Here is a 56,666-nt window from a genome sequence, read left to right on the forward strand (position 1 = left end):
CGCGGTGCGCCCGGGGACGTCGTAGAGCATCACCGGCAGGTCGGTGGCCTCGACGACCGACGAGAAGTGGTGGCGCAGGCCGACCTGGCCGGGCTTGTTGTAGTAGGGGCTGACCAGCAGCACGCCGTCGGCTCCGGTCTTCGCCGCCTGCTGCGCGAGCTCGACGGAGTGGGCGGTGGAGTTGGTGCCGACGCCGGCGACCACCACGGCACGGTCGCCGACCGCGTCCTTGACCGCGCGCAGGATCTCGCCGTCCTCCGCCACCGAGGTCGTCGGGCTCTCGCCCGTCGTCCCGCTCACGACGACCCCGTCGTTGCCGTGGTCGACCAGGTGGACGGCGATCCGCGCGGTCGCCTCGAGGTCGACCGTGCCGTCCTCGTGGAACGCGGTGGCCATCGCGGTCAGGAGGCGACCGAACGGGACGTTGCTCATGGGGCGAGGGTATCGCTCCTCGTCCCGCTGGATGTCGGCGGCGAGCCGCATACTCGTGACATGGCCTACGACGAGGCGCTGGCGGCGCGGCTGCACGACCTGCTCGACGGCGAGCCCGGCGTCACCTCGCGCCGCATGTTCGGCGGGATCGGTTACATGGTCGACGGCAACATCGCCGTCGCGGCGGCGAGCAGCGGCGCGCTGATGGTCCGGGTCGACCGCGACGACGGCGCCGCGTGGATCGACGGCGACGTGGTCAATCCGATGGAGATGGGCGGGCGGACGATGGCAGGCTGGCTGCTCGTGGCGTCCACGGTCCTCGCCGACGACGCCGCGCTGAGCACGTGGGTGGGCCGCGGAGTCGCGTTCGCCCGCACGCTCCCGCCCAAGCCGTCGCCCTGACAGGAGCCTGCGTGCCGCGCCTCGCCCTCCACCTCCCCGCCTGGCTCACCGCCGAGGACCGGTCCACCCTCGAGGCGCTGGCCGCGCGCAACGAGGCCGACCACGGCGACGGGCTGCTCGGCCTCGTGCTCAGCGGGTCCGCCGGTCGTGCGTACGCCACCGAGCACTCTGACCTCGACGTGGCGGTCGTCCTCACCGACGACGCGGCGGCCGGCCGCTCGACGACGCACTCCCCCGAGGTCGACGAGGCGGTCGACGCCTGGTCGGAGCTCTGCGAGCTGCCGCCCTTCGGGTCGCCGGGCTGGTGGTTCCGCTGGTCCTACGCCTGGGCGCCGGTGCTGCTCGACCGCACCGGCGGCGAGCTCACCGCGGCGGTGCGGCGCCAGGCGACGCTGGACCCCGCCGAGGTCGACGCGGTGCTGATCGAGCACGACCGCCTCGACGGCTGGCTGAACTTCGCCTACCGCGCGCTGAAGAACGACCGCGACGGCCGCCCGCTGGAGACGCGGCTCGACGCAGCCGAGTCGGTGGCGTGGCTGCTCGACGTGGTGTTCGCGCTCGCCGGACGGGTGCGGCCCTACAACAAGTACCTCCCCTGGGAGCTGCGCACCCACCCGCTCGACGCCTGGCCGGCCGACGACCTGCTGGCGCTGGTCACCCGGATGCTCGACGGCGACGTGTCGGCGCTGCGGGAGGTCTTCCCCCGGGTGCGTGCGGAGTGCGCCGCCCACGACGCGCGCCGCGGTCACGACCGCACGACCGCGATGATCGAGGGCTGGGGCACCGAGCTGCGGCTGTTCGCCTGACCGGTCAGCGCACCCGGATCCGGAACCGCTGCCGCAGCGTGGAGCCGTCCTCGCCGCTGAGCTGGACCGTGACGCGACGGGTACGGGTGCCCTCGAGCCGCCCGGTGAGGACCACGCGGCTGCCGCGGACCCGCCAGCGCAGTCCGCGCGGGAGGCGCCACCCCACCCGCGCCTCGACGACCGGGCCGGAGAAGGCGATCTCGGCGCGGTAGCGCGCTCCGGTGCGCGCGGCCGGCAGGCGCGTGGTCAGGAACGTGACAGGTGCCGCCCGCCCACCCGTGGAAGGCGTCACGGGCGTGGTGGTCGGGCTGGGCGCGCTGGTCGGGGCCGGCGTGGTGGGCGGCGTGGTGGGCGGCGTGGTGGGCGGCGGCGTCAGCGCGCCGGGGTCGCCGGAGGTGGTGAGCGTGACCGTGTAGGCACCGAGTGAGCCGTAGTCGCTGTAGCCCCCGGGCGCTGCCGGGTCGCCGTGGGAGGTGCCGTCGACGACCGCGGTGTAGCGCGCGGGCGTGTCCGGGAGGTCGGCGGTCCACGTCGCGTCGAGCGATGCGTCGGTGGCGCTCGGGGCGGTGGGGTCGACGGTGGCGACGAGGTGTCCCTGCGCGTCGAGGACGGTGAGCAGGACGTCGAGGTCCGAGACGCCGGGTGGTCCGGTGACCGCGAGGGTCGTCGGTCCGGCCGCGGTGAAGCCGAACGCGTCGGCGTCGCTGCGCGAGGTGACCAGGCCGGGGACCGTGACGCCGGCGGTGAGCGCGGTCGCCGTGGCGGCGGTGGCGCCGTGGTCGTCGGGCAGCGTGGGGGCGATCCGCGCGATCATCGCCACGTCGTCCTCGGTCGTGCTCGCTCCGGCGTACTCGCCCTGCGACCACTGCGAGGCGCGGCGGTTGTAGGACGCTCCCATGATCGGGCCCCAGCCGTTGGCCCCGGTGTAGTAGCCGGCCGTCGCGGTGCCGTCGTGCGAGAGGCCGAAGGTGTGGCCCGCCTCGTGGCTGATCACCTGGCCGACGTTGTAGCCGCCCGTGCCCGAGCCGTCGGTGAAGACCCAGCCGGGCTGGTAGGCCGCGTTGCGCACGGTGGCGAACACCCCGACGTAGGCCTTGCCGCCGCAGCCGCAGCCGGCGCCGACCTGGTTGGTGGAGGTGATGACGACCGGCATGCCGTAGGTCGGGTCCGCGGTGCTCGTGCGGGTGAGCGCGTCGGCGCTCGGGACCTGCGTGGTGACGTTCACGTCGAACGGTGCGTAGTCCTCCGCGACGCTGCGCCAGGCGAGGTAGATCTGCGCCCGCTCGACCTCGCTGAACGAGGTGGTGTCGTCGTCGACCGAGTAGGGAGGTGACGCGATGGCGGCGCCGCCGGCCCACGCCGTGCCGGTGCGGGTGTCACCGTCGAAGTCGAGGTAGAGGGTGCGCGGCGAGGACGGGCGCGAGGACAGCGCGAACACGTCGTCGGGGACCGTCACGCCCACGGCGGGATCGGCCGCCACCTGCTGGGCGGCGGGAACGGCGTGGTCGACGACGAACACGCCGCCGCACGCGTCGGCGTGCGCGGTGCCGTCCTCGGCGAGGTGGCGCAGCGTCGAGCGGTCGAGGCCGCTCGCGGCCCGCACGGCCGCGAGCTCCCCGGAGCCGTCGATGGCCTGCGCGAGCGGGACCGACCCGCCGGTGCCGGCGCACGACCCCGGCTCGCGTGCCTGGGACGTCGGTGCCCCCGCGAGACCGGCCAGCGCCAGCGCGCCACCGAGTGCCGCCACCACGAGGGCGCGGGCGGGTGAGGTCGGGGCTGCAGGCACGGGGGTTCCTCGCGAACGGGTCTGGCCGGGGCGGTCAGGCCTTTCCTATCGGCCGCAGATCCACGTCCTGAGCACCGCGCGTCAACACGCGGTCCTCAGACCCCCAGGGTGCTCCGGATCACCGGGAGCACGTGGTGCTCCAGCATCGGCGCGAGGTCGTCGGGGTGGCCGACGAGCGGCGTCCAGCGCACCTCGGCGATCTCCGCGGACGCCACGGGGTCGGCGTCGGTCTCGATCCAGAAGACCGTCGAGTGCAGCGTGTGGCCCGGCTCGTTCGCGGCCTCCGACAGGAACTCGCCGAGCAGGGTGGCGTCCTCGACGCGCACCCCGACCTCCTCGAACGTCTCGCGCAGCGCGGCGTCGCGCGGGCTCTCCCCCGGCTCGAGCTTGCCGCCGACCAGCATGAAGCGCTGTGTGCCGCGCTTGCGCACGGTGAGGACGTGCCCGTCGCGGACGAGCGCGACGGCGGCGACGACGATGTGGCGGTCGCGGGGCTCCTCGGGCACGGCGCCAGCGTGCCACGCCCCGCCCGGACGCCACGCAGCCACCCTGACCGGGGCTTACCCGGCGGGTGGCTGCGTGGTCACGCTCGCTGGCCCGTCAGCCGCCTCTCGGCGAACGGCCGCTCGTAGCGGCAAATGGTGAGGCCCGGGGGCATGATGCGGTGCCAGCTGTCCGTCATAACGACACCCGGGGGCGCGAACATTCCCCGCCGCGCGTGGTCCCGCTCACGTCAGCCGCCCGTCGGCCGCCCGTCAACCGCGGAGGGCCCGGCGCACGGCGTCGAGCGCGGCGGTGTCGTCGATCCCCAGCGCCCGCACGGTGGCGACGTACGCCGCCGCGGCCTCGCGGACCGAGCGCTCCACGCCCCGACCGGTGACGAAGGTGCCGGCACGCCCGCGCGTCTCGACGACCCCGAGCGCCTCGAGCTCCTTGTAGGCGCGGGCGACCGTGTTGGCCGCGAGGCCCAGCGAGGTCGCCAGGGCGCGCACCGGGGGCAGCCGGTGGCCCGGGACGAGGGTGCCGTCGTCGACCTGGGCGCGGATGCCGTCACGCACCTGCTCGAACGGCGCGGTGCCGGAGGTGTCGTCGACGACGAGTCGCAGCTCAGGCACGCTCCCACCACACCCACGCGCAGCCCGGGCCCCTCTCGCGGCGGGTCTCGCGCCACTCGGCGACGTCGAACGCGGGGTAGAAGGCGTCGCCGGGCACGTCGAGGTCGACCTCGGTGAGCACCTGGTGGGTCAGCAGCGGCATCGCCTCGGCGTAGACCTGCGCTCCCCCGGCCACGACGACGTCGGCGGCGGGGTCGGTCAGCGCCATCGCCTCGTCGAGGGAGTGGGCGACCTCGACACCGTCGACCGCCCAGTCGTGGTTGCGGGTCACGACGATCGTGCGCCGCCCCGGGAGCGGCCGGCCGATCGAGTCGTAGGTCAGGCGCCCCATCACCATCGTGAGGCCCATGGTCTCCCGCTTGAAGTGCGCGAAGTCCTCCGGGATGTGCCACGGGATGCGGCCGTGGTCGCCGATCACGCGGTGGCGCGCGTAGGCCGCGACCGCGACGACGCGGCGCGCCGGCTCAGACGGCAATGGGGGCCTTGATGACGGGGTGCGGGTCGTAGCCCTCCACCGTGATGTCCTCGAGCTCGAACCCGTCGATCTCGGTGACCGCAGGGTCCAGCACCAGCGTCGGCAGCGGACGGGGCTCGCGGGTGAGCTGGAGCCGGGCCTGCTCGACGTGGTTGAGGTAGAGGTGGGCGTCACCCATCGTGTGCACGAAATCCCCCACCTCCAGGCCCGTCACCTGGGCGACCATGTGGGTCAGCAGCGCGTAGGAGGCGATGTTGAACGGCACGCCGAGGAAGGTGTCGGCGGAGCGCTGGTAGAGCTGGCAGGACAGCCGGCCCGGACCGGTCTCGGAGGGCGCGACGTAGAACTGGAAGAGCGTGTGGCACGGCGGCAGCGCCATGTCGTCGACGTCGGCGACGTTCCACGCCGAGACGATGTGGCGGCGCGAGTCGGGGTTGGTCCGGATGCTCTCGACCACCCGCGCCAGCTGGTCGACGTGCCGGCCGTCGGGCGTGGGCCACGAGCGCCACTGGTGGCCGTAGACCGGGCCGAGGTCGCCGTGCTCGTCGGCCCACTCGTCCCAGATCGTGATGCCGCGCTCCTGCAGCCACGCCACGTTGGTGTCCCCGCGCAGGAACCACAGCAGCTCGCCGAAGACCGAGCGGGTGTGCACCTTCTTCGTCGTCACGAGCGGGAAGCCCGCGGCGAGGTCGAAGCGCATCTGGTGGCCGAAGACGCTCAGCGTCCCCGTGCCGGTGCGGTCGGTCTTCTCGACGCCCTCGTCGAGGATCCGCTGGAGCAGGTCGAGGTACGCGCGCACGGTGCGACTCTACGGCCTGCCGGCTCCGGCTTCAGGACCGCGGCACGCGCGCCTCGACGTACGCCGCGCTGGCGGGCAGCCGGAGCAGGCCGTCGACCACGAGCGGCTCGGACAGCCGGTCGAGCTCGACCCGCATCCGGTCCTGCACCTCGGGCGTCTGGGCGGCCCACGCGATGCCGAGGCCGGCGACCCCGCCCGTGGGCGCGGCCCAGAAGTCGTCCGGCGCCACGCTCCAGACCCAGTCGACCATCCGGGCGTCGACCACGCTGGCACCGGCGGCCGAGAACAGCCCGGCGAGCCCGTCGGGGGTGCGGGCGAAGTCGTCGGTCGCGGCGAGCCGCGGGAAGACCGGTTCGACGGCACCGCTCGCCTCGAGCACGGAGCGGAAGAGCGCGCCCTGCGCCTACGGGGCGGAGGTCCAGATGGTGGCCCGCACCCGTCCACCGGGGGCGGCGACCCGCACCAGCTCCCGGGCGCTCGCCCGCGGGTCGTCGACGTGGTTGAGCACGAAGTTGGCCGTCACGGCGTCGAAGCCGGCGCCCGCGTGGGGCAGGTCAGGCAGCGCTGCCACCGCGACGTCGTCGCCGAGCCGGCCCTGCGCCAGCGCCGCCATCTCCGGGTCGGCCTCGACCGCGACCGCGTCGTGGCCGCGACGCCGCGCCTCGGCGACCAGGGCCCCCGTGCCGCAGCCGACGTCGAGCAGTCGCGTCCCCGGCGGCAGCCCGTCCAGCATGGTCGGCACCGCACCGGCGCACAGCCCCGCGAAGCTCCGGGCATACGCCTCCGCCACGCCCGTCCAGACCCCCGTCACGGTCGACGACCCTACCGGCGCCACGACCTGTCACGCGGTGCGCCACGTCCCGCGCGGCGTGGGGTGCCGTCGTGACACGGTCCGTGCCGAGTCCCAGGGCCTGTCGAGTGCCGTTCCGACACGGTCCGTGACAGGAAAGGGGCGAGCGGGCCCCCGGAGCCGGCGCGTGCCGTGTCACATCCGTTGCCGTGGTTCAGCGCAACCGGATCGTCCCGCCGGCGTCGATGGTGACCGGCTCGGCGCACGTCCCGTCGCCGTCGCAGACGACCAGGGCGCGCCGCCCCGTCTCGGACTGGCGGACCGCGTCCGTGGCTCCGTGCCGGCGCGCGGAGTCGATGACGTAGGCCCACCCGCCGTCGGCCAGGGGGACGCCCTGGACGCTCACGTCGTAGCGGCCGGGTGGTTCGTACGCGCGCACCTGCGGCGGGTCGTCGAGCTCGGTCGGTGCGACGTCGAGGGGAGCCACGGCGCCGTCACCGTCGACCTGCAGCAGCTCGCCACTGCGCATCCGGACGGCGACCACGTCGTCGATCGCCACGAACTCCTCGATCCCGGGCAGCCCGACCACGACGTCCGGCAGGTGGAGGTCGCCGCCGGCGTACCAGACGACGGGCAGCGGGTTCGCCTCCTCGCGCACCGGCGGCGGGACGGGACGGCCGGCCCACCACGCCCAGCCTGCAGCGAGGGCCGCGACGACGACGAGGCCGACGAGGCCGCGACGCACGGTCCGGGCACGCGCCGCGGCGCGCTCCTGGCCCGCTCTCTCCAGCCACGGCTCGGGAGGGTCGGACGGGTCCGGGGGGCGCACCGCGTGCGGGACGGCCTCGCCCGGCCGGGGCGGCAGCCCGGCGCGCTCGCGTGCGTCCGCCCACAGCACGACGTCGACCTCCCGGTCACGGACCAGCCGGTCCCAGCCGCCACGGTGGGCCAGCAACGCGCCGCCGGCGGCCAGCCGTGCCTCGTCGGGGGCGACGCCCGCGTCCTCCAGGCCGCCGACCAGGTCGTGCCAGCGCACCGCGACGTAGCCGACGAAGTCGGCGTCGTGCTCGGAACGACCTGCCACGACCACCGCCCTCTCGTCTCGTCCGGGCTTGGGAGCGGAACCGTGCTGCGGATGCCTCAGGCGCTCAGCGACATCGGGCCGTAGACCTCGCGGTCGTGCTCGAACAGCGTCACCGCCGCCACGCCCTGCTCGGCGAGCTCGGCCCAGATCTCACCCACCCACGACTCCGCGTCGCCCTGCGTGGCGAACCGCTTGTCGGAGTGGCCGGCGGGAGCCACCTCGGCTCCCGACGCGTCCTCGAGGCGCCACCACCACGGCCGCTCGGAGGTCGACGGCTGACGGAAGGTCGGGGGCTGTCCGGGGAGCATCGCTCAGGCCTCCCGCACCGACGGGTCGACGAACGGTGGCTTCACCAGCCGGAACACCTCGCGCCGGCCCCGGACGTCGACGCCGACCTCCGCGTCCTCGGCGACCGTGACCGGGACGAGCGCCAGGCCGATCCCCTTGCGCAGCGTCGGCGAGAAGGTGCCGGAGGTGATGTCGGCGAGCGGGACGTCGTGGGTCAATGTGACCGACATGCCCGGGCGCGGGATGCCGCGGCCCACCGCGACCAGCCCGCGCAGCCGACGCTTCGGGCCCTCCTCCTTGACCCGGAGGACCGCGTCGCGACCCCAGAAGGCGTCCTTCTTCCAGCCGACCGCCCACGACAGCCCGGCCTCGACCGGGTTGGTGTCGAGGCTGATGTCCTGGCCGTGGAGCGGGTAGCCCATCTCGGTGCGGAGGGTGTCGCGGGCGCCGAGGCCGCAGGCCGTGATGCCCCACTCCTCACCGGCCGCCATCAACGCGTCCCAGAGGGCGCCGGCCGCGGCGTTGGCGACCACCAGCTCGTAGCCCCGCTCGCCGGTGTAGCCGGTGCGGCAGACCACGACGCCGACCGGCACGTCGGCCCCGAAGTCGGCCTCGACGAAGGACATGTAGGCGTGCCCGGTGGGCAGGCCCACCCGCTCGAGGACCTCGTCGGAGCGGGAGCCCTGGACGGCGAGGACCGCGTAGTCGTCGTGGTGGTCCGACACCGTGACGCCCTCCGGCGCGGCGGCCCGCAGCCGGCGCACGACCTCGGCGGTGTTGGCGGCGTTGGGGATCAGCAGGACGTGCTCGTCGTCGTGCCAGTAGGCGATGAGGTCGTCGACGATGCCGCCGGACTCGTCGAGGCACAGGGTGTACTGCGCCTGGCCCGGGGAGACCTTGGCCAGGTCGTTGGACAGCGTGGCGTTGACCAGGTCGACGGCGCCCGGACCGCTCACCAGTGCCTTGCCGAGGTGGCTCACGTCGAAGATCCCGACCGACTCGCGCACCGCGGTGTGCTCCTTGACGACGCCGGTCGGGTACTCCAGCGGCATCGACCAGCCACCGAACTCCGCGAACTTGGCTCCGAGGGCCTCGTGCCGGTCGTGGAGGGGCGACTGCTTGAGCGTGGTGGCCATGTCGCGCAACCTACCCCAGCCGGGGACGCCGTCGGCGGCTGCCGGGCCTCGCCTAGCATGCCCGGGTGACCACGTACACGCTGCGCAGCGCGAACCCCGCCAAGACCCGAGCCGACGCCGTCGTCGTGGGGGTGGTCTCCGGCCCGAAGGGGCCGCGCCTGTGCGACGCCGCCAAGGAGGTCAGCGCCGCCTACGGCCGCCGCCTGCGCCCCTTCCTGTCCACGCTGGGCGTGACCGGCAAGCCGGGCGAGGCGGTCAAGGCGCCGACGCGTGACGAGGTCAGCGCCCCGCTCCTGGTCTTCGTCGGCCTCGGCGACGACCCCAGCGACGCCACCGCCGTACGCCGTGCCGCGGGCGTCGCCGCCCGCAACGTCCCCAACGCCGCCTCGGTGGCGCTCGCGCTGCCCAGCGACACGCCCGAGCTCGTCGGCGCGGTCGTGGAGGGCCACCGCCTTGGCGGCTACACCTTCACCGCCTACAAGTCGGCGCCCTCGGAGTCGACCGCCCCGACCGACGTCGTCGTGCTGAGCCCGATCGCGCGTCGCGCGGAGGCCACCGCCGCCCTCGAGGCGGCCGAGGTGCTGGCCGACGCGGTCGCGCTGTGCCGCGACTGGGTCAACACGCCGCCCGCCGACTGCACCCCGCCGCTGCTGGCCGACCTGGTCACCGCCGCGCACAAGGAGGTCACCAAGGGTCGGGGCGCGCCGAAGGTGAAGCTCGAGGTCTTCGACCACGAGCAGCTCGCCGAGATGGGCTGCGGCGGCATCCTCAGCGTCGGCGACTCCTCCGTCGCCCCGTCGCGGCTGGCCAAGCTCACCTGGGCGCCCAAGGGAGCCGTGGCGCACCTCGCACTCGTCGGCAAGGGCGTCACCTTCGACTCCGGCGGCCTCACCATCAAGCCGTCGTCGAGCATGACCAACATGAAGGGTGACATGGCCGGCGCCGCCAGCGTGGTGGCCGCGACCCTCGCCATCGCCCGCCTCGGCCTGCCCGTCAAGGTCACCGCGTGGGCCCCGATGGCCGAGAACATGGTCTCCGCCACCTCGACGCGGCCCGGCGACGTGATCACCATGCACAACGGCCGCACGGTCGAGATCGCCAACACCGACGCCGAGGGCCGGATGCTGCTCGGCGACGCGCTGTCGCTGGCGATCGGCGAGGAGCCCGACGTCGTCGTCGACATCGCCACCCTCACCGGCCACATGCAGCTGGCGCTCGGCGACCGTGTCGGCGCCGTCATGGGCACCGACGACCAGGTTCCGGCGGTGCTCGCCGCGGGCGACGCCGCCGGCGAGCAGCACTGGCGGATGCCGATCCCCGAGGAGATGCGCGAGCGGGTCACCAGCTCCAAGATCGCCGACCTGCTGCAGCACGACTGGGTGCGCTGGGGCGGCGGGCTGTACGCCTCGGCCTTCCTGCGCGAGTTCACCGGCGGGCTGCCCTGGGCACACCTCGACATCGCCGGCAAGGAGATGAACACCGGCGCCCCCTACGGCCACGTCCCCTCCGGCGCCACCGGCTTCGGCGTCACCACGCTCGTCGCCTTCGCCCGCTCGCTCGCGGAGGCCTGAGGCCGGGGCCCGCGGGCCCGTACGGGGTGGGTCAGAGGCCGCGCGAGCGGCGCTCGGCCTTCTTGCGCGAGTTGTAGTCGCGCATCCGCTGCGGCACGCCGACGACGGCGGCGTCGTAGGACGGCACGCGGTGCCGGTTGGCGAACTCGTGCGCCCACTTCACGCTCGGCACGCGCCGCCGGGTCCACTCGCCGTCGTGCGCGACCAGCAGCAGCGTGACGTCGTTGACCGCGGTGCGCGGCTCGACGAAGCCCTCCACGCCCTGGCGGGTGCGGACGAACTGCTCGAGGTGCCGCACGTCCTCGCCGTCGGAGGCGCGTACGCGCGTCGAGCCGGTCCGCTCGGCGTCGCGCGCCGGACGGCTCGTGCGCCCCGAGCGCCGGAATCGATCGAACATGCCCATGCGCGTCATTCTGCCCGCCGACCCCGAACCGTGTCGCCGAACCCGCCGGTCGGGCTCACCCAGACCCGGTGTGGACAGCCTCGCAAAGAGTGCAAGGATGGGCGGCGCCGCACAGGCACGAGTCGAGCATGGTGGAGGGAACATCAGTGACGGACGGTGAGTTCGACGTCCTCGTCCTCGGGGCTGGTTCGGGCGGTTATGCCTGCGCCCTGCGGGCAGCCCAGCTGGGCCTGACGGTCGGCCTGGTCGAGAAGGGCAACCTCGGAGGCACCTGCCTCCACGTGGGCTGCATCCCGACCAAGGCGCTGCTGCACGCCGCGGAGGTCGCCGACTCCGCGCGCGAGGCCTCGCAGTTCGGCGTCTCCGCCAGCCTCGACGGCATCGACATGGCCGGCGTCAACGCCTACAAGGACAAGGTCGTCGACCGGCTGTTCAAGGGCCTGACCGGGCTGGTCAAGTCGCGGGGCATCACCGTGATCCAGGGTGCCGGCGTCCTCACCGGCCCGCGCGAGGTCACCGTCGACGGCACGGCCTACACCGGCAAGGCCGTCGTGCTGGCCTCCGGGTCCTACAGCAAGAGCCTCCCGGGCATCGAGGTCGACGGCGAGAAGGTCCTCACCTCCGAGCACGCCCTGCGCCTCGACCGCGTCCCTGCGTCGGCCATCGTGCTCGGCGGCGGCGTCATCGGCTGCGAGTTCGCCAGCGTGTGGAAGTCGTTCGGCTCCGACGTGACCATCGTCGAGGCGCTGCCGCGGCTCGTCGCGGCCGAGGACGAGGCCTCCTCCAAGGCGCTCGAGCGCGCCTTCCGCAAGCGCAAGATCAGCTTCCTCACCGGCACGCCCTTCCAGAGCGTGAAGACCACCGACACCGGCGTGGCCGTCACGGTCGAGGGCGGCGACGTGATCGAGGCCGAGGTGCTCCTCGTCGCGGTGGGCCGCGGCCCGTCGACCGACGGCCTCGGCTACGCCGAGCAGGGCATCGCCATGGAGCGCGGCTTCGTGCTCGCCGACGAGCGCTGCCGGACCAACGTCGAGGGCGTCTACGCCGTGGGCGACATCGTCCCCGGCCTCCAGCTCGCGCACCGCGGCTTCCAGCAGGGCATCTTCGTCGCCGAGGAGATCGCCGGCCTCGACCCGCAGCCGATCGACGAGACGGGCATCCCGCGCGTGACGTACTCCCACCCCGAGATCGCCTCGGTCGGCCTCGACGAGGCGCGGGCCCGCGAGCTGCACGGCGACGCGGTCACGGTCGTGACCTACGACCTCGGCGGCAACGGCAAGAGCCAGATCCTCCAGACCCAGGGCTTCGTCAAGCTGGTCGGGCTCACCGACGGCCCGGTGCTCGGCGTCCACATGGTGGGCGACCGCGTCGGCGAGCTCATCGGCGAGGCCCAGCTGATCTACAACTGGGAGGCCCACGCCGAGGACGTCGCCCCGCTGGTGCACGCCCACCCCACCCAGAACGAGGCGCTCGGGGAGGCCCACCTGGCCCTCGCCGGCAAGGCGCTCCACGCACACTCCTGACCACTCCCCAGACCCCACCCCACACGCGAGCGAAGGAACCACATGGCCTCCGAAGTCACCCTCCCCGCACTCGGCGAGTCCGTCACCGAGGGCACCGTCACCCGCTGGCTCAAGCAGGTCGGTGACACGGTTGCCGTCGACGAGCCGCTGCTCGAGGTCTCCACCGACAAGGTCGACACCGAGATCCCCTCCCCCGTCGCTGGCACCCTGCTGGAGATCAAGGCCAACGAGGACGACACCGTCGAGGTCGGCGCCGTGCTGGCCGTCGTCGGCGAGGAGGGCGAGTCGGCCGGTGACGCCACCGAGTCCGCCGAGCCCGAGGCGCAGCCCGCCGACGAGGCCGAGTCGGAGAAGAAGGCCGAGCAGGAGGAGCAGGTCGCCGAGGAGACCGGCGAAATGCCGGCCGGCGACGAGACCCCCGAGTCGGAGAAGGACGACGCCCCGGCGCAGTCCGAGCCCGCCGCGGAGCAGGCCGCGCAGTCCGGTGGTGGCTCCGGTGGTGGCTCCGGCACGCCCGTCACTCTTCCGGCGCTCGGTGAGTCCGTCACCGAGGGCACCGTCACCCGCTGGCTCAAGCAGGTCGGTGACGAGGTCGCGGTCGACGAGCCGCTGCTCGAGGTCTCCACCGACAAGGTCGACACCGAGATCCCCTCCCCCGTCGCCGGCACCCTGCTGGAGATCAAGGCCAACGAGGACGAGACCGTCGAGGTCGGCGCCGAGCTTGCGATCATCGGCTCGGGCGACGCCGCCCCTGCGCAGCAGGAGGAGCCCGCCGCCCCGGCCGCCGAGGAGAAGGCCCCCGAGCCGGAGCCCGAGCCGGAGCCCGAGCCGGAGCCCGAGCCGGAGCCCGAGCCCGCGAAGCAGGAGGCCCCGAAGCAGGAGACCCCGAAGCAGGAAGCGCCGAAGCAGGAGGCCCCGGCCCCGTCGCCGCAGGCCGCCGCGGCCTCCGAGGGTGGCCGCGACCAGTCGGCGTACGTCACCCCGCTGGTGCGCAAGATGGCCGACCAGCACGGCGTCGACCTCGGCTCGGTGCAGGGCACCGGTGTCGGTGGTCGGATCCGCAAGCAGGACGTCCTCGACGCCGCGGCAGCAGCGCAGCAGGCTGCCGCCGCCCCGGCCGCCGCTGCTCCGGCTGCCCCGGCCCCCGCCGCCGCGGGTGCCCCGCCGGCCGCTGCGGCCCCGACCTCGGCCTCCCCGTCGCCGCTGCGCGGCACGACCGAGCCGATGTCGCGCCTGCGCAAGGTGATCGCGTCGCGCATGGTGGAGTCGCTGCAGGAGTCGGCCCAGCTGACCCAGGTCATGGAGGTCGACGTCACTGCGATCGCCCGCCTGCGCGAGGCGTCCAAGGCCGACTTCCAGGCGCGCGAGGGCGTGAAGCTGACCTACCTCCCGTTCTTCGCCAAGGCCGCGATCGACGCGCTCAAGCTGCACCCCAAGCTCAACGCCGCGATCGACGCCGAGAAGAACGAGGTGACCTACTACGACCGCGAGAACATCGCGTTCGCCGTGGACACCGAGAAGGGTCTGCTCACGCCGGTCGTCAAGGAGGCGGGCGACCTGTCGATCGCCGGCCTGGCCAAGAAGATCGCCGACGTCGCCGAGCGCACCCGCACCAACAAGATCACGCCCGACGAGCTCTCCGGCGGCACCTTCACGATCACCAACCTCGGCAGCTTCGGGGCGCTCTTCGACACCCCGATCATCAACAAGCCGCAGGTCGCCATCCTCGGCCCCGGCGCCGTGGTGAAGCGTCCCGTGGTGATCGACGACCCCAACCTCGGCGAGACGATCGCGGTGCGCCACATGGTCCACCTCGCGCTCACCTACGACCACCGCCTGGTCGACGGCGCCGACGCGGGCCGCTTCCTCCAGGAGGTCAAGAAGCGCCTCGAGGCCGGTCAGTTCGAGGTCTGAGCCCAGCGGGCCGGAGCGAAGCGACGGCCCGCGTGACCTGCACCGACGCCCCCGCCCGCACCTGCGGGCGGGGGCGTCGTCGTACGCCCCATCACCACCCCATCCGGTAGTCCGCTGCGGTCGGCGGGTCCGGAGGCGCCAGCGACCGGCCGATCGCAGCGGACTACCGGATGGGGGTGTGGACAAGCGGTGGGCGTCGGGGCGGGCGACGCCACGCGAAAACGGCAGGCACGGTGTCGGTGCCGCCGCGTAACGTCCGGTGCTTGTGACGGTGACCGAGACCCAGCCCCGGACGACGTCGGCAGAGACCCCCGCGACGGAGGGACTGCCGGCGGGTCGGGTGCCGGTCGACTGGCGTCGCGTACGCCGCCCGCTGACCGTCGTGTGCCTGTCGATGGCGCTGGTCGGGGCGGTCGCCTCGTCGCTCGGCAGCGTGGTCGCCGGTCGCCTGGCCGAGTCCCCCACCTCGACCCTCGTCGCCCTCCTCGCGACCTGCGTCGTGGGTGGTGCGTTCGTCGACACCGCGGCCCGCACGCTGTGGGGCGTCGTGGTCGACCGGGCCGAGGGCCGCCTGCGCGCCGACCTGATCGACGCCGCGATGGCGCAGCCGCTCTCCGAGCTCTCCGAGCAGGCCGTCGGCGAGGTCCTCGACCGCATCGACGACGACACGTGGGAGGTCGGCCAGCTGATGCGCTGGGGCGTGTGGATGGCGCTGCGCACGCTGCTGTCGGCCGGGCCGCTGTGGATCGTCGCCGGGCTGACGTGGTGGCCCTCGGCGATCCTGTTCCCGCTGTGCGCGGTGCTGGTGTGGTTCGCGATCCGGCGGCTGCTGCCGCAGATCGCCGAGCGCAAGGTGCTGGAGGAGGCCGCCTGGACCGACCACGCCGCCTCGACCGAGGAGGGTGTCGCCGCCCGCGACGACGTCCGCACCTCGCTGGGCCAGTCCCACGTGCTGCGCCGCAACGCCGAGCTCGCCGCCGAGATCCACCGCCGGCTGCGCCGGGTGCTGGCGATCGAGGTCAGCGTCACCCGCCGCAGCGGCGCGCTGCTGCACGGCATCCTGGCCGCCACCGGCGTGGTCGGGGTCTCGCTCGTCCTGTCCGGCGACCTCACCACCGCACGGCTGGTGACCCTGTTCCTGGTCACCACGATGTTCGTCGGCCAGGTCGACATGCTCGCGCGCCACCTTCCCGACCTGCAGGAGGGCATGGGTGCGGTGCTGAGGCTGCGCGGCATGCTCGCGGTCCCGGCCGAGCCGGTGGGCGGCGCCGCGCTGCCGAGCGGTCCGCTCGACGTCGAGCTGCGCGGTCTGGCCTTCTCCTACGGCCACGGCACGTTCGCGCTGCGCGACGTCGACCTCGCCGTCCCCGCCGGCCACACCTGCGCGCTCGTCGGCCGCACCGGATCCGGCAAGTCCACCCTCGCCTCCCTGCTCTCGCGCGCCGTCGAGCCGCCGCGGGGCTCGGTGTTCGTCGGCGGCGCCGACGTGCGTGACCTCGACCTCCAGCTGCTGCGCTCCGCCGTCGGCGTGGTCACCCAGCGCACCGAGATCCTCGCCGGCAGCCTGGCCGACAACATCACCCTGTTCGGCGACGCGCCGCGCGAGCAGGTGGTCGCGGCCGTGGAGGAGCTCGGCCTCACCGACTGGGTGGCCGGCCTCCCCGAGGGCCTCGACACCCGCCTCGGCCCCGGGGGCACGACGCTGTCGGCCGGCGAGGAGCAGCTCGTCGCGTTCGCCCGCCTGCTCGTGCGCGACGTCAGCATCGTGGTGCTCGACGAGGCGACGGCCCGGATGGACCCGGTGACCGAGGCCCGCGTCGTCCGCGCCGCCGACCGGCTGATCGCGGGCCGCACCGGCATCCTCGTCGCCCACCGGCTCTCGACGACCGAGCGCGCCGAGCAGGTCGCCGTGCTCGAGTCGGGCCGCGTCGTCCAGCAGGGTCCGCGCGAGCGGCTCGCCACCGCCGACGGCCCGTTCCGCGACCTCCTCGCAGCGGCCGCCCACGAGGTCGCGGTCGAGGACCACCACCACGACGGCGACTCGATCGGCTCGGTGCGCCGCAGCACGACGCCGCCCGCGCCGCCTCACGTCGACCCGCCACTCGGGCTGCTGCGCCAGGTCTGGCACTGCATCCGGCTCAAGCCGGAGTGGGGCCTGCTCGGTGCGCTGCTCTTCCTGGTCGCGTCGATCACCGGTGCCTACGGCGCGGTCACGGGCTTCGTGTGGGGACACGTCGTCACCTCGCTGCAGGACGGCGACGTCCCGCTCCTGCTCGTGGTCGCGCTCGTCGCCTCGCTCATGGTGGGTCCGCTGCTGCTGTCGCAGGCGTTCTGGACCTACCCGCACTGGTGGGTCGAGGTCCGGATGCGGGTCCGCGCCGCGGTGCTCGCCGGCCAGACCTCGCAGCGTCGCCTCGTCCGCACCCCGCCGGGCGAGGTCGTCGCCCGCGCGATGGACGCCGACCGCATCGCCCGCTACACCGACCGCTGGGTCGACTTCGTCAACGGCCTCGTCGTGGCCGGGCTGACCGCGCTGATCGCCGGGACGTGGCTCGCCGGCGCGATCCTGCTCGCCGTCATGACCGCCTCCGCCCTGGCCTCCTCGCTCGGGCGGCGGGTGGCCGGGCGGTCCGCGGCGGCCGCGTCCGCGGCCCGCGCCCGGTTCGGGCAGGCGCTGGTGTCGACGCTCGAGTCGATCCGCACCGTCAAGCTGGCCGCGGCCACCCCCCAGCTCCACCACCACCTCCGCGAGGTCGACGGCGGCCGGGTCGACGCGGCGGTGCGCGAGCACCGCGTGCAGTCCCTGCTCGACGGCGTCCCCGTCGTCATGGTGCAGTGCGGCGTCGTCGCCGCGTGGGGTGGTCTGCTCGCCGGTCGCTGGGAGCTCGCGACCGCGCTGCTCGTCGCCAACGCGGTCAGCGGCTTCGACTGGTTCGGCCGGGTCGCGGGCGCCGTCGTGACCGAGGCGCCCGGCACCCGCGCCTGGATGCACGCCACCAGCGCGCTGGCCGGCGGCGGTGACCTGATGGTGCTGCCGGCCGGGATGGACCTCTCCGCCGGCACGGCCGACGCACCCCCGACGCCGGTGCGCGACCCGCTGCGCACCCTGACCCTGCGTGAGGTGTCCGCCGTCCACGACGACGGGACGCTCGGCGTGCAGGCCGTCGACCTCGAGGTGCGCTCCGGCGAGCTCGTGCTGCTGCTCGGCCAGGTGGGCTCGGGCAAGTCGAGCCTGCTCGGCGCGCTCGCCGGCCTGGTCAGCAGCACCGGCGAGATCCTCTGGAACGACCAGCCGGTCGACGACCCGCAGACCGCGCTCCGGCCCGCCCGCGTCGCCCACGTCGCCCAGGTCCCCCGCGTGCTGTCCGGCACCTTCACCGGCAACGTCGGTCTCGACCACCCCGGCCGTCCGGTGATGCCGGCGCTCGACGCCGCCCGGATGGGGCGCGACGTCGCGGAGGCCGGCGGCCCGGACTCGCTCGTGGGGCACCGCGGCGTACGCCTCTCCGGCGGGCAGGTGCAGCGGCTCGCGCTCGCCCGGGCGCTGGCGTGCGACGCCGACGTGCTGCTCGCCGACGACGTCTCCTCCGCCCTCGACGCCGCCACCGAGATCGAGCTCTGGGAGGCACTGCGGGCCCGCGGTTCGGCGGTGATCGGCGCGACCAGCAAGGCCGCGGCCCTGGCCCGCGCCGACCGGGTCGTGGTGCTCGACGCCGGCCGGGTGGTCGACCAGGGGCCGTGGGAGCGGCTGACCGCGCGCTGGGGCCACCTCGCCGGCTGACCGGCCGACGGCCCGACCGCCGCCCGGACCGCGGCCGGGCTTTGGCCCGCATGGTTGGGTGGGCGCATGCGCGTCGTCATCGCCGGAGCGTCCGGGTTCCTCGGCACCCACCTGACCGAGCACCTGCGGGTCCACGGCCACGAGGTGACCACGCTCGTGCGCCGCGACCCCACGTCGTCGCACGAGTCCCGCTGGGACCCCGCGCGCGGGGAGGTGGACGCCGCGGTCGTCGCCCGCGCGGACGCCGTGGTCAACCTGGCCGGCGCCAGCATCGCCGGCAACCCGCACTCCGGCCGGTGGGCCGAGGAGGTGCTGGAGAGCCGGATCTCGACGACCGGCCTGCTCGCCCGCACCATCGCGGCCGCCGAGCGTCCGCCGGCGTTCCTCGCCGGCAACGGCATCGGGTGGTACGGCGACCACGGCGACGCGCTCGTCACCGAGGACGCGGACAGCCACGGCGACGCCTTCCTCACCCGGGTCACCCGGGAGTGGTCCGCGGCCGCCGAGCCGGCCCGCGAGGCCGGCGCCCGCGTGTGCGTGCTGCGCACCGCACCGGTGATGGACCGCACCTCTCCCCCGCTCAAGCAGCTGCGGCTGCTGTTCAAGGCAGGGCTCGGCGCGCGCCTGGGCTCGGGCGAGCAGTACTTCCCGATGATCTCGCTGCGCGACTGGATCGGCGCGGTGTCCTACCTGCTGGAGTCGCGCGACGTGTCCGGCGCCTTCAACCTGTGCTGCCCGACGACGCCGACCAACGCGGAGTTCACCCGGGAGCTGGCCCGCGCGGTCCGGCGCCCGGCGTTCCTGGTCGCACCGGCCAAGATCCTCGAGGTCGCCGCCGGCGACCTGTCCTCGGAGCTCCTGGCCTCGGTCAACGCGCGACCGGCCGCGCTCGAGCGTGCCGGCTACGACTTCGAGGACGAGGACGTGCGCGAGGTGCTGGCCGCCGCGCTGGCCTGACCGGTCGCCTCCGCGACCCGCCAGCTGCCGCCGCGGCGCACGAGGACCACCTCGCGCGTGGCCGGCCGCCCGACCGGCAGCGGCACCGACCCTGACGGACCGCCGACGGCCCGCGCCCCCACCACCCGGTCGGTGGTGCGCAGCACCAGCCGGCGCGGCGCGCGCGCCACCACCTGCAGGGCCAGCACCTGCGTGGTGAGGCCCTCGACCCTCAGGCCGCGCCCGGCGTAGCGGCGCAGCAGCGCGACGTCGGCCGCACCCGCGCGCGAGCCCGCGACGTAGAGGCGGCGCAGCGCGCCCGCGTCGCCGTCCGCCCAGGCCGCGGACCGCCGCTCGTCCCATGCGGCGAGCACGCCGGCGGGTCCCCGCACCGCCGCGGACACAGACCCCGTGTCCGTCGAGCCGGCGGCCGCGCCGGTCGTCGCCGCACCCTCCGGACGGGACCGGCTCCACCCCACGACGGCCGTGAGGACGAGGCAGGCACAGGCGAGCGCGGCCAGGGCGGGGATTAGGCGGCGTGGGTCCACCCCACCACCCTCGCCGATCCGGCGGCCGGACGTCGGCCGTCATCCACAGGGACGACGGGCGTAGGCTCGCCGACATGTCGCTGGACGTGAACGCGCTGGACTTCGAGGTCGCCGGGCTCGGCGACGACGCCGTCGACTACCTCGCCGCCTGGGACGTCCAGCGGCGCGTGCACGAGGAGGTCGTCGCCGGCACCCGCGGCGACACCGTCCTGCTCCTCGAGCACCCGCCAGTCTTCACCGCCGGCAAGCGCACCGACCCGCACGAGCGCCCGGCCGACCCGGGCGGCGCGCCCGTCATCGACGTCGACCGCGGCGGCAAGATCACCTTCCACGGCCCCGGCCAGCTCGTCGGCTACCCCATCGTCTCGCTGCCCGACCACGTCAAGGTCGTCGACTACGTCCGCCGCGTCGAGGAGGCCCTCATCGCGGTGTGCACCGACCTCGGCGTGACGACGGCACGCATCCCCGGGCGCAGCGGCGTCTGGCTGCGCGAGGACGACCGCGGCCCCGAGCGCAAGATCGCCGCGATCGGCATCCGGGTCAGCCGCGGCGTCACGATGCACGGCTTCGCACTCAACTGCGACGTCGACCTCGGGTGGTACGACCGATTCGTGCCGTGCGGCATCGCCGACGCCGGCGTCACCTCCCTGAGCCGCGAGCTCGGCCACGACGTGACCGTCCAGGACGTCCTGCCCAGCGTGCGGCAGCACCTCGCGACCTACCTCGCGTGGGGCCCCTACGACGCGACCCCGGACTACGACGCCCGCCCGGAGCCGGGCCGGGGTCCGCGGATCCAGCTGGTCACGCCGGGCGCCTGACGGACCGTCCCGGAGGCGGCCCCGGGCCTCGTTGACCCCGGCGCTCCCGCGGTGCCACGCTGGCAGTGCGGGGGTCACGATCCTGGAGGTCGTCATGGCCGGTCGCACCACCCCACGCCGCGTTCCCCGCGGCTACGACTCCGCTCCCCGTCGCGCCCCGCGCGGCGTCCGAGGCGGGCAGTACGTCGCCGACCCACCCGACGGCGACGTCGTGGTGTTCGTCATCGGCATGCGCATCAACCGGATCCGCAAGGTGCGCAGCTGGTGGCCGACCTTCGTCGGCATGCCGCAGATGCTGCGCGAGCTCGCGAAGGAGGACCGTGGGCTGCTGGGCGTCCAGTCGTACTGGTCCGGGCGGACGCTGCTGACCATCCAGTACTGGCGCAGCGCGGAGGAGCTCGGCGCCTACGCCCGCGACGCCTCGCTGTCGCACGCCCCGGCATGGGCGGCCTTCAACCGCGACGCGGCCGGTTCCGGCGACGTCGGGATCTTCCACGAGACCTACGTGGTGCCCACCGACCGCATCGAGAGCGTCTACGGCAACATGCCCGCGTACGGCCTCGCGGCTGCCGTCGGGTCCATCGGGCGCGGCGAGCGCTCCGCCCGCGGCACCGCCCACCAGCGGCTCTCGACGACCGAGCCCGACTACGTCGAGACCCCGGCCGGACCGGGGCGCTCGGAAGGGTGATCTCCGTGACCGCGACGCCTGCTTCGATGGCCGCATGAGCCGGACGTCCGTCAACCTGACCGTCAACGGGGACCCCCACGTGGTGGAGGTGGACACGCGGCGCTCGTTGCTCGACCTGCTGCGCGACGACCTCGGCCTCACCGGCACGCAGAAGGGCTGCGACCAGGGTGCGTGCGGCGCGTGCACCGTCCACCTCGACGGCCGGCGCCGGCTGTCCTGCCTGACCCTGGCCGTGCAGGCCGAGGGCCACGACGTCACGACCATCGAGGGGATCGGGTCCGCCGACGACCTGCACCCGGTCCAGCAGGCGTTCATCGACTGCGACGCGTTCCAGTGCGGCGCGTGCACCGCCGGGCAGGTGATGTCGGCGGTCGCGCTGCTCGACGAGGTCGAGCGGCCGGACGCCGAGGAGGTGCGCGAGCTGATGAGCGGCAACCTGTGCCGCTGCGGGGCCTACCCGCGCATCGTCGACGCCGTCCTCGCCGCTTCCCGTCAGGAGGCGTGAGCGTGCACCCCTTCACCTACGTCCGCGCCGACGACCTCGAGACCGCCGCGGCCGCCCTGACCTCCGACGCCGTCGCCCGTGCCGTCCAGAACCCCGACGACGTGGTGCTGCTCGCCGGCGGCACCACGCAGTACGACCTGATGCGCGACGGCGTGTGGTCACCCGGCACCCTCGTCGACATCAGCGGCCTCCCGCTGACCGACGTCGAGGTCGAGGGCGACCTGCTCGTCGTCGGCGCCGGCGTCACGATGGCCGACCTCGCGGCGCACGACGCCGTCGCCGGGCTCGACGTCCTGCGCGACTCGCTGCTGCTCGCCGCGTCGCCCCAGCTGCGGACGATGGCCACCGTCGGCGGCAACCTGCTCCAGCGCACCCGGTGCCGCTACTACCGCGACCCCGGGGTCGTGCAGTGCAACAAGCGGGTGCCCGGCAGCGGGTGCGCGGCGGTCGAGGGCACCGCGCGCATGCACGCCGTGCTCGGCGTCGACGCGGGCTGCATCTCGGTCCACCCCTCCGACCTCGCCGTCGCGCTCGTGGCGCTCGACGCGCGAGTACGGCTGCACGGCCCCGACGGCGCCCGCACGGTGCCGGTCACCGACCTCCACGTGCGGGCCGACGAGGACCCGACGCGCGACAACACGCTGCGCGCCGGCGAGGTGCTGACCCACCTCGAGATCCCGGTGCCGGACGCCCGCACCGGCTACCTCAAGGTCCGCGAGCGCGCGTCGTACGAGTTCGCGCTCACCTCCGCGGCCGTGGTCGCGCGGGTCGAGGACGGGCGCCTCGCCCACGTCGCGATCGGGCTCGGCGGCGTCGGGTCGGTGCCGTGGCGGGCCCGCCGCGCCGAGGACGTGCTGGCCGGGCAGCGACCCACGCTGGAGCTGTTCGAGCAGGCCGTCGAGGCCGAGCTCGCGGACGCGTTCACCGTCCCGGGCACCACCTTCAAGCCCGAGCTCGCGCGCCGCACCCTCGTGCGCCAGCTCCGCGACGTGACAGGAGCGAGCGAGTGACCACGACGTCCGAGCGCACCGACAGCCGCACCGGCGAGCCGGTCATCGGGGACGGCGCGACCCGCGTCGACGGACCGCTCAAGGTGACCGGCGAGGTGCCGTACGCCGACGACCTCGCGCCGCGGGACGCCCTGGTCGGCGTGCTGGTCGGCAGCACCGCCACGGCCGGCACCCTCACGCTGGTCGACACCACCGACGCGCTGGCCGCGCCCGGTGTCGTCGAGGTGATCACCCACCACAACGCCCCGCAGGTCGTCCGGCCCGACGAGTCGGCCGCCGGCCGCGCCCCTGTCCCGCCCTTCCAGGACGACCAGGTCCGCTTCCGCGGCGACTACGTCGCGCTCGTCGTCGCCCAGACGCGCGAGGAGGCGGTCCACGCCGCCTCGCTGCTCCACGTCCACGTCGACGACGCCGAGCCGGTGGTCGACCTCAACGACCCGCGCGCCACCCGCGAGGGCGACGACCCGGTCGGGGCCGACAGCGTCCGCGGCGACCTCGACCGCGGGCTCGCGGAGGCCGAGGTGGTCGTCGAGGCCGACTACGTCACCGGCGACAACACCAACAACCCGATCGGCCTCTTCGCCGCGTGCGCGCAGTGGGACGGCGACGCCCTGACCATGTGGGCGACCACCCAGTGGCCGTTCAACGTCGCGGCCAGCCTCGCCGAGGCGTTCGGCGTGCCCCGCGAGGGCGTGCAGGTGCTGTGCCCCTACCTCGGCGGCGGCTTCGGCTCCGGCCTGCGGCCCTGGCCGTTCATCCACGCCGCCGCGATGGCCGCGCGGGTGGTCGGCCGGCCGGTGCGGGTGGTGCTGAGCCGGCCGCAGATGTTCACCGGCATCGGCCACCGACCCGAGACCGTCCAGCGGGTGCGGCTCGGCGCCCGGCGGGACGGCACCCTGACCGCGGTGGAGCACACCGCGACCGTCCCCGTCGCGCTCGACGACGACAACCCGGAGGACGTCGTCTCCGGGACCCGTCAGGGCTACGCGGTCGAGCACCTGCGCACGGACGTCGACCAGGTCCGGCTGCACATCCCGCCGCCGGGCTCGATGCGTGCGCCCGGCGAGGCGCAGGGCAACTTCGCCCTCGAGACCGCGCTCGACGAGCTCGCCGTCGAGCTGGACGTCGACCCGGTGGAGCTCCGGCTGCGCAACTACGCCCACACCAACCCCGACCAGGACGACCTGCCGTGGTCGAGCAAGGCGCTCGACGAGTGCCTGCGCCGCGGCGCCGAGCTGATCGGCTGGGACGACCGCGACCCCGCGCCGCGCTCGATGCGCGACGGCGACGACCTCGTCGGCTACGGCATGGCCGCCGTGTCGTTCTTCTACTTCCAGCAGCCCTGCTCCGTACGCCTCGTGGTCCGCGCCGACGGCACCGCCGCGGTGCACTCCTCGGCGATGGACATCGGGACCGGGACCTACACGGTCGTCACCCAGGTCGCGGCCCGCCACCTCGGCCTCGACCTGGCCGACGTCGAGGTCGTGCTGGGCGACAGCAGCCTGCCCGCCTCTCCCCCGGCCGGCGGGTCCGGCCTTGCGATGGCGATCAGCAACGCGGTCGCCCGCGCCGCCGCGTCGCTGCTCGACGACCTCGGTCTGGGCGACGCCCCCGGGCTGGAGGCACTCTCCGGAGCCGTTGGCCAGCGTGACGAGGTGTCCGCGGAGGCCACTGCCACCCCGCCCGACCCGGCGGAGGTCGGCATGTCCCCCTCGGGCGCGTTCGGCGCGAAGTTCGCCAAGGTCCGCGTCGACGCCGACCTCGGGCTGGTGCGGGTCGAGCGGCTGGTGTCGGTCGTCGACTGCGGCGAGGTGCTCAACGAGCGCACCGCCCGCAGCCAGGTCGTCGGCGGGACCGTCGGCGGCATCGGCCACGCGCTGCTCGAGCACACCGTCACCGACCTGCACGCCGGCCCGCAGACCGGGCGGATCACCAACGCCCACCTCGCCGACTACCTCGTCGCGGTCAGCGCGGACGTGCCCGACCTCGAGGTCGAGTTCGTGGGCGGTCCCGACCGGCTCAACCCGGTCGGGGTGAAGGGCGTCGGCGAGATCGGCCTGTGCGGGGTCGCGGCGGCCATCGGCAACGCCGTCTTCCACGCCACCGGGCGACGCGTGCGCCGGCTCCCGATCACGCCGGACCTGCTGCTCTGAGGCGCTCTCGGACGCGGTGCCCAGCGCGGCCGAGGGCGAATTGGGCGGGCATCCGGCCCGGCGTAGAGTGACGACGTGACTGCCCCTGCACCCGAAGGACGCAAGCTCCTCCGCCTGGAGATCCGCAACGCCGAGACGCCGATCGAGCGCAAGCCGGAGTGGATCAAGACCAAGGCGAAGATGGGCCCGGAATACACCGCCCTGCAGAACCTGGTGAAGTCCGAGGGACTCCACACGGTGTGCCAGGAGGCCGGCTGCCCCAACATCTTCGAGTGCTGGGAGGACCGCGAGGCCACCTTCCTCATCGGCGGCGAGCAGTGCACCCGGCGCTGCGACTTCTGCCAGATCGACACCGGCAAGCCCGCCCCGCTCGACCGCGACGAGCCCCGCCGCGTGGCCGAGTCGGTGCAGAAGATGCAGCTCAAGTACGCCACCATCACCGGCGTCGCCCGCGACGACCTCCCCGACGGCGGTGCGTGGCTCTACGCCGAGACCGTCCGCGCGATCCACGCCCTCAACCCCGGCACCGGGGTGGAGAACCTGATCCCCGACTTCAACGGCAAGCCCGACCTGCTCACCGAGGTCTTCGAGTCGCGCCCCGAGGTGCTGGCCCACAACGTCGAGACCGTGCCGCGGATCTTCAAGCGGATCCGTCCCGCGTTCCGCTACGACCGCTCCCTCGACGTGATCACCCAGGCCCGCGACTTCGGGCTGGTGACCAAGTCCAACCTCATCCTCGGCATGGGCGAGACCCGCGAGGAGGTCTCGCAGGCGCTGCGCGACCTGCACGAGGCCGGCTGCGAGCTGATCACCATCACCCAGTACCTCCGCCCTCCCCGCGCCACCACCCCGTCGAGCGGTGGGTCAAGCCCGAGGAGTTCGTCGAGCTCAAGGCCGAGGCCGACGAGATCGGCTTCGCCGGCGCCCTGTCCGGACCGCTCGTCCGCTCGTCCTACCGCGCCGGCCGGCTGTACGGTCAGGCCATGGACGCCCGCGCCGCCGCGACCGTCTGACCCCGTCTGACCCGCACCTCCGCACCGCACACTCACCAGCCAGGACAAGGCCAGCTATGTCGACCCCCGCCTCCACGCCCAGCTCGCGCCGTGGACAGATCATGCAGACCTACCAGATGGCCAAGCGCAGCGACCCGCGCCTGGGCCTGATCCTCCTCGCGACCTTCCTGGTGGGCGCTGCGGTCGGCTTCGGCCTGATGTGGCTGCTGCCCGGCGACGGCGTCCTCTCGCTGGTCATCTCGATCATCAGCGCGCTGATGATCGGCATCCTCGCGGCGCTGATCGTCTTCGGTCGGCGCGCGCAGAAGGCGGCCTACACCCAGATGGAGGGCCAGCCCGCGGCCGCCGCCGGCGCGCTCCAGATGCTGCGCCGCGGCTGGAAGGTCGACCCGGTCGTCGGGTTCACCAAGCAGCAGGACGTCGTGCACCGCGTCGTCGGCCCGCCCGGCATCGTCCTGGTCGGCGAGGGCTCGAGCCAGTCGCGCGTCAAGGCGCTGCTCGCCACCGAGCGCAAGAAGCACGAGCGGGTCGCCTACGAGGTCCCGATCCACGAGGTCGTGTGCGGTCGCGGCCACGGCGAGGTGCCGCTGCCCAAGCTGGTGCGCCACGTCCAGAAGCTCGGCCGCAACGTCAAGCCCGCCGAGATGACCGACATCCTCCAGCGGCTCAAGGCGCTCGACGCCCAGCGCGGCAAGCTGCCGCTCCCCAAGGGCCCGGTCCCGACGTCGATGAAGGGCATGCGCTCGCAGCAGCGCGGTCGCTGACCCTCTCGCGGAACCGGCAGCGGTCGACGGTCGTCGCAGCCACATGACGGCCCCCACGTCGCGCCGGCTCGCGCCAGCGGCCATCGCCTGCGCGGTGATCCTCCTCCTGGTGGCGCTGGTGGTGGCCTGGTCCGTCGCCGGCCACCGCCGGCAGGAGGCCCCGATCCGGGCGACGTTCGACCGCGCCGAGGCCGCGCCCGGTGGGCTGCGCCTCTTCGGCGTCGAACGACGTCTTGCGACCCAGCGGATGCGCGGCTTCTGGAGCCGCTGCGGAGCCGGGACGTACGACGCCGACGTGCACCGCGCCGGAGCCCGCGGTGCCGAGGTCGACCTCGTGTTCCGCCCGCGGCCCAGCTTCGGAGGGTGCGGCGGCGACGACCAGGTCGACCTCGGGCCCTCCTCCGGCATCGACGAGGGCCTGTTCGTCCCGCTCGAGGGGCCGACGCCGGCCACCGTCCGCGCAGTGGGCGGCGCGAGCGAGCTCCGGGTGGTCGACCCCACCGTCGGACTCGTCCCGCCGGACGGCTGGGAGTCGGAGCCTGCTGCAGCGGGCTCCACCACCGCCGTGACGCGCCGGACGTGGGTGGGACCCACGGGCCAACGCGCCGTCGTGACCCAGCCCGCGGCGTACGTCGACGACGCCCCCGACGCCTGGCTGCTCACCGGGGACCTCGGCGACCTCCCGATCGACGTCGCCGACGCCCCCAGGATCGAGGGTGACCTCGGGCTCGAGCTGCGCGGCACCGAGGTCGCGGCGTCGTTCGTGTCCTACTCCCCCGACGACCTCGTGCACGTCCGGCTCACCACGAGCGACGGCCACGCGGTCGCGGACCTCGACGTGAGCGGTGTGGACGCCCTCGACCTCCGTGACCTCGTCCTGGGACTGCGCGTCAGGTCATGACGCGGGCCGCGCCGGGACCCGGCGGCGGGATCCGTCCAGCCACGCTGCACGTCCCAGCCCCGTGCACCCCGTGAACCGGACTCTCAGCGCGTACGCGCTCCTCCTCCTCGCCGGGGTGCTGGTCCTCGCCACCGTCGCGCTCGCGTGGGGTCACCGCGACCAGGCTGCTCCTCAGCCAGCCCACTTCGCGGAGGCGACGGTGGCCCCCGGAGGCGTCCGCCTCCTCGGACTGGGGCACGACCAGCGGTCCAGGTCGTCGTGGTGGTGGCGCGACTGCGACGGCGGGAGCTACGACCACTCCGCCGAGCAATCGGGCGACACCCTCCGCGTCGACCTCACCTACGTGCCGAGCCCCCACCTGGGCAGCTGCCCGGTCGAGGAGAGCTGGCGCGCCGGGGGCGGTGGGCGCGACGGAAGCATCTTGATCCCCCTCGACGGTCCCCCGCCGACCACGGTGGTGGTCGAGGGCGACACCACACCACACCCCGTCGTCGAGCCGGACCTCGAACCCGTCTTCCCGGCCGGCACCGCCTGGGAGGAGACCGGCGACTTCTACCGGCCGGCGCCCGCAGGCGACGGGGAGACCACGCGGTCGTGGACCGCGACCAGCGGCCGCGCGCGAGTCGACCTCACCTACGTCACGGGCTACGTCGGGCAGGCACCCGACGCCTGGGTGCGGACCGGCGACCTCGCACCGGCCGTCCCCGCTCGGCGGGTGCGGACGGCTGACGTCGAGGACGACCTCCGGCTCGGCGGCGTGCCGGTCGTCGCCCGGCTCGCGTGGGTCCGCGGCCAGGCCGAGGTCGACGTCATGACCCCGGACGACCGGGTCGTCCTGCGGATGGTGGCGTTCTCGATGGGCACCGCGGAGGTGGTCCACCTCCTGCGGTCGTTCGCCGCGGCGAACCCGTGAGTCAGATCGTGACCGTGCGGGTCCCTGCGGCGAGGTCGTGGACCCCGCGACCGTCGAAGGTCAGCAGCGGCGGCACGAGGAGCGCGACCAGCACGCTGCGGAGCAGGGCGCGCAGCAGCGACACCGGCCTCGACGGGTCGCGGTGGTCGACGACGCGTACGCGCGTCACGAGCTTGCCGAAGGACCCGCCCGTGGTGGCGGTGAACAGCGCGGACTCGAGCACGAAGAGGCCGAGGGTGCCGAGCCCGTTGGGGTTCGAGCCCAGCACGCCGACGGCCACGAGGCCCTCGACGACGGCCAGGCAGGCGAACCAGTCGACGACCAGCGCGAGGATCCGGCGGCCCCAGCTCGCGTTCTCGAGGGTCGGTGTTACGGCGCTCGTCACGCCACCAGCCTAGGAGGCTGTCGGGAGCCGCCACCTGCCGGTCACACGTAACACGGCCGAAACAAACGGGATACGGTCAAGAAACTGCCCCCCGCTAGTGTCGGCGCCACGGTGCAACGAGGCTCCGTTCCCGACGCTGCAATCTCGACGGCCGCGAGAGGTCCGTCAAGGAGGACACCGAATGTTCAACAACTCCGATGAGCTCCTGAAGTTCATCAAGGACGAGGGCGTCGAGATGATCGACGTCCGCTTCTGCGACCTGCCGGGCGTGATGCAGCACTTCACCGTCCCGGCCTCCTCCTTCGACCAGAGCGTCTTCGACGACGGCCTCGGCTTCGACGGGTCCTCGATCCGCGGCTTCCAGGCGATCAACGAGTCGGACATGTCGCTCTTCCCGGACCCGACGACGGCCTACCTCGACCCGTTCCGCAAGTCCAAGACGCTCAACGTCAACTTCTTCATCCACGACCCGATCACCGGCGAGGCCTACAGCCGCGACCCGCGCAACATCGCGCGCAAGGCGCTGGCCTACCTCGACTCGACCGGCATCGCGGACACCGCGTACTTCGCCCCCGAGGCCGAGTTCTACATCTTCGACAACGTCCGCTACTCCACCGGCGTCAACGAGGGCTACTACCACATCGACTCCGTCGAGGGCTGGTGGAACTCCGGCAAGGAGGGCGAGGAGAACAAGGGCTACAAGACGCGCCTCAAGGGCGGCTACTTCCCGGTCGAGCCCTACGACCACTACAGCGACCTGCGCGCCGACATGGTCAAGAACCTCGAGGCCTGCGGCCTGCAGGTCGAGCGCGCGCACCACGAGGTCGGCACCGCCGGCCAGGCGGAGATCAACTACCGCTTCGACACGCTGCTCAAGGCCGCGGACGACGTGATGAAGTTCAAGTACCTCATCAAGAACACCGCGTGGGAGCAGGGCAAGTCGGTCACCTTCATGCCGAAGCCCATCTTCGGCGACAACGGCTCTGGCATGCACGTGCACCAGTCGCTGTGGAAGGACGGCGAGCCGCTGTTCTTCGACGAGACCGGCTACGCGGGCCTCTCCGACACCGCCCGCTGGTACATCGGCGGCATCCTCAAGCACGCCCCGTCGCTGCTCGCCTTCACCAACCCGACGGTGAACTCCTACCACCGCCTCGTGCCGGGCTTCGAGGCGCCGATCTCGCTGGTCTACTCCTCGCGCAACCGCTCCGCCTCGGTCCGCATCCCGATCACGGGCGCGAACCCCAAGGCCAAGCGCGTCGAGACCCGCTTCCCCGACCCGTCGGCGAACCCGTACCTCGCGTTCGCGGCACTCATGCTCGCCGGCATCGACGGCGTCCAGAACAAGACGGAGCCCGCGGCCCCGATCGACAAGGACATCTACGAGCTGCCGCCGGACGAGATGGCCGACATCGACCAGGTGCCCACCAGCCTCGGTGCCGTCCTCGACGCGCTCGAGGCCGACCACGAGTACCTGACCCGCGGCGGCGTCTTCACCGACGACCTGATCGAGACCTGGATCCACTTCAAGCGGACCCAGGAGATCGCCCCCGTGCAGCTGCGCCCGCACCCGCACGAGTTCGAGCTCTACTACGACATCTGATTCCGGGGTCCTCGTGACCTGCGGCTTGATGCCTGAAACGGCGTCTGAACTGCGAGAACGTCTTCCGACTTCTTCCAGCGTCAGGCGCCGTTTCTCATCCTTGTGCGTACCCATTGCACCCCACGGCGGGGAGGGGCAACAGCCTTGGCCCGCACCTTCGCAAGCGTCTGCGCGGAGCGGTCCGATCTGCACACATCCGACGAGGGGTCGCCACCCCGCTCCGTGAGCGAGCTCCGTAGAGCTTCGACCAGCTCCACGGCGGATGGGTGCTCGAGCGTAGGTGGTGATCAGGCGCACCTCGGGCCTTGTTCCGCGCCGGCTGCACAACACGGCCAGTGCCCAGCAGTGGCCAACGCGATTGGAGCGTCGCGAGAGAAACGGTGTCACGTCCGGCTAATCCGGGCTCAGACACCGTCGCGTGGCGTAGGCGTGTCCGGCCGAGGTGAGCGGGCTCCTTCGTGTCGTCACCGTCCCGGAGGGCTCGCTCAAGGTTGGCGCTGACCATGCGTCGCGGGAAGGACACGACAGGGAGACCGAGCGAGCGGTAGCCCGTGCTCGGCGGCCTCGGCCCACATCAAGGCCGCGGCGTGGTCGAACCTCCCGGATGCGTCGCTCTCAACGAACCGCGCGACGCGTGCTGAGATGTGGGCCGTCATGCTGGCACCACGTCGAGTTGCCTCAGACCGAGCATGTTGCGCTCCTCGGGCGGGGTGCGCCCGCCACACTGCGCCCGCACCGACTGGATCTTCGGCCCCACGGCCCTCACCCCGGACGAGGAACCCGCGCACTACCCGGTGTTCCCGCTCTCGACGGTTGGCGTCAGCGAGCCCGCACCGACCTGAGGGTGCCTCGCCGTTGTCAGGTTTCCCGGCTCTTCCCAGATGAGGGTGTAGGTCGGCCGGGCGCGTCGGTCCGCAGATAGACGTCGAGGTCTCCCGACGGTGGAGGTTCCGACGTCATCCATCCGAAAGACCTCGACGTGACCGACGCTACCCCGTCGGCCGGCTTCGGCCGCCCTGACCTGACCGCCTTCGCGTCTCATTCCAACCGACCCTGATCGAGTCTGTTGACCCCCTCGACGAGAACGCAGCGACATCACAGCCACCCAACCCCGACCGTCCGGGAACCTGGGACACGTCACATGGCCTGTGCTGCGGGCGTGTCGAGTGGGTCGTCCACGGGCGACGCAGGAGCGTCGACGCGACGTGCCGAGAGGTGGTTCCAACCGAGCGCTACGACACCGGCTACAGGCATGGCGATAGGTCAGGAACGGCGTCGCTCCCTACGCAGGAGGGAGCGCAGAGTCTCGGCGTTCGCGTAGCCGACCCGTAGCGCGATCTCGGCGGAGGTGAGGTCCGTGGTTGCTGAGAGGTGCCGAGCTCGTTCGATGCGAAGCCGTTGGACGAACCCGAGCGGAGTGAGGTTGAGCGCCGCACGGACTCGTCGTTCGAGGGTGCGCCGGCTGGTGCCGAGCGACTGCGCGACGAAGGCGACGTTGAACGGTTCGTCCAGGCGGGCGCGCACGAAGCGTTCGAACTCGACGACGATCGGGTCCTCGTGCCGGAGATGTTCGTAGGCGACGAAGGCCGCCTGCGACGGACGCTCGTCGATGATGAGGAGCTTGGCGACATGTTGGGCCAGGTCGGGGCTGATCGATCGCACGAGTGAGAGCGCGAGGTCGATGTGGGCGAACGCGGCGCCGGCGGTGACGAGGTTCCCGTCGACCACGACCATGGTGTCGAGATCGAGGGCGACGGTCGGATAGCGCTTCAGGAACTCCGGCCCCAGGAACCAGCTGGTCGTCGCCCTCCGATGATGCATCCGTCCGGTCTCGGCGACAGCGAACACGCCGGTGCACGCCGCGGCGATCCGGGTGGTCGCGTCGTCGATGCGCCCGAGCGAGGCGATGACCGAACGAGCATCTCGGCTCTGGAGGGCGTCGTGGGTAGCGGCGGCCGTGAGGGTTCCGAGCGCAGGGACGACGACCACGTCGAACTCTGCGGACTCCGACAGCGGGTGGTCCACCGACAGGGTCATCGATGCCGTCGTGGTCACTCGCCGTTTCGGTCCGAGGATGGCGAGTTCGATCGGGCCGATCCGCGGGTCGACATCGCCGCGGGCCCCGTCGGCCACCCGCAGGATGTCGATGACCGACGCGACCGCCGAACCGAAGCAGCCGTCGATCGCGATCAGTCCGATACGCATGGCGCGAACGATAGCAATACTGCCGTATACGCCACTTCTCACATGCCCTTGCTCGTCCTACGCTGAACTCGCTTCACCAAGAAACCTCGACACCTGGGAGAACCCCTCATGTCCACAGCCGCATCACTTCCGTATGCCTTCGTCGCCAAGATCGTCGCGGCCGATGGACAGCACGACGCGCTCGCCGATCTGCTCGCCGGCGCTGTCGCGCTCGCCAACGAAGAAGTAGGAACGATTGTCTGGTTCGCGGTCAGGACCCACGCCGACACCTTCTGGATCTTCGATGCATTCCCCGACGAGGCCGCTCGCGACGCCCACGCCAACGGCGCCATCGTCGCAGCCCTGACGGCCAACCAGCACCTCCTCGGCGCAGCACCCGAGATCCTGCCGGCCGACGTCCTCGCGTCCAAACTCCCGTAGTCCGCCAACGCACGAGACGATCGCGCCCCGCCGAGCCGTCGCCAGGTCGCGACGCAACGCAACGCTGCGTTGCCGAGCGGTGCGAGGCCTATCGGCACACGGACAGGATGCCGGCCGCGAGCGCTCAGCCGGCGAGGGGTCCGTCGCCGAGGAGAGCGACGTCGGTATCGGGCAGAGCCGTGTTCACGGTCGACCTCGGAGATGTGCGCAAGCCACGCTCGGGCGCTACGGGTTCTCGGCAGATTCTTCCCACGCAGATGGTTGAACCGTGGCACCGCCACGAGGACCTAGCCTTCGCGGTACAGACCCGGCACAGCAAGTACTCGGACGACAGGACAGGCTCGACCTGCGAGACCTGCGGCCGCTGGAAGTGGCTACCGATCAGCGAGGGTGATGCACCGATTGTGGCCAGCGCTGTGGTCGCGGAGTCGGATCTGACTGCCTCACCGGAGACCTTCGGGGACAGCTTGAAGTCGTTCCGGCACCTGCTCGTCAGGCGACCGCTCGGGGAAACGCTCGTGGCGGCCAGCCCACGCAACTGGCACCTGGTCGAGGTTCAGATCGCCTAGTGCCGACGCCGATCGGGTCTTCACGCCGCGACCGCTCATCGACATGAGCGAGCGCTTGATGTGGGGACTTCGACTGACGGCACCGCCCCTGGACTAGGTACTCTCCCGCGACCAACGGAATGTCGCCGATCGTCCGGGCCGCACACCTTCGAAATGGGTGAACCCGACCGCGGCACCTTCTGCCCATTGCCAACGCTGTGCGGCCCACGTGCGGCCCAGGCGGCGCGAGATGCACTGTTTGCGCAGGTCAGAACCGGTCCCGTGTCAGTACTACGACATCTGAGCCACGCTCAGCGCCGACCCGCGGGTTCGCCCACGGTCGGCGTCTGACCTGCGAGAACGTCCCACGACACCTCCGGGTGTCGTGGGACGTTCTCCGTTGTCGTGTGGCATCAGGCGTCGGGCGCTGGGCCCTCCTCTCGCCCAGGACATGTGAGGATGCCGCCCGTGACCCACCGACTCGACGCGGGCTTCCTCCGCCTCTGGATCGGGACCACCGCCTCGGGAGTCGCCACCTGGTCGATGCCGTTCGTCCTCGGCCTCGCTCTCGTCGACTCCACCATCGGGGCCCCGGAGCTCGGGTGGCTCCTCGCCGGCCGTACGGTCGGCTTCCTCGCCGTCATGCCGTTCGCCGGGGTCGTGGCCGACCGGCAGCCGCGACGCAGGGTCGTCGTCGCCTCCGCGCTCCTCGCCTCGACGGCGTCGATCATCCTGGCGCTCGGCCTGACCACGTCGATCGGCCTTGGCCTCGTCGGAGCCGTGCTGGTCGGGGTCGGCCAGGGAGCGTGCCGGCCCGCCCTCCAGTCGCTCGTGCCGGAGATCGTGCCGCCCGAACGGCGCCAGTCGGCCAACGCGGCCATCAGCATCGCCGTCCGGGTGAGCGTGCTCGCGGGGCCGGCGATCACCGGTGTCGCCGCCACGGTCCTCGAACCTCCCGGCCTGCTCCTGGGCACAGCCGCGCTGTGGGTCACGACCGCCCTCGTCACTCCCCCGGGAGCCACGCCGTCCCGGACGCAGAAGGTGCGCGTCGGGTTCCTCGTCGACTTCGGCGACGGCCTGCGGGAGGCCCGGCGCCACCCGTGGTTCGTCGGCGGTCTCGGCGCCCTCGCGACCGTGATCCTCACCGGCTACTCCGTCACGGCGGTCGCGGTGCCGATCGTGGCGCGCGACTCCGGCGCCGGGGTCGCGCTGGTCGCCGCCGCTGCGACGGCGTACGCAGGCGGCGCCCTCGCCGGTGCGCTCCTGGTCGCCCGCTGGCGTCCGTACGCACAGGGGTGGGTGGCGCTCGGCGGGTTGGCGGCCTACGCCCTGGCGCCGTTGACGATGGCATTCGGACTCGGCTCCGCGTGGATCGTCGCCGCCTACGTGGCGTGCGGGATCGGGATCGAGGTGTTCAACGTGCCCTGGTTCACGGCCACGCAGCGCGAGGTCGACCCGGCGAAGCTGTCACGCGTCTCGTCCCTGGACTTCCTCGTCTCCTACGGCCTGGCCCCCGTGGGCCTGGCCCTGATCGCGCCGGCGATCGACGCCTTCGGGCTGCGGCCCGTGCTTCTCGCCGCGGCGACGGCGTGCCTGCTGGCCCCCGGGGCTGCGGCGCTCGTCCCGTCGAGCCGCCGGTTCGCCCGATCGTGAGCACGCGGTCCCTCGGGTCCGACTGTGGAGCGACCACGTGCCCGGACTGTCGAGACACCCGAGCGTCGAGTACGACACCGGGCGGACCTCCACCCTTGTTGCCACTAAATTGCAACAACGACACACTTGCACCATGGCTGACTACTCGCTGCCCGACCTCCCCTACGACTACGCCGCCCTCGAGCCCTACATCTCGGGCGAGATCATGGAGCTGCACCACGACAAGCACCACAGCACCTACGTCAAGGGCATCAACACCGCCGTCGAGCAGCTCGCGGAGGCCCGCGAGGCGGAGTCGTTCGGGTCGCTGTCCACGCTGGAGAAGAACCTCGCGTTCCACCTCGGCGGCCACGTCAACCACTCGGTCTTCTGGCCCAACATGTCCCCCGACGGCGGCGACAAGCCGACCGGCGAGCTGGCTCAGGTCCTCGAGGAGTACTTCGGCGGCTTCGACCGCTTCCGGGCCCACTTCGAGGCCAACGCGATGTCGGTGCAGGGCTCGGGGTGGTCGGTGCTGACGTGGGACATGGTCGCCCAGCGGCCGTTCATCATCCAGCACTTCGACCACCAGGGGAACGTGCCGATCTGCATGGTGCCGCTGCTGATGCTCGACATGTGGGAGCACGCGTACTACCTGCAGTACCGCAACGACAAGGCGACCTTCGTCAAGCAGTGGTGGAACATCGTCAACTGGGCCGACGTGCAGTCCCGCTTCGAGCGGGCCCGCACGCAGACCCCCGGCCTGATCCTGTGACCGACGACGAGCGCCGCGAGGCCCTGTCGCCGGTCGTCTCGGCGGCGCAGCGTGTCGCCGGCGTCGTGGCCGCGCGCGCCCGCGGCGACCGCGACGGGGCGCGGGCCCTGATGGGCACGTTCGCCGACGAGGCCGAGCTCGCGAGCGGGGCGTTGCTGGTCGCCGAGCTGAGCCTCGGACTCCTGCACCGCGAGACCGGTGAGTCCCTCGAGGACTGCGTGCGCGACCTGTGCCTCGAGATGGAGTCGGCGCTGCGGTGACCCTCGTCCTCGGCATCGAGACGTCGTGCGACGAGACCGGCATTGGACTGGTCGCCGACGGTCACCTCGTCGGCCAGGCGCTCGCCTCGAGCATGGACGAGCACGCCGTGTTCGGCGGCGTGGTGCCCGAGGTGGCTGCGCGCGCCCACCTCGAGTCCCTCGGGCCCGTCCTGCGCGCCGCCCTCGACGACGCCCGGGTCGACCTGGGCGACGTAGGTGCGGTCGCCGTCACCGCGGGTCCGGGCCTCGCGAGCTCCCTGCACGTTGGCGTCGCGGCTGCCAAGGCGCTCGGGGTGTCCTTGAGCGTCCCCGTCCACGCCGTGCACCACCTCGCCGGGCATGTCGCCGCCGACACGCTCGTGCACGGAGCGCTCCCGGACCCGTGCGTGGTGCTGGTCGTCTCCGGCGGGCACACCTCCCTGCTCCTGGTGCGCGACCTCGCGCTCGACGAGGTCGTCCACCTCGGCGACACCCTCGACGACGCCGCCGGAGAAGCATTCGACAAGGTCGCCCGCATCCTGGGCCTCGGCTACCCGGGAGGCCCGGCGATCGCCCGAGCCGCCGTCGACGGCGACCCTGCGCGGATCGCCCTCCCCCGCGCCCTGGCCGACGAGCGCGGCGAGCGCCGCCACTCCTTCTCGTTCTCCGGGCTCAAGACCGCGACCGCGAGGTACGTCGAGCGCGTCCGGGCCGACGGTCGCCAGCCCGAGGTCGCCGACCTCGCCGCGTCGTTCCAGGAGGCCGTGGTCGACGTCCTCACCGCCAAGGCCGTCGCCGCGTGCCGCGAGCACCGGGTCGACACGCTCGTCATCGTCGGCGGCGTCGCCGCCAACCGTCGCCTGACCGCGCTCGCACGCGAGCGCTGCGACGCTGCCGGGATCTCGCTCCGCGTGCCTCCGCCGGCCCTCTGCACCGACAACGGCGCCATGATCGCCGCCGTGGGCGACCTGCTCGTCCGCGCCGACGTCGCTCCTTCGGGCCTCGACTTCGCCGCCGACCCGTCCGCCGTGCTGCGCCACAGCCTGATCCGGTGACCGGCCTCTCCGGAGTCCCCTGGTGCGGGGCGGTGGGTTCCGGTCGACGCTGGCCTGCTGCCCGAGTCCTTCGGAAGCTTCCCTCGTTGCCTAGCCGGAATCGCGCTCCCGCCACCAGTGGATGCCGGCCGGGATCACGGTCAGGAGGAGCAGGCCGAGGATCAGGTAGTCGACGTGGTGAGCCAGGAACGGGAACCGGTCGCCGACGAAGTAGCCGGTGAGCAGGATGCTCAGCACCCACAGCAGCGCGCCGACCAGGCTCCAGACGAAGAAGCGTGGCCGCTTCATCTTCGACGCGCCGGCCACCACGGTGATGTAGGTGCGCACGACCGGGACGAACCGGCCGATCACCAGCGCCTTGCGGCCGTGCCGGTCGAAGAACCTCTCGGTCCGGTCGAAGTAGTCGCGCTTGAGGATCTTGCCGTCATGCTCGTAGATCACCGGACCGAGCCTGTTGCCGATCTCGAAGCCGATCACGTTCCCGAGGAACGCCGATCCGACCAGGAGTGCGGACGACGCGGCCAGGTCGACGAGCGGGGCGCCGGGGAGGATCGTCAGCTTCTCGCCCGCCAGGAACAGGCCGATCGCGACGATCAGCGTGTCGCCCGGCAGGAACGGGAAGAACAGCCCGCACTCGACCACGAGGATCGCGCAGCTGACCCAGAAGAAGCCGGCGCCGAACTGCGAGAGCATCCACTCGGGGTCGAGCCAGCTGATACCGAACATGTGAGCGGACGCTAGCGACCCGACGCCTCGGTCGGCACCACCCGTTCGAGCGCAGCGGCTGTGGTGGTGCTCCAGCACCTGCGGCGCAGACTCGTCAGAGGCGCTCGCCGGCCTCCACGCGGGCCGCGATGGTGTTGCCCGCGGGCGCGAGCGGGCAGCGCCACCTGTCGTCGTAGCGACAGGACGGGTGGTAGGCGAAGTTGAGGTCGACGACCAGGTGCCGGTCGTCGCCGCCGAGCCACGCGCCCTTGGCGGAGTCGAGGAGGTAGCGACCCGCGCCGTAGCTGCCGTCGCCGGCCGTGCCGTCGCGCATCGGGACGAAGATCCCACCGCCGTACTGGTGCAGCCACCACACGTCGAGGCTGCCGCCGACCGGCTCGGGCAGGCGGACCAGGCCGATCCGGTGCAGCGTGACCGACCCGTCGGAGCCGCCGTCGACCTCGCGCTCGTCGGCGGCAGCCGGCTCGATCTCGAGCGTGAAGCGCAGCGTCGGGTCGTACGCCCAGTAGTCCACGCCCCGCTGCCTCAGCTCGGGGACTCCCGCGGTCGGGCTCTGGGGATGGGTGGCGAAGAGGTCCGCGCGCCCTTCACGCCACAGACGGTGTCCCTCGGCGGGGTCGTCCTCGGCCCGCACCGCCTCGTAGAGGGAGGAGACGCGGGCGCGCCAGTCGGCGAGGGTCAGGGCGGACGAGAGGGTGGGCACCCGGTCACTGTCGCACGCGCCGGGCCGCGAGAGGTCGGGCGAGGTGGAAGCGGGCGGCTGACGCTGCCGTGCGATCGGGCCATACTGCCCCCATGCCGAAGTTCGCGTCGGTCGACGACTACCTCGCCTCGCTCCCCCCGGAGCAGCGAGCCGTGATGGAGGAGATCGAACGCCGGGTGCTGCGGGTGGCGCCCGGAGCGGAGCGCGTGATCCGCTACGACATGCCGACCTGGCAGCTCGACGGCGTGTCCCTCGTGCACGCGGCGGCGTGGAAGCACCACGTCTCGCTCTACCCGGTGCCGCCGTCCGGCGACCCCGAGCTGGACGCCGAGCTGGAGCCCTACGCCGGGGCGAAGGGCACGCTCAAGCTGCCGTACGGCGAGGTCGACCACGCACTGGTCGAGCGGGTGGTGCGCCGGCTGCTGGAGACCCGCGCGTCGGGCTGACGGCCCTCGTCCCGGGCTCCGACGGCCCGTCAGTCGACCACGGTCAGGGCGCGTCCGCCCTCACCGGGTCCGGGGTCGGCGAGGGCGCGTGCGACCGACGCCAGTGCCCGCGATCGCGCGAGCTCGGCCAGCACGACGAGGTCGACGAGGAGCGGCTCGTCCGAGGGACGGTCCAGCGCGGCGTGGACCACGCTGCGGTTGGTGCCGTGCGGGTCGAGCACGACGGCGACGTGGACCCGGCGCACGGGCGGCGCAGAGCGGGTGGGGGTCATGACGCCACCTTCTCCCGGGGGTGGGCTGGACGGGGTGGGTCGAGGGGCGCACGGCGGCTCGCGCGACGACGTACGAGGTGCACGACCCCGGTCCCGACCACCGAGGCTGCGACGAGGCCCAGCGCGAAGAGCTCCACGTGCGCCGCGACGAGCGGCACCCCTCCGAGGTAGTAGCCGACGACCAGGAAGCCCGCCGTCCAGCCCGCGGCACCGACGACGTTGAAGACCGTGAACCGGCGGCGCGGCATGCGGGCGACCCCGGCCACCACCGGCGTGAAGGCGCGGACGACCGGCACGAACCGGGCGAGCACGACGGCCTTCGGCCCGTGCCGGTCGAAGAAGGCGGCGGCCGCGTCCACGCGCTCGCGCGAGAACCACCGCGAGTCGTCGCGCGTGAACACCGTCGGCCCTAGTCGCCGTCCGAGGAGGAAGCCCACCTGGTCGCCGGCGACCGCTGCCAGGAGGAGCCCGGCCTGCCAGCCGCAGGACCACCGGGCCTCGTCCATGCGCGGCGACGGATCTTCCAGAACGGCAGTCAAGAACCCGTCACGTCAGTAACAATATTGCTACAAGACTTCCTCACGACTTCCTGGAGACTGCCCCATGAAGCGCCTGCTCGGGTCCGCCGCGGTGCTCACGTCGCTCGCCATCGCCGTCCCCCTTCCTCCGCTCGCAGCGGCTGCCGACGGCCACAGCGCGGTCGCGGTGCACGCCCAGCAGAAGGCGAAGCGGGCGAAGAAGGCGACGCGGTCGCCCGACCTGCTCGTCGGCAACGCGCGCGCCAACTCGCTCAGCGGCTGGGACGGCGACGACGTCATCAAGGGCCGGGGCGGGAAGGACTACCTGGCGGGCAACGCCGACGACGACACGATGTTCGGCGGCGGAGGCGACGACACCGTCCGGGGCGAGGCTGGTGACGACACCCTCTGGGGCGGGCCCGGCGACGACCTCGTGCAGGGTCACGACGGCGTCGACGTCCTCCACGGCGAGGCCGGCGACGACACCCTGGACGCCGGGCCGGGCGACGACCTGGTCTACGGCGAGGACGGCGACGACCGCATCAGCGGCCACACCGGCGACGACCAGATCTGGGCCGGTCCGGGCGACGACGTCGTCGACGCCTTCAAGGACGACGACATCGTCTACGGCGAGGACGGCCGCGACACGATCAACGGCTCCGAGGGCGACGACGTCATCTACGGGGGCCCGGGCGACGACAACCTCCCGGACCGCTCCGGCACGGTCGGCCCGGGCGGCAAGCACGGCCCGGGCGGGCTCTTCGGCGGCCCCGGCAACGACCAGGTCTTCGGCGAGGACGGCGCCGACGTCGTCTCCGGCCACGACGGTGACGACCTCGTCGACGGTGGGAGCGGCAACGACCTGCTCTCGGGCGGCAGCGGCAACGACGTCCTGGTCGACGGCTCCGGCGACGACAACGTCAAGGGCGACGAGGGCGACGACCTGCTCTTCATCGGCCCCGGAGCCGACAAGGTGTGGCCCGAGGAGGGCAACGACACCGTCTACCTCTTCGACGACGGCGTCGCCGACGTGATCCGCTGCGACGACATGGACACGGCCGAGCAGCGAGCACTGGCCGGCACGGACGACCGGGTCGTCTACGTCGGGCCGGTGGACCCGCTGGACGTCGTCTGGGACTCCTGCGAGGCCGTCACCTCGATCGCGTACCTGCCGTCCGGCTGGCCCTACGGTCCGGTGGGTGGCGTCTCGGGCGACGTCGCCGCCAGGCACTGAGCCACCCCCGGGCGGTCTGCCCGCGCACCCTCACTCGTCGGTGGGCAGCTCCCCCGTGTCCAGGACGTGCTGGGCGACGGCGAACAGCTTCATGTTCTGCTGCGAAGAGATCCGCTTGAGCACCTCGAACGCCTGGGACGAGGTCAGCCGGTAGCGCTCGCGCAGGATGCCGGTGGCCTCGCCGATGAGCTGCCTGCTCCTCATGGCGGTGTGCATCTGGTCGCGCGTCGCGGCTGCGCTGAGCCCGACGGCCGCGTGGGCGGCGATGACCAGCCCGTCGAGCCGGTCGTCCTCGGTGAAGGCGTCCGGGATGCGGGAGTAGAGGTTGAGCGCACCCAGGGTGGTCCGGTCCACGTAGAGCCGGAAGCCCATGTAGGACCGGACGCCGGTGAGCTCGACCGTCCGAGCGGCCCACCGGGGCCACGGCGCACCGCTGGTGAGGTCGTCGATGACGCAGACGTCGGTCGTGCGCAGCTCGTCGAGGCACGGTCCGTCACCGAGGTCGTACTGCATCTCGTCGAGCAGGGCGACGTCCGGGCTGGTCGCGGCACGGGTCGTGACGCCACCGCGCTCCACGGTGCACACGCCGGCGAGGTCGCACACGTCGATCAGGTCGGTCGCCATCTCGACGGCACGCTGCAGGGTGTCGGCGGTGACACGTTGTGCGGCGAGACCGCGGGCGGCCTCGGCGAGCTGCTGGTTGAACGTCTGCCTGTCCATCGGGTGCAGGTCCTTCGTGCTGCGAGCGATGGAGACGCCGGGTCTGGACGTCCGCGGGGAGGTGGCTGCAGGTGCTGCCGGGACGATTGTGCACGATCGCGGAGGCGCTCGGCGACAATCGTCAGCTCGGGACGTTGGTCCCGACCTCCCGCGACGACCGTCCCGGAGCGACCGAGCGCCGGTGCACCTGAGCCGACGCGCGGCTAGCCTCGATCCGGGCTCGGGACTTCGACCGGTCGAGGGCGCGACCGGCAAGCGTGGGGAGCGAGACATGGCGGACGTGCTGCTCGTGGACGACGACGACGACGTCCGGGAGGTCGTCGCGCTCAGGCTCCGGCGCTCCGGCCACCGGGTGCACTCGTTCGGCGACCCCCGCCAGGTCCTGCCCTTCGTCGCGACCACGCCGGTCGACGTGGTCGTGCTCGACTGGCACATGCCCCACCTGAGCGGCGGCGAGCTGTGTGCGCGCCTGCGGATGCTGCCCCACCTCGCCGAGGTCCCCGTGGTCGTCGCGACCGCGTTCAGCGACGGCGACACCCGCGAGCAGGCCCTCGCGGCCGGTGTCACGGCCTTCCTGCCCAAGCCGTTCGCCCTGACGGAGCTGGACTCCCTCGTCACCGTGCTGCTGCGCCGCGGCGCGGACGACGCCGCGCCGGACCTCCCGTGGGCCAGACGACCGCTGCTCAAGGTCTTCGTGCGCCCGCACGACTCGTGCCCGAGGACGGCGTGCGGCGACCTCGAGTGCCCCGAGCGGGTGTCGGCGTGTGCCGCCCCGCTCGCCCGCCTCTGAGCACCCTCTCGTCTGCTGGCGCCGACCGTGCCGGTCGGGGTACAACTCGGCCATGGTCGACCCCGGACGAGGCGAGGCGCCCGGGCGCGGACGCATCGGTCGTCGCATCGGTCGTCGCGGCCTGCTCACAGCTGGCGCGTCGACCGTGGCGCTCGGCGCGGTCGGCTGGCAGGTCGCTCCCCCGCAGTACGCCGAACGGCTCCGCACCGGGCTCGGCATCGGGCCGGAGGCCTTCGTCCCGGACGATCCTGAGGGCGAGGTCCGCGTCGAGCGGGTGACCTCGCAGGCCATGGGAGGGGTGGACCTGTTCACCGCCGTCCCCGCGGGACACGGGGACGGCGCGGGGCTCCCGGTCGTCGTCGTCCTGCACGGCTCCAGCGCCTCGGCTGCCGCGCTGCGAGACTTCGGCCTCGGCCGCTTCGTCACCGCCGCGGTCAGGGCCGGTGCGCCGCCCTTCGTCCTCGCCGGCACCGACGACGGGCCCGCAGGCTGGGTGGCGGACGGGCGGGTCGACCCGCCGCGGATGCTGCGCGACGAGCTGCCGGGCTGGCTCGCCGAGCGCGGGTTCGACGCCGAGCGGCGGGCCCTGTGGGGCTGGTCGCGCGGCGGGTACGGCGCCCTGCGGTTCGCGCTCGACGAGCCCGCGTGGGCAGCCGGGTTGGCGCTCTTCAGCCCCGCCATCGGTCCGGGCGACCCGCTGCTGGGCGACCTGGCGCCGCTGGCCGGCCTCCCCTGGGGCTTGTGGTGCGGGAGCTGGGACCCGTTCCGCGACGGCGCGGCCGCCCTCGCCGAGACCGCTCCCGTCGCCCCGGACCCGTGGGTCACCGGCGACGGCGGGCACACCCGCGCGTACTGGAACGACCACACCCTCGAGATGCTCGACTGGCTCACCGGGACGCTGCCGCCGGCTTGACGGACCCGGACGCCCGCCGGCTGGGCGTCCGGGTCCTGGTCGATCAGCCGTGTGCTTGACGGAGCGACCTGCCCGACCAGTACCCCTTTCGTGCCCGGAACATCCCCGCGGGGTGGCCTCACTCGTCGGTCCCCTGGCCCCCTGCGTCCTCGTTGCACTCGATCTGTGGAGGCTCCTCACCCGCGATGGCGAGGAGCTGGAGCGGCGCGACGCGAGGACCGCGGATGGCGAAGGACAGCGCACCCGCTCGTGACAGCCGTCCGCGGCGGTCCTCGTAGAGGTACCCGTCGGTCTGTCGGGCACCCACGGTGTACATGCACTCGTCGAACCGGTCGATCTCGGCGACCGGCTCCGCCAGGTCCTCGACGTGCTCCTCCAGCGCCGCGACCCGGTCCCGCAGGTCTGCCGTGCCAGTGCCGGGACGGTCGACGCCCTCGCCCGGGTCCGCGCCGCATCCCGCGCGGCCGCGCCGTCCGGCGCGGGCCAGGAGCTGGTAGTCCGGGTCGTCCCACGCGCTGGTGTCGAGGTCGATCGCTGGCCGGTAGCGCGGACGCTGCCCGGAACCGCGCCCGGTGAGGTAGCCCAGCCGCTGCCACGACGCTCCCGCCTCGGTGACCGGCACCCCGACCAGGCACGACTCCCACCGGTCGAAGCGCTGCGCGCGACGTCCGACCTCGCGAGCGCCCGCCTCGAGGTCGGCGAGCCCCTGCCGCAGGTCGGGCGACGGCGTACGGTCCGGGACGGAGAGCCGCGGCTCCGCGCCCGTGCCGTTCGGGTCGGGTGCCCGCGACAGGCACCGCCGGGATGTCGCGAGGTCGAGCAGGCGCCAGTCGGCCGGCCCGTGGCGGACGACCGAGAGCGCCGGCCGCAGGTCCACTCCGGTGTAGTCGCGCTCGTCGTAGCGGTAGCCCCAGCGGTGCCGCGGGTCGCCTCGCCGGGCGACCCGCACGCCGGTCAGGCACCCCCTGATCTCGGAGAAGCGATCGGCCCGGGACCGGAGGTCGGTGAGCTGTCGGTCGAGCCGCGCCAGGCGGCCGCGCAGCGACCCGGCCCGGAGCCGGTGGTCCGGAGCGCCACCCGTCGTCTCCCAGCCCACCACCACCGGACGCGGAGCGGGTCCTGCGAGGACGGGCTCCGGCGGGACCCCGGCCGCCGGCCTCGCCCGCCCGGCGCTGCCCGGCCGACCCCGGCCGCTCTGTGCGGCGCCGATGTCGCAGCGTGCCCGGGCGTCCCGCGGTCGGCCCTGCGCGTCGTGCGCGAGCACCTCCCGCCACGACAGGTAGCCGGCGAGCAGCTGGCCGGCCGGGATCGGGCGGGGCAGCACGGACGGGTCGCCGGCGCAGCGGGCGCGCGGCAGCGCGCGACGCACGGGGCTGTCGCGGCGAGGCACCAGCACGAACCCGCGCGGGTCGTCCTCGAGCGGCCTCAGCTGCGGGTCGACGCCGCGGACGTCGGTCTGGTGATCGAGGTGGCAGGTCTCGTCGCTGACGAAGTTGAACCCGTGCGAGGACGCTGCGTACACCCGGCAGCTGCGACGGGTCGGGATCGTGTCGCCGGTCACCCCCTCGACGACGGGCGGACCGACGATCGTGGCGAAGCTGGTGAACGGACCACCGGCTCCCAGCTCGCCGCCCACCGACGCGATGTTGGAGACGACCGTGGAGTGGACGAGGTCCATCGATCCTGCCGACAGCAGCCCGCCGCCCTCACCCTCGGCGTAGTTGTTCGCCACGGTGGCGTTGACCAGCACCATGTCGCCGCGCGACCACAGCCCACCGCCCGGATGGGCGACGGCCAGGTTGCGCGCGACGGTGGAGTTGACGACCAGGACGTCGTCCTCACCCGAGATCGCGCCGCCGCGGTCGTCGGCCCGGTTGCCGATGAGGGTGGAGTCGTAGACCGCGACGTCGCCGTCGAGGGTGAAGATCGCGCCACCCGGCCCGTCCGCGGCGCTGCCGTCGATGTGCGAGCTGATCACGGTGACGTCGCCGTCCTCGTCGGTGTAGAGAGCGCCGCCGTCGCCGTCGGTGGTGTTGCCGTCGATCTCCGAGCGCACCACCAGGATGTCCCCGGTGGACCCGATGGCGCCGCCGGACCCGTCGACGAGGTTGTTGCCGAGGACCGAGTCGTAGACCTGGACGCCGCCTCGCCGGGCGTAGAGCCCGCCACCGTCGTCGTTGGCCAGGTTGCCGGTGATGCGCGAGCGGTGCACGGTGATCCGCCGCATCGAGAACACCCCGCCGCCCGGCTCCTCGGCCAGGTTCTGGAAGACCACGACGCCCCGCAGCATCACCTCGCCGCGCGAGGTCAGCGCGGCCCCGGGTCCGTCCGCTCCGCCCCGGGTGAGCGTGACCCGACGGATGTCGAGGTAGCCAGTGCCGTCCTGGCGCAGCAGCCGCTTCTCGAAACAGGTCTGTTGCAGCACGTGGTCGTGGCCGTCGAGCACCAGGGGGTACGGCGACTCGCGGATCGGGTCGCCGGCCTCGCAGTTGCGCAGCAGGATGTCGGCCCCCAGGTCGATGCGACGGCGCAGCGGGTCGGTCCAGGCCGCGCGCAGCTCCTCCTCGGTCCGGACCACGTCCACCCGCGGGCCCACCGGCGCAGGGTGCCGTGGTGATCCCGCCGCGAGCACCGCCGACGTGACGGCGGAGGGACGTGGACCACCACCCTCAGGCACGGCGCAGGTCGCGGCCGCGAGGACCGCGGCGGACGCCAGGAGGGCGCGGCGACGCCAGCAGCCATGCACCATCTCGTCCTCCCCTGGCCGAGCGTCCTCCCAGCGTAGGAACGGGGACGGCGGTGCCCGGGAGGCGCGCCGCACCGCGGCGGCGGGCTCAGTGCCGGAGCGGCTCCGGTGGGTGAGGCACCGTGATCGTGACCGTCGAACCCTGCCCACCCGGGGCGGGGCCGAGCGCGATGGTCCCGCCGTGCCGCTCGACGGCGCGCGCGCAGATCGCCAGCCCGAGCCCGGCCCCCGAGCGCGAACGGGCCGTCGCCCGGACCCGGGTGAAGCCGTCGAAGACGGTCGTGCGCATCTCCTCGGGGACGCCGACGCCGTTGTCGGTGACCTCCACGACCGTGACGGCACGGTCGGCGTCTCGGCCAGCGGTCACCTCCACGAACGGTCGGACGTCGTCGGCGGTGTACTTGACCGCGTTGCCGACGACGTTGGCGAGAACCTGCCGGATGAGGACCGGGTCGGCGACGAGGACGGGCTGCCCGGTGAACGTGACGACGGGGTCACGACCGCCGGCCGCGGCCACCTCCTCCGTCACGTCCGCGACCAGGGTCTCGAGGTCGACCGGCTGCAGGTCGAGCGGCGCGCTGCTCGCCGTGGCGTAGTCGAGGAGGTCGCCGATGAGGCGCCCCATCCGGGCTCCGGTCGCGGTGATGCGTCCGAGCGCCTCGACGGTGTCGTCGTCGTGGACGCCTCGGTCCCGGAGGTGGTCGGTGAGCACCTCGACCCACGTCGTCATCGCGGCCAGCGGGTTGCGCAGGTCGTGCGCCACCGCACCGGTGAAGGTCTCGAGGTCGCGGACGTGCTGGCGGTGGGCGGTGTCGTCGCGCATGGAGACGACCGCGAGCCGCCGGTCGTCCGGTCCCGCGAGGTCGAGGGGGTCGGCGCGCACGCTGACGTACGTGTCGGTGCCGCCGCCGATGTCTCCCACCAACCGCGCCTCCCTCCGCACGACGAACGACGCGGAGGCCGGCTCCCCGGTGGTGAGCGCGACGGCGTGGGGCATGGCGGCGAGGTCCAGTGGCTCGCCGTCGGCGCGCCGGACGCCGTAGCGCCCGGGATGGTCGGTCTCGGTGATCTGGTCGGCCGGGCCGGGCACCATCCTCGCTGCCGCGCTGTTGCGGACGAGCACCCGTCCCCGGTCGTCGATCACCGCGACGCCGTAGTGCAGCCGGTCGGTGACCGCGTCGAGGAGCCGGGCGCGCTCGTCGGCGTCGCGACGAGCCTCGATGAGCTCGACGGCCATCTCGTGCCGTTCCCGGATCGCCCACGACAGGGTGAGGGCGACGGCCGTCTGGACGAGGACGAAGACGCGGACGACGAGGGCCCGCACCTCGGGGTCGGGGATCGAGCTGAACGGGCCCAGGTCGGCGAGGGTGGCGAGGATCGCCGCGCTCCCGGCGGCGGTGATGTAGACCGACGTGACGAGCGGCGCGAACCGGAACCCGACGTAGGCGCTGAGCGCGACCAGCAGGAAGGCCAGGGACATGCCCTGGGGGCGGTCGAAGACGAGCAGCATCGCGACCACGGTCACGACCGCCGTTGCGCCGAGCTCGGCGGGCCAGTCGGGGCGACGCTCGTTGACGACGAGGTCCGCCCACGCGACGCCCCGGCGGCGCGCGTGGCGCGTGGCGACCACCGCGAGCCCCAGACCCGCCACCACGAACACCCCCGTCGTGCTGCGCACCATCCATCCGAGGGCCGTGGAGGTCGAGACGTCCCCGGTCTGGAGCAGCACCGCCACCAGCCCGACCGGCGCGCTGAGCACACCGGCGGTCACGGCCGCGCCGGCGAGGGCGACGACGCCACGGGTCGATCCCATGATCAGCTCGGAGCCACCGGAGGTGTCGACGCCGGCGTCGGGGGCGGTGCCGTGGCGTGCCATCACCCACCGGGCGCTGCACGCCATCACGCCGGTGGCGAGCGCGTAGGCGATCGCGGGCGCGACCGGCACGCCGACGACGACACCCAGGAGCGCTGTGCCCGCCAGCAGCAGGGCGACGGTCGCCGACAGGAGGCGTCGCGGCGTCTGCTGCAGCCAGAGCGCGGCGACGCCGGACGCCGGCCAGAACAGCACGTGCCCGCTCGCGGGAGCCGCGGTGAGCCAGCCGGCCACGATCGCCGCCGAGTAGACAGCAGCCCACACCACGGTCCTCGCCGGGACTGCCAGCACGGGCGCCCACACGTACGACCGCGCCGTCTCCTCGTCCCCAGCCACGCCCACCTCGTCCTCCGCCCTCCGCACCACCCCCGCTCCACGACGGAACCTAGGGCCGCGGCGGCTGCGCCCACCACGGTCGAAGGTCCCGTGCCCACCGTTCGATCGGGCGGGTCCGCACCGTCCGTCGGTGTCATCCGACGACGACCGTCCGGACGCCTCCCGCACCGTGGCCGCGGCTCAGGCGGGCGCGGTCCGCGCGCGCGGGACCGTCGGGCCGAGGCTGCCGGTGACGAACTGGTCGAGGTCGGCGAGGCGGAACGGCTTGGCCAGGAAGCCGGTGGCCCCGGCCGCCATCGCGCGTGCACGGGTGTCCTCGTCGGTGAAGGCCGTGACGATCACGATCGGGATGTGCGCGAGGTGCGGCAGGTCGCGCAGCCGGGTGCACAGCTCGCCGCCGTCCATGAACGGCATGCTCCAGTCGAGGAGGGCGAGCTGGTAGGGCTCCTCGCCCGCCTGCGCGAGGGCCGCCCGGGGGTCGGCGAAGTCTCGGGGCTCGTGCCCGGCCCGTCGGACCCGCATCGCGACGATCTCGCGGATGTCGTCCTCGTCGTCGACGACCAGTACCTGTGCCATGGCGTGCTGCCCAGACCTCTCGGATCATGGGGTCCCCCGTGCCAGGACCCGTGCTCGCACCGACGGTAGGTGGCGTCGGTCGGCCGCGGGGGTGGTCAGGGCGAGGCAGGACCATTGGTCCAGCAGGTCGGTCCCAAGTGGCCATGTGGCCATGACCAGTGACCCCGTGCGGCACGCGGCGCTCAGGCAGCAGCGCGCGGGGCGTACATGATCACCGCGACGCCGACCAAGCAGATCAGCGCGGCCGCGACGTCGTACCGGTCGGGCCGGAAGCCGTCGGCGACCATGCCCCAGACCAGCGAGCCGGCGACGAAGACGCCTCCGTAGGCGGCGAGGATCCGCCCGAAGTGGGCGTCGGGCTGCAGGGTGGCGACCCGCGTGGGCGGAGCCTGCCAGTCAGAGCAGCGCTCCCCCGACGCCGACCAGCAGGCCGGCGGCCGCACACGCGCCCAGGGTCCGGAGGACCGACCAGCCGCGCCAGAAGAGCAGGGCGCACCCCAGCGCGGTGAGCGCGAGGGACGTGACGTCGAGCGAGGCGAGGTGCGGGTACTCGAGGTCGAGCGGGCCCGCGGTGAGCCGGCCGGTGGCGTCGAACAGCGTGTGCAGCGCGAAGAAGACCGCCAGGCTCGCGATCACGCCGACGACAGCGGCGGTGACGCCCGCGAGCGCGTCCGCCAGGCTCCGGTTGCCGCGCAGCCGCTCGACGTAGGGCGCGCCGAGCAGGATGAACAGGAAGCACGGCACGAACGTCACCCAGGTCGTCAGGAGCGCTGCCAGGACGGCGGCCAGCCACGGGTCCAGGTCTCCTGGGTGGCGGTAGGCACCGACGAACGCGACGAACTGGACCACCATGATCAGCGGCCCCGGGGTCGTCTCGGCGAGGGCGAGGCCGCGCACCATCTCGCCGGGCAGCAGCCAGCCGTAGACCTGCACCGCCTGCTGCGCGACATAGGCGAGGACGGCGTACGCGCCGCCGAACGTGACGACCGCGGCGCCCGAGAAGAACAGGCCCTGGTCGACGAAGATGCTGGACGGCCCCACCAGCAGCGCAGCCACGCCGACCGGGGCCGCCCACAGCACGAGGCCGATCGCGAGGGTCAGCGCCGCGCGCCGCCCTGACGGCCGCTCGGAGTGGAGCTGGTCGTCGCTGACCAGCGGTGGCGGTCCGTCGTCGACGGCGGCCCGTGGCGGGCGGGTCAGGTCGGGGACGCGGCGCCCGAGCACCCACCCGACGGCCGCGCTGACCGCGACGACGGCCGGGAACGGGACGCCGAAGACGACGAGCGCGACGAACGAGGCGGCTGCGACCGCGACGAGCGCCGGGTGGCCGAGACCTTTCCGGGCCACCCGGACCACGGCCTGGGCCACGATCGCGACCACCGCGGGCGCGAGCCCGAGGAAGACCGACTCGACGAGCGTGGTGTCGCCGTACGCCACGTAGATCCCTGACAGCACGAGCAGGGCGGCCACGCCGGGCAGGACGAAGAGGATGCCGGCGACCAGCGCACCCCGCACGCCGTTGAGCAGCCACCCGACGTAGGTGGCGAGCTGCTGCGCCTCCGGCCCGGGCAGCAGCGTGCAGTAGGACAGCGCGAAGAGGAACCGCTGGTGGCCGATCCACCGCTTCTCCTCCACCAGCACCCGCTGCATCACCGCGATCTGGCCGGCCGGCCCGCCGAAGGTCTGCAGGGAGATCGCGAACCAGGCGCGGGTCGCCTCGCGGAGCGGTACGACGTCACGCGCGCGGCGCTCCGCCGTCTCCCGCGGGTCAGGGGTGCTCACGAGGTGCATGCAAGCGGTGCGCGGCCGTGGGGGTCAACTCAGGCGGCTTCACGGTGCGACGAGCGGCACCGTCCACGTCACCGTCGTGCCGGCGCCCGCCTCCGACTCCACCTGCAGGTCGCCGCCGTGCCGACGCGCACGGACCCGCATGTTCTCCAGCCCGCTGGCCGCGGCCCGCCGGTCCATGCCCCGCCCGTCGTCGGCGACCACCAGCACCACGTTGCCGTCGACCGCCGAGAGCACGACGTCGACCGCGGAGGCGTGGGCGTGCCGGGCCACGTTGGTCAGGGCCTCCCCCAGCACGGCGAGCAGGTCAGGCACGACCTCGTGCGGGACGGTGCTGCGCACCGGTCCCACGAGCCGCAGCTTGGGGTTGAGCTTCATGACCGCCCCCGCTCGCTCGACCAGCGTCTCCACCTCGGTCTGGAGGTTGGCGTCCGCGCCGAGCGACCCCAGCGCGAAGATCGTGCGACGGATGTCCTTGATGGTGTCGTCCAGCTCGTCGATCGCATCGGTGAGGCGTCCGCGGACCCGGTCGTCGAGGTCGGGCTGCTTGGCGGTGGCCTGCAGCCCCATCCCCACGGCGAACAGCCGCTGGATGACGAGGTCGTGCAGGTCGCGGGCGATCCGGTCGCGGTCCTCGTAGAGGACCAGCCGCTGCCGGTCCTCCCTGCTCCGCGCCAGCTGGAGGGCGAGCGCCGCCTGCTCGGCGAAGCTCGCGGGCAGGTCGGGGTCGACCCGGTGGAACCCGTCGGCGTGCTCCGGCGTCCAGGCCAGCGACAGCACCCCCTCGGCCTGGGTGCCCGACATGAGCGGCAGGACGATGACGGGGCCGAGCTGGGGCCACCCGGCGATCGAGGACGGGTCGACGGCACGCGGGTCGGTGCCGAGGTCGAGCACCGTCACCGGCTCGCCGGAGTCGATCACGAGGCTCGCCAGCGAGCTCCGCATGGGCAGCGCCTGCATCGCCTCGAGGTCGACCGGCGCCCCCGAGACCACCTCCAGGCGCAGCTCTCCGGCCGTGGAGCCGGTCACCACCCACGCGACGTCGGCGCGGGCGAGCGACCGTGCCCGGTCGGCCACGACCTGCAGCGCCTCTCCGACCGGGGTGTCGGCACTCAGCAGGGCGGCGATCTCAGCCGTCGCGGCCAGCCAGGCGCGCCGCCCCTCGGCCTCCTCGTAGAGCGTCGCGTTCTCGATCGCGACACCGGCGGCCGCCGCCAGCGCGACGGCGATCGCCTCGTCGGTCCCGGTGAAGTCGCCGCCGCCCGTCTTCTCGGTCAGGTAGAGGTTGCCGAAGACCCGGTCCCGGGTCCGCACCGGCACGCCCAGGAACGACGACATCGGCGGGTGCTCGTCGGGGAAGCCGTAGGACGCCGGGTGCGACGCGATGTCCTCCAGCCGGATCGGTCGCGGGTCCTCGATGAGCAGCCCGAGCAGCCCGTGCCCGGTCGGGAGCGCGCCGATCCGGGCGACCACCTCGTCGCTCATCCCGTGGTGGATGAACGTCCGCAGGCTGCGGTCCGGCCCCTCGGTCAGGACCCCCAGCGCGGCGTACCGCGCGCCGAGCAGGTTGCTTGCGGCGCTCACGATGCGCGACAGCACGGCGTCCAGCGACAGCTCCGAGCTGACCGCGACGACGGCGTCGAGCAGGTGCCGCAACCGTTCGCTCTCGTCCAGCACGCCCTCCACGCGGCTCAGCACCTCGCGCAGCAGCCGGTCGAAGTCGACCGTCTCCAGCGACGGCTCGCCCGACCCGCGCTCCGCTCCGTCCTCGCTCATCCACCCACCCGCTTCCTCCCCCTGGACGCGATGGAACGACGCTAGCGCCAACCCGTGCGGCGGTGGAAGGGTTTCCACGAGGCTAGGCTCGCCTCGTGGACGCGACGGACTGGACCGCCGGCTCGCGGTGGCTCCACGAGCCGACCTGGCGGGTGCCGGACGACGAGCTGGTGGTCGACGCCGCGAAGGGCAGCGACCTGTGGCGGCACACCAGCTACGGGTTCGTGCGCGACAGCGCCCACGCGCTGCTGCAGCCGATCGCCGCGGGGCAGGCGTTCGAGGTCGACGTCCACGCCTCGATGTCCGAGCAGTTCGACCAGGCGGGCGTCCTGCTCCGCGTCGACGAGGAGCGATGGCTCAAGGCGGGCCTCGAGCTCGCCGACGGCCGCCTCGGGCTCGGCGTGGTGATGACCGACGGCCGGTCCGACTGGTCCACCGCGCCGGTCGACGACTGGGCCGGCACGTGGGTCCGGATCCGGGTGAGCGTCGCGGACGACAGCGTGACCGTCCGTGCCCGGCCCGACCGCGGGGCGTGGCAGCTGGTGCGGCTGGTCCCCTTCGACGGCTCGCGCGCTGCGACGGCCGGCCCCTACTGCGCCGCCCCGAGCCGGTCAGGGTGGACCGCCCGCTTCCGTCGACCGGCCCTGACGGGCGCCGACACCGGCCTGCACTGAGCACCCGTAGGGGCGTGTGGCCCGCGCCACACGCCCGTACCGTCGAGGGATGACCAAGCTCTCGATCATCTACTACTCCAGCTACGGCACCGCCCACGAGATGGCGTCGCGCCTCGCCTCGACAGCGGAGTCGCAGGGCGCCGAGGTGCGGCTGCGCCGGGTCCGCGAGACGGCTCCCGACGAGGTGGTGCAGGCCGTCGACGGCTGGGCCGCCCACGCCGCGTCGGTCGCGGACCAGCCCGTCGCCGAGCCCGCGGACCTCGCCTGGGCGGACGCGGTGATCATGGGGTCGGGCACGCGCTACGGCCACGTCACCAGCCAGCTCCAGGCCTTCATCGACACCCTCGGCCCGCTCTGGCAGGAGGGCCGGCTGGCCGACAAGGTCTACGCGGCGTTCACCTCCAGCCAGACGCTCCACGGCGGCCAGGAGTCGACCATCCTCGCGATGCTCACGACGTTCTGCCACTTCGGCGGCATCATCGTGCCGCCGGGCTACACCGACCAGACCAAGTTCAACGACGGCAACCCCTACGGCGTCGGCGTGGTCACCGGTGCGGGCGGCGTGGACGACACCGCGAACACCGCGCTCGACCACCTGGTCACCCGCGTGCTGACCATCGCCCAGCGCCTCTCCTGACCTGGGACGGCGGCCGGGCCGGAGCGGATGTAGGCCTGCCTTTACCGACCTGAGGGATTGGCCGCGCCGCTTCGGGGTACGTGCACCGGTTGGCGGACCGTCCGCCGACCACCGTCTGGAGACCCGTGCTCTCACTCACCTACCTCAGCTCGGCCGTCGACCTGCTGTCCCGGGACGACCTCGCACGACTGCTCACCCACGCTCGGGCCAACAACGAGCGGCTCGGCATCACCGGGATGATGCTCTACTCCGACGGCAGCTTCATCCAGACGCTGGAAGGCCCGGCCGACCACGTCGACGCCCTGTTCACCCTGATCGACGCCGACCCGCGTCACCACCAGGTCTTCATCGTGCGCCGCGAGCAGATCGACGAGCGCCACTTCCCCGCGTGGCGGATGGACTACCGCGAGATCTCGGAGGAGGAGGCGTCGGGCCTGCCCGGCTTCACCGACTACCTCCACACCGGCGTCATCGAGGGCGAGGAGCGCCGTCGGCACGCCGCGTGGACCTTCCACCGGGCCTTCCGCGACACGCTGACCTGAGGGCTTCTCGCAGCACCGCGGCACCGTCAGCGTCGCCGCCGAACCCGGCCGGGGCACCACCGTCACCCTCAGGCTCCCCGGCGCCGCCACCACCAGCGCACGTGGCCCGGTCACCGTCGTTCAGAGCGTGGCGACCGAACCGGCGTCCACGCGGTAGGTCGCGCCGTTGACGAAGCTCGCCCGCTCGGAGCACAGGAACGCGATGACGGCGGCGACCTCCTCCGGCTCGCCGCGGCGGCCGAGCTCCATGAAGGGACGCTCCTCCTCGAGGAACGACGCGATCGCCTCGTCGCGGGTGGTGCCCTGCTCCTCGGCGCGCTGGTCCATCATCGCGTCGGTCATCGGCGTGCTGATGAAGGCCGGTGCGACGCTGTTGACCAGCAGGCCCTCCGACGCGTAGGTCCTCGACAGTCCCTTGGCGAAGGCGAGCAGGCCGGCCTTGGCCGCGCAGTAGGGCAGCTCGTCGTCGTAGGGCTGGACCGCGTCCTCGGAGCTGAGGAAGACCATCCGGCCCCAGCCGCGCCGCAGGTCGGGCAGGAACACCCGCGTCACCCGCACCGCCGACATCAGGTTCGTCTCCAGCACCTCGACGAAGTCGTCGTCACCGAGCTCGTGGAAGGGACCGGTGGGCCCGGTCACGCCGGCCCCGTGCACCAGGACGTCGATGGCGCCGACCGCGTCGCGCACCTCGCTCCCGAGCCGGTCGGCGGCACCGTCCTCGGCGAGGTCCGCCACGACCGTGTGAACCGTCGCGTCGTCCGGCAGGGACCCCCGCGCCTCCTCGAGCGCCTCGCCGTCGGTGTCCGTGAGCACCACCCGCACTCCCTCGGCGACCAGCGCCGCCGCGGTCGCGCGACCGATGCCGCCCGCGCCGCCCGTGAGGAGTGCCGTCCTGCCTGCGATGCCGAGGTCCATGGCACGACACCACCACCCCGGAGCGGGCGCACCCCACCCCCGCAGGGGTTGGACCGCCTCAGCAGCGCTCGAGCATCTCCTCCAGCGCCCGCACCTCGCTGGCGTCGGCGGCCAGGTCGTAGCGGCTCTTGACCGTCACCCACCGCACGGCGTACGCGCACTGGTAGCCCTTCCTCGGCCGCCATGCGGCCGGGTCGTCGTCACCCTTGCCCGCGTTGGTCGGGCCGTCGACGGCGAGCAGGTTGCGCAGGTCGTTGGCGAACGTGCGCCGGCGCTCGTCGTCCCAGTCGTCCGCCCCCGACGCCCACGCCTCCGAGAGCGGCACGACGTGGTCGATCTGGATCGCCTGCGCCTGCGCGAGGTCCTTGAGGTCGTCGAAGGCCAGCATCGCGCCGGTGTAGGGGTCGCGCCACGACCCGGCGAGCACGTCGTGGTCGCACGCCCCCTGCACCGCGGTCGTCACGGTCCCGGGCAGCGCGTCGCGCAGCAGGACGTCGTCGCGCTGGTTGCAGCCGTTGCCGTCGGTGTCGGCCCACGCCGATCCGAACGCGTCCCGGTCGTAGGTGTCCGGACGGGTCCGCTCGGTGACACGGAGCCGGGTCAGCAGCCGCCGACCCTCCTCACGCGCCTGCGGGCCGGACGTCGCCGACGGCGGCCCGGGCGTGGGCGCCTCGTCGCCGGGACCGTCCATCGGGCCCAGCCCCGCGCACCCGCCGAGTCCGAGCACCGCACCCGCGACCACTGCCGCCACCCCACGCCCCCGCACCGGGAGATCATCGCCGAGCGCGCGTCCCGGCCCCTGATCGGGGTCTGTCGGCGAGGAGTGGTCGGCGGCTAGCCTGCCCGTGCGACGGACGGGGCCTCGGGAGCGCCCCGCGGGGCGGAGGCGACGGACTCCCGCGCGCCGGTCCAGGTGGCGGGAGGCTCCTCGGCCGTCCTCGGCGGCGGCACCCCTCCGGGCGCGAAGTACGGCACGAGCGCCGGCAATGCGTACCTCGTGCTGCGCCCCCGAGCGGACGCGCCCACCTCCCCCTCGACGACGACGTACACCTTCGACGCCCCCAC

Annotated in this window: 58 protein-coding genes and 1 pseudogene (2 of these 59 only partly in view); 31 read left to right on the top strand and 28 right to left on the bottom strand. The window is 73.3% G+C overall.

What is annotated here, in order from left to right; genetic code table 11:
• On the bottom strand, window positions 1-432 hold the beginning of the coding sequence (gene dapA / locus KDN32_RS11235; RefSeq protein ID WP_211732071.1) for a 4-hydroxy-tetrahydrodipicolinate synthase. It extends 456 nt beyond the left edge of the window; 432 of the gene's 888 nt are visible here — the first part of the coding sequence; its start codon is at window positions 430-432; its stop codon lies beyond the left edge, outside the window.
• 60 nt (window positions 433-492) lie between these two features.
• Between dapA and KDN32_RS11240 the strand changes: the two genes are divergently transcribed.
• Window positions 493-834 (top strand): TfoX/Sxy family protein, encoded by a 342-nt coding sequence (locus tag KDN32_RS11240; RefSeq protein ID WP_211732073.1) that lies wholly within the window; start codon window positions 493-495, stop codon window positions 832-834.
• An 11-nt stretch (window positions 835-845) separates the two neighbouring features.
• A complete protein-coding gene (locus tag KDN32_RS11245; RefSeq protein ID WP_211732075.1) occupies window positions 846-1,640 on the top strand; it encodes a nucleotidyltransferase domain-containing protein in 795 nt (264 codons plus the stop codon).
• 4 nt (window positions 1,641-1,644) lie between these two features.
• On the opposite strand, the gene KDN32_RS22395 is transcribed toward KDN32_RS11245, so the two are convergent.
• From KDN32_RS22395 to gcvT, 10 genes are all read right to left on the bottom strand, one after another.
• Window positions 1,645-3,426: a zinc-dependent metalloprotease family protein gene (locus KDN32_RS22395; protein ID WP_211732077.1), complete on the bottom strand. Its 1,782-nt coding sequence runs from the start codon at window positions 3,424-3,426 to the stop codon at window positions 1,645-1,647.
• 95 nt (window positions 3,427-3,521) lie between these two features.
• On the bottom strand, window positions 3,522-3,932 hold the full coding sequence (locus tag KDN32_RS11255; RefSeq protein ID WP_211732079.1) for an NUDIX hydrolase: 411 nt from the start codon (window positions 3,930-3,932) through the stop codon (window positions 3,522-3,524).
• Window positions 3,933-4,181: 249 nt separating this feature from the next.
• Window positions 4,182-4,541 (bottom strand): GntR family transcriptional regulator, encoded by a 360-nt coding sequence (locus tag KDN32_RS23315; RefSeq protein ID WP_211732081.1) that lies wholly within the window; start codon window positions 4,539-4,541, stop codon window positions 4,182-4,184.
• A complete protein-coding gene (locus tag KDN32_RS11265; RefSeq protein ID WP_211732083.1) occupies window positions 4,534-5,016 on the bottom strand; it encodes a dihydrofolate reductase in 483 nt (160 codons plus the stop codon). Before KDN32_RS11265 ends, KDN32_RS23315 begins: the two co-directional genes overlap by 8 nt.
• A complete protein-coding gene (locus tag KDN32_RS11270) occupies window positions 5,006-5,815 on the bottom strand; it encodes a thymidylate synthase (RefSeq protein ID WP_211732084.1) in 810 nt (269 codons plus the stop codon). Before KDN32_RS11270 ends, KDN32_RS11265 begins: the two co-directional genes overlap by 11 nt.
• A 31-nt stretch (window positions 5,816-5,846) precedes the next feature.
• The gene (locus tag KDN32_RS11275; RefSeq protein WP_211732086.1) at window positions 5,847-6,194 is read right to left on the bottom strand and encodes a hypothetical protein; all 348 of its coding nucleotides are present in this window, start codon (window positions 6,192-6,194) and stop codon (window positions 5,847-5,849) included.
• Window positions 6,195-6,218: 24 nt separating this feature from the next.
• Entirely contained in the window at window positions 6,219-6,626 is a 408-nt protein-coding gene (locus KDN32_RS11280) for a class I SAM-dependent methyltransferase (protein ID WP_211732089.1), read from the bottom strand.
• A 193-nt stretch (window positions 6,627-6,819) separates the two neighbouring features.
• Window positions 6,820-7,689: a hypothetical protein gene (locus KDN32_RS11285; RefSeq protein WP_211732091.1), complete on the bottom strand. Its 870-nt coding sequence runs from the start codon at window positions 7,687-7,689 to the stop codon at window positions 6,820-6,822.
• A gap of 56 nt (window positions 7,690-7,745) precedes the next feature.
• A complete protein-coding gene (locus tag KDN32_RS11290; protein WP_211732094.1) occupies window positions 7,746-7,997 on the bottom strand; it encodes a hypothetical protein in 252 nt (83 codons plus the stop codon).
• Window positions 7,998-8,000: 3 nt separating this feature from the next.
• Complete coding sequence (gcvT, locus tag KDN32_RS11295; protein WP_211732096.1) at window positions 8,001-9,113, bottom strand: glycine cleavage system aminomethyltransferase GcvT; 1,113 nt, start codon at window positions 9,111-9,113, stop codon at window positions 8,001-8,003.
• Between the two features lie 65 nt (window positions 9,114-9,178).
• On the opposite strand from gcvT, the gene KDN32_RS11300 reads away from it, so the two are divergent.
• On the top strand, window positions 9,179-10,684 hold the full coding sequence (locus KDN32_RS11300) for a leucyl aminopeptidase (protein ID WP_211732098.1): 1,506 nt from the start codon (window positions 9,179-9,181) through the stop codon (window positions 10,682-10,684).
• A gap of 31 nt (window positions 10,685-10,715) precedes the next feature.
• On the opposite strand, the gene KDN32_RS11305 is transcribed toward KDN32_RS11300, so the two are convergent.
• On the bottom strand, window positions 10,716-11,081 hold the full coding sequence (locus tag KDN32_RS11305) for a hypothetical protein (RefSeq protein WP_249216410.1): 366 nt from the start codon (window positions 11,079-11,081) through the stop codon (window positions 10,716-10,718).
• A 152-nt stretch (window positions 11,082-11,233) separates the two neighbouring features.
• Between KDN32_RS11305 and lpdA the strand changes: the two genes are divergently transcribed.
• From lpdA to KDN32_RS11325, 4 genes are all read left to right on the top strand, one after another.
• Complete coding sequence (gene lpdA / locus KDN32_RS11310; protein ID WP_372446511.1) at window positions 11,234-12,610, top strand: dihydrolipoyl dehydrogenase; 1,377 nt, start codon at window positions 11,234-11,236, stop codon at window positions 12,608-12,610.
• 42 nt (window positions 12,611-12,652) lie between these two features.
• On the top strand, window positions 12,653-14,524 hold the full coding sequence (gene sucB, locus KDN32_RS11315) for a 2-oxoglutarate dehydrogenase, E2 component, dihydrolipoamide succinyltransferase (RefSeq protein WP_211732102.1): 1,872 nt from the start codon (window positions 12,653-12,655) through the stop codon (window positions 14,522-14,524).
• A gap of 271 nt (window positions 14,525-14,795) precedes the next feature.
• The gene (locus tag KDN32_RS11320) at window positions 14,796-18,305 is read left to right on the top strand and encodes an ATP-binding cassette domain-containing protein (RefSeq protein WP_307853965.1); all 3,510 of its coding nucleotides are present in this window, start codon (window positions 14,796-14,798) and stop codon (window positions 18,303-18,305) included.
• A gap of 66 nt (window positions 18,306-18,371) precedes the next feature.
• Window positions 18,372-19,262 (top strand): TIGR01777 family oxidoreductase, encoded by an 891-nt coding sequence (locus KDN32_RS11325; RefSeq protein ID WP_211732104.1) that lies wholly within the window; start codon window positions 18,372-18,374, stop codon window positions 19,260-19,262.
• On the opposite strand, the gene KDN32_RS11330 is transcribed toward KDN32_RS11325, so the two are convergent.
• Window positions 19,208-19,789, bottom strand: coding sequence for a hypothetical protein (locus tag KDN32_RS11330; protein ID WP_211732106.1), 582 nt, complete (start codon window positions 19,787-19,789; stop codon window positions 19,208-19,210). The genes KDN32_RS11325 and KDN32_RS11330 overlap by 55 nt on opposite strands.
• A gap of 74 nt (window positions 19,790-19,863) precedes the next feature.
• Between KDN32_RS11330 and lipB the strand changes: the two genes are divergently transcribed.
• The 9 genes and pseudogenes from lipB (at window position 19,864) to KDN32_RS11375 (ending at window position 28,554) form a co-directional block, all read left to right on the top strand.
• On the top strand, window positions 19,864-20,607 hold the full coding sequence (gene lipB / locus KDN32_RS11335; protein ID WP_211732108.1) for a lipoyl(octanoyl) transferase LipB: 744 nt from the start codon (window positions 19,864-19,866) through the stop codon (window positions 20,605-20,607).
• Between the two features lie 94 nt (window positions 20,608-20,701).
• Window positions 20,702-21,295, top strand: a complete 594-nt coding sequence (locus tag KDN32_RS11340; RefSeq protein ID WP_211732110.1) for a DUF4188 domain-containing protein — start codon at window positions 20,702-20,704, stop codon at window positions 21,293-21,295.
• A gap of 34 nt (window positions 21,296-21,329) precedes the next feature.
• Window positions 21,330-21,800 (top strand): (2Fe-2S)-binding protein, encoded by a 471-nt coding sequence (locus tag KDN32_RS11345; protein ID WP_211732112.1) that lies wholly within the window; start codon window positions 21,330-21,332, stop codon window positions 21,798-21,800.
• Entirely contained in the window at window positions 21,797-22,810 is a 1,014-nt protein-coding gene (locus tag KDN32_RS11350; RefSeq protein WP_211732114.1) for an FAD binding domain-containing protein, read from the top strand. Before KDN32_RS11345 ends, KDN32_RS11350 begins: the two co-directional genes overlap by 4 nt.
• A complete protein-coding gene (locus KDN32_RS11355) occupies window positions 22,807-24,963 on the top strand; it encodes a xanthine dehydrogenase family protein molybdopterin-binding subunit (RefSeq protein WP_211732116.1) in 2,157 nt (718 codons plus the stop codon). Before KDN32_RS11350 ends, KDN32_RS11355 begins: the two co-directional genes overlap by 4 nt.
• A gap of 75 nt (window positions 24,964-25,038) precedes the next feature.
• Window positions 25,039-25,976 (top strand): annotated as a pseudogene (gene lipA / locus KDN32_RS11360) (lipoyl synthase).
• Window positions 25,977-26,032: 56 nt separating this feature from the next.
• A complete protein-coding gene (locus KDN32_RS11365) occupies window positions 26,033-26,740 on the top strand; it encodes a DUF4191 domain-containing protein (protein WP_211732118.1) in 708 nt (235 codons plus the stop codon).
• A 43-nt stretch (window positions 26,741-26,783) separates the two neighbouring features.
• On the top strand, window positions 26,784-27,641 hold the full coding sequence (locus KDN32_RS11370; protein ID WP_211732120.1) for a hypothetical protein: 858 nt from the start codon (window positions 26,784-26,786) through the stop codon (window positions 27,639-27,641).
• A 70-nt stretch (window positions 27,642-27,711) separates the two neighbouring features.
• On the top strand, window positions 27,712-28,554 hold the full coding sequence (locus tag KDN32_RS11375; RefSeq protein WP_211732122.1) for a hypothetical protein: 843 nt from the start codon (window positions 27,712-27,714) through the stop codon (window positions 28,552-28,554).
• A gap of 1 nt (window position 28,555) precedes the next feature.
• Here the strand turns inward: KDN32_RS11375 and KDN32_RS11380 are convergent, their stop codons facing one another.
• Window positions 28,556-28,939, bottom strand: coding sequence for an RDD family protein (locus tag KDN32_RS11380; protein ID WP_211732124.1), 384 nt, complete (start codon window positions 28,937-28,939; stop codon window positions 28,556-28,558).
• Window positions 28,940-29,120: 181 nt separating this feature from the next.
• On the opposite strand from KDN32_RS11380, the gene glnA reads away from it, so the two are divergent.
• Window positions 29,121-30,542, top strand: coding sequence for a type I glutamate--ammonia ligase (gene glnA / locus KDN32_RS11385; protein ID WP_211732126.1), 1,422 nt, complete (start codon window positions 29,121-29,123; stop codon window positions 30,540-30,542).
• Window positions 30,543-31,805: 1,263 nt separating this feature from the next.
• On the opposite strand, the gene KDN32_RS11390 is transcribed toward glnA, so the two are convergent.
• Window positions 31,806-32,789 (bottom strand): GlxA family transcriptional regulator, encoded by a 984-nt coding sequence (locus KDN32_RS11390; protein ID WP_443678611.1) that lies wholly within the window; start codon window positions 32,787-32,789, stop codon window positions 31,806-31,808.
• A 66-nt stretch (window positions 32,790-32,855) separates the two neighbouring features.
• On the opposite strand from KDN32_RS11390, the gene KDN32_RS11395 reads away from it, so the two are divergent.
• The 6 genes from KDN32_RS11395 (at window position 32,856) to tsaD (ending at window position 37,416) form a co-directional block, all read left to right on the top strand.
• A complete protein-coding gene (locus KDN32_RS11395; protein ID WP_211732128.1) occupies window positions 32,856-33,167 on the top strand; it encodes a putative quinol monooxygenase in 312 nt (103 codons plus the stop codon).
• A 179-nt stretch (window positions 33,168-33,346) separates the two neighbouring features.
• Window positions 33,347-33,736, top strand: coding sequence for a hypothetical protein (locus tag KDN32_RS11400; RefSeq protein WP_211732130.1), 390 nt, complete (start codon window positions 33,347-33,349; stop codon window positions 33,734-33,736).
• Between the two features lie 447 nt (window positions 33,737-34,183).
• The gene (locus tag KDN32_RS11405) at window positions 34,184-35,368 is read left to right on the top strand and encodes an MFS transporter (protein WP_211732132.1); all 1,185 of its coding nucleotides are present in this window, start codon (window positions 34,184-34,186) and stop codon (window positions 35,366-35,368) included.
• Between the two features lie 133 nt (window positions 35,369-35,501).
• Entirely contained in the window at window positions 35,502-36,122 is a 621-nt protein-coding gene (locus tag KDN32_RS11410; RefSeq protein WP_211732134.1) for a superoxide dismutase, read from the top strand.
• Window positions 36,119-36,382, top strand: a complete 264-nt coding sequence (locus tag KDN32_RS11415; RefSeq protein ID WP_211732136.1) for a hypothetical protein — start codon at window positions 36,119-36,121, stop codon at window positions 36,380-36,382. The genes KDN32_RS11410 and KDN32_RS11415 overlap by 4 nt, the downstream gene beginning before the upstream one ends.
• Window positions 36,379-37,416 (top strand): tRNA (adenosine(37)-N6)-threonylcarbamoyltransferase complex transferase subunit TsaD, encoded by a 1,038-nt coding sequence (gene tsaD / locus KDN32_RS11420; RefSeq protein ID WP_211732138.1) that lies wholly within the window; start codon window positions 36,379-36,381, stop codon window positions 37,414-37,416. The genes KDN32_RS11415 and tsaD overlap by 4 nt, the downstream gene beginning before the upstream one ends.
• 90 nt (window positions 37,417-37,506) lie before the next feature.
• Here tsaD and KDN32_RS11425 read toward each other — a convergent pair whose 3' ends face one another.
• Both KDN32_RS11425 and KDN32_RS22405 read right to left on the bottom strand, forming a co-directional pair.
• Complete coding sequence (locus KDN32_RS11425; protein WP_211732140.1) at window positions 37,507-38,142, bottom strand: DedA family protein; 636 nt, start codon at window positions 38,140-38,142, stop codon at window positions 37,507-37,509.
• A 94-nt stretch (window positions 38,143-38,236) separates the two neighbouring features.
• Window positions 38,237-38,845: a DUF1684 domain-containing protein gene (locus tag KDN32_RS22405; protein ID WP_211732142.1), complete on the bottom strand. Its 609-nt coding sequence runs from the start codon at window positions 38,843-38,845 to the stop codon at window positions 38,237-38,239.
• A gap of 92 nt (window positions 38,846-38,937) precedes the next feature.
• Here KDN32_RS22405 and KDN32_RS11435 point away from each other — a divergent pair, with 92 nt between their 5' ends.
• On the top strand, window positions 38,938-39,291 hold the full coding sequence (locus KDN32_RS11435; RefSeq protein WP_211732144.1) for an iron chaperone: 354 nt from the start codon (window positions 38,938-38,940) through the stop codon (window positions 39,289-39,291).
• 29 nt (window positions 39,292-39,320) lie between these two features.
• Here KDN32_RS11435 and KDN32_RS11440 read toward each other — a convergent pair whose 3' ends face one another.
• Complete coding sequence (locus KDN32_RS11440) at window positions 39,321-39,563, bottom strand: hypothetical protein (protein ID WP_211732146.1); 243 nt, start codon at window positions 39,561-39,563, stop codon at window positions 39,321-39,323.
• The gene (locus KDN32_RS11445; protein ID WP_211732148.1) at window positions 39,560-40,069 is read right to left on the bottom strand and encodes a DedA family protein; all 510 of its coding nucleotides are present in this window, start codon (window positions 40,067-40,069) and stop codon (window positions 39,560-39,562) included. Before KDN32_RS11445 ends, KDN32_RS11440 begins: the two co-directional genes overlap by 4 nt.
• 97 nt (window positions 40,070-40,166) lie before the next feature.
• Between KDN32_RS11445 and KDN32_RS11450 the strand changes: the two genes are divergently transcribed.
• Window positions 40,167-41,315: a calcium-binding protein gene (locus KDN32_RS11450; RefSeq protein ID WP_211732150.1), complete on the top strand. Its 1,149-nt coding sequence runs from the start codon at window positions 40,167-40,169 to the stop codon at window positions 41,313-41,315.
• 30 nt (window positions 41,316-41,345) lie between these two features.
• Here KDN32_RS11450 and KDN32_RS11455 read toward each other — a convergent pair whose 3' ends face one another.
• On the bottom strand, window positions 41,346-42,035 hold the full coding sequence (locus KDN32_RS11455; RefSeq protein WP_211732152.1) for a GAF and ANTAR domain-containing protein: 690 nt from the start codon (window positions 42,033-42,035) through the stop codon (window positions 41,346-41,348).
• Window positions 42,036-42,306: 271 nt separating this feature from the next.
• On the opposite strand from KDN32_RS11455, the gene KDN32_RS11460 reads away from it, so the two are divergent.
• Window positions 42,307-42,825 carry a response regulator gene (locus KDN32_RS11460; RefSeq protein ID WP_211732154.1) on the top strand — a complete coding sequence of 173 codons (519 nt, stop codon included), beginning with the start codon at window positions 42,307-42,309 and terminating at the stop codon, window positions 42,823-42,825.
• A gap of 52 nt (window positions 42,826-42,877) precedes the next feature.
• The gene (locus tag KDN32_RS11465; protein ID WP_211732156.1) at window positions 42,878-43,738 is read left to right on the top strand and encodes an alpha/beta hydrolase; all 861 of its coding nucleotides are present in this window, start codon (window positions 42,878-42,880) and stop codon (window positions 43,736-43,738) included.
• Between the two features lie 118 nt (window positions 43,739-43,856).
• On the opposite strand, the gene KDN32_RS11470 is transcribed toward KDN32_RS11465, so the two are convergent.
• The 6 genes from KDN32_RS11470 to KDN32_RS11495 form a co-directional block, all read right to left on the bottom strand.
• A complete protein-coding gene (locus tag KDN32_RS11470; RefSeq protein WP_211732158.1) occupies window positions 43,857-46,334 on the bottom strand; it encodes a hypothetical protein in 2,478 nt (825 codons plus the stop codon).
• 238 nt (window positions 46,335-46,572) lie between these two features.
• Complete coding sequence (locus KDN32_RS11475; RefSeq protein WP_211732160.1) at window positions 46,573-48,693, bottom strand: sensor histidine kinase; 2,121 nt, start codon at window positions 48,691-48,693, stop codon at window positions 46,573-46,575.
• A 180-nt stretch (window positions 48,694-48,873) separates the two neighbouring features.
• Window positions 48,874-49,269: a response regulator gene (locus KDN32_RS11480; RefSeq protein WP_211732162.1), complete on the bottom strand. Its 396-nt coding sequence runs from the start codon at window positions 49,267-49,269 to the stop codon at window positions 48,874-48,876.
• 182 nt (window positions 49,270-49,451) lie between these two features.
• Entirely contained in the window at window positions 49,452-49,712 is a 261-nt protein-coding gene (locus KDN32_RS11485; RefSeq protein ID WP_307853968.1) for a YnfA family protein, read from the bottom strand.
• A complete protein-coding gene (chrA, locus tag KDN32_RS11490) occupies window positions 49,666-51,051 on the bottom strand; it encodes a chromate efflux transporter (RefSeq protein WP_307853969.1) in 1,386 nt (461 codons plus the stop codon). The genes KDN32_RS11485 and chrA overlap by 47 nt, the downstream gene beginning before the upstream one ends.
• 48 nt (window positions 51,052-51,099) lie before the next feature.
• Window positions 51,100-52,833, bottom strand: coding sequence for a sensor histidine kinase (locus tag KDN32_RS11495; protein WP_211732166.1), 1,734 nt, complete (start codon window positions 52,831-52,833; stop codon window positions 51,100-51,102).
• A 95-nt stretch (window positions 52,834-52,928) separates the two neighbouring features.
• Here KDN32_RS11495 and KDN32_RS11500 point away from each other — a divergent pair, with 95 nt between their 5' ends.
• From KDN32_RS11500 to KDN32_RS11510, 3 genes are all read left to right on the top strand, one after another.
• Window positions 52,929-53,507 carry a DUF1349 domain-containing protein gene (locus KDN32_RS11500; RefSeq protein WP_211732168.1) on the top strand — a complete coding sequence of 193 codons (579 nt, stop codon included), beginning with the start codon at window positions 52,929-52,931 and terminating at the stop codon, window positions 53,505-53,507.
• Between the two features lie 49 nt (window positions 53,508-53,556).
• Window positions 53,557-54,144, top strand: a complete 588-nt coding sequence (wrbA, locus tag KDN32_RS11505; RefSeq protein ID WP_211732170.1) for an NAD(P)H:quinone oxidoreductase — start codon at window positions 53,557-53,559, stop codon at window positions 54,142-54,144.
• Window positions 54,145-54,269: 125 nt separating this feature from the next.
• The gene (locus tag KDN32_RS11510) at window positions 54,270-54,686 is read left to right on the top strand and encodes a BLUF domain-containing protein (RefSeq protein WP_211732172.1); all 417 of its coding nucleotides are present in this window, start codon (window positions 54,270-54,272) and stop codon (window positions 54,684-54,686) included.
• 120 nt (window positions 54,687-54,806) lie between these two features.
• Here the strand turns inward: KDN32_RS11510 and KDN32_RS11515 are convergent, their stop codons facing one another.
• Both KDN32_RS11515 and KDN32_RS23320 read right to left on the bottom strand, forming a co-directional pair.
• On the bottom strand, window positions 54,807-55,601 hold the full coding sequence (locus KDN32_RS11515) for an SDR family NAD(P)-dependent oxidoreductase (RefSeq protein ID WP_211732174.1): 795 nt from the start codon (window positions 55,599-55,601) through the stop codon (window positions 54,807-54,809).
• Window positions 55,602-55,659: 58 nt separating this feature from the next.
• Window positions 55,660-56,367, bottom strand: a complete 708-nt coding sequence (locus KDN32_RS23320; protein WP_211732176.1) for an HNH endonuclease family protein — start codon at window positions 56,365-56,367, stop codon at window positions 55,660-55,662.
• Window positions 56,368-56,514: 147 nt separating this feature from the next.
• On the opposite strand from KDN32_RS23320, the gene KDN32_RS11525 reads away from it, so the two are divergent.
• On the top strand, window positions 56,515-56,666 hold the 5' portion of the coding sequence (locus KDN32_RS11525; RefSeq protein WP_211732178.1) for an MSCRAMM family protein. Its footprint extends 1,609 nt past the window's final position; only the first 152 of its 1,761 coding nucleotides appear in the window; its start codon is at window positions 56,515-56,517; its stop codon lies beyond the right edge, outside the window.

The sequence above is a fragment of the Nocardioides palaemonis genome (genome assembly GCF_018275325.1).
Classification (GTDB): Bacteria; Actinomycetota; Actinomycetes; order Propionibacteriales; family Nocardioidaceae; genus Nocardioides; species Nocardioides palaemonis.

Coding starts and splice junctions, on each gene's coding strand:
- KDN32_RS11425 (WP_211732140.1), bottom strand. CDS start 38,142: ATGTTCGGTATCAGCTGGCTCGACCCCGAGTGGATGCTCTCGCAGTTC.
- KDN32_RS11395 (WP_211732128.1), top strand. CDS start 32,856: ATGTCCACAGCCGCATCACTTCCGTATGCCTTCGTCGCCAAGATCGTC.
- KDN32_RS11435 (WP_211732144.1), top strand. CDS start 38,938: ATGCCGAAGTTCGCGTCGGTCGACGACTACCTCGCCTCGCTCCCCCCG.
- glnA (WP_211732126.1), top strand. CDS start 29,121: ATGTTCAACAACTCCGATGAGCTCCTGAAGTTCATCAAGGACGAGGGC.
- KDN32_RS11345 (WP_211732112.1), top strand. CDS start 21,330: ATGAGCCGGACGTCCGTCAACCTGACCGTCAACGGGGACCCCCACGTG.
- sucB (WP_211732102.1), top strand. CDS start 12,653: ATGGCCTCCGAAGTCACCCTCCCCGCACTCGGCGAGTCCGTCACCGAG.
- KDN32_RS11340 (WP_211732110.1), top strand. CDS start 20,702: ATGGCCGGTCGCACCACCCCACGCCGCGTTCCCCGCGGCTACGACTCC.
- KDN32_RS11290 (WP_211732094.1), bottom strand. CDS start 7,997: ATGCTCCCCGGACAGCCCCCGACCTTCCGTCAGCCGTCGACCTCCGAG.
- lipB (WP_211732108.1), top strand. CDS start 19,864: ATGTCGCTGGACGTGAACGCGCTGGACTTCGAGGTCGCCGGGCTCGGC.
- KDN32_RS11515 (WP_211732174.1), bottom strand. CDS start 55,601: ATGGACCTCGGCATCGCAGGCAGGACGGCACTCCTCACGGGCGGCGCG.
- wrbA (WP_211732170.1), top strand. CDS start 53,557: ATGACCAAGCTCTCGATCATCTACTACTCCAGCTACGGCACCGCCCAC.
- gcvT (WP_211732096.1), bottom strand. CDS start 9,113: ATGGCCACCACGCTCAAGCAGTCGCCCCTCCACGACCGGCACGAGGCC.
- KDN32_RS11455 (WP_211732152.1), bottom strand. CDS start 42,035: ATGGACAGGCAGACGTTCAACCAGCAGCTCGCCGAGGCCGCCCGCGGT.
- KDN32_RS11410 (WP_211732134.1), top strand. CDS start 35,502: ATGGCTGACTACTCGCTGCCCGACCTCCCCTACGACTACGCCGCCCTC.
- KDN32_RS11305 (WP_249216410.1), bottom strand. CDS start 11,081: ATGTTCGATCGATTCCGGCGCTCGGGGCGCACGAGCCGTCCGGCGCGC.
- KDN32_RS11495 (WP_211732166.1), bottom strand. CDS start 52,833: ATGAGCGAGGACGGAGCGGAGCGCGGGTCGGGCGAGCCGTCGCTGGAG.
- KDN32_RS11465 (WP_211732156.1), top strand. CDS start 42,878: ATGGTCGACCCCGGACGAGGCGAGGCGCCCGGGCGCGGACGCATCGGT.
- KDN32_RS11365 (WP_211732118.1), top strand. CDS start 26,033: ATGTCGACCCCCGCCTCCACGCCCAGCTCGCGCCGTGGACAGATCATG.
- KDN32_RS11460 (WP_211732154.1), top strand. CDS start 42,307: ATGGCGGACGTGCTGCTCGTGGACGACGACGACGACGTCCGGGAGGTC.
- KDN32_RS11325 (WP_211732104.1), top strand. CDS start 18,372: ATGCGCGTCGTCATCGCCGGAGCGTCCGGGTTCCTCGGCACCCACCTG.
- KDN32_RS11445 (WP_211732148.1), bottom strand. CDS start 40,069: ATGGACGAGGCCCGGTGGTCCTGCGGCTGGCAGGCCGGGCTCCTCCTG.
- KDN32_RS11450 (WP_211732150.1), top strand. CDS start 40,167: ATGAAGCGCCTGCTCGGGTCCGCCGCGGTGCTCACGTCGCTCGCCATC.
- KDN32_RS11370 (WP_211732120.1), top strand. CDS start 26,784: ATGACGGCCCCCACGTCGCGCCGGCTCGCGCCAGCGGCCATCGCCTGC.
- KDN32_RS11240 (WP_211732073.1), top strand. CDS start 493: ATGGCCTACGACGAGGCGCTGGCGGCGCGGCTGCACGACCTGCTCGAC.
- KDN32_RS11440 (WP_211732146.1), bottom strand. CDS start 39,563: ATGACCCCCACCCGCTCTGCGCCGCCCGTGCGCCGGGTCCACGTCGCC.
- KDN32_RS11480 (WP_211732162.1), bottom strand. CDS start 49,269: ATGGCACAGGTACTGGTCGTCGACGACGAGGACGACATCCGCGAGATC.